Raw genomic sequence first — 41,572 nt, forward strand, 5'->3', positions numbered from 1 at the left:
TAAAACTCTATCCTTACACCTGCATTGACACTTTGTGCAACATACTTGCTCTCACCGATCTGCGCACCATAGTTGACTGAGAGGGAAAGGGCATTCTTTGTTACTACGGTAATACCTGCCCCGAGAGAGAGGGAGCTTCTGTCCGGGGATGCTGTCGCAACACTGAAGGGAGAACTTCCCTGTGCCAGTTGTCCCGTTACGCTCTGGCTATCCCGTGCAAACTCATATCCGTAGGAAGCGCGGATACCGGGTATAACAAGTGCATTATCTGTCTGCCAGGCATAGGATAATTTAGCCCCAATATTTCCCTGGATGGATTCGATGTTCTGTTTATCCACATCAAGACTTATAGCGCCTGCCCCCCGCTCGGTATAGCCGTCTATGCCAAGTTTGATATACTGGAGGGACATGGTGGGGGTGATCATCCATTGCTTTACTTTGAACTCATGTCCCATACCTCCATAGGCGTTGAATTGATTACCCCGGGGACGTGAAAAAGCAGTGCGGTCAAGACCGGGAAAGACGATCCTGCGGGTATTATCGTAGTTTGAAAGACCGTAACTTATCTGGCCGTCTATGAAGAACTCCTTCCGGTAGTAGGTACCGTAGGCGCCGAAGGCATAACTGTCTATTTTCACCTTACTGCCGTTATTGTCTACATTCCCTTGTGAGTTGCTCATACCCAGCATAACACCGGCAATGAAGTTCTTTGTAAAACGGTAATCGCTTCCCATGGTAATACCTGCAGTGGTAAAGTTGTATCCTAAGTAATCGGAGGTATCCTTCTGGTCTCCTGCAACAGCATCTCCCTTTATAAATAAACCCCAGCGGTCATTCATACCTGAAGGGATCATGCCTGTGAGATCGGAGCCTGCACCGGCAAGGAGGATAGGTTTTGTTCCCTGTCTCAAGGATAACCCGCTTACGCTTATCCCCTGCATGCCATATCTCAGATCGCTTAAACGATCGGAGATGTTGCTGCTCTGGAACCCGGCAGCAGCAATACCCATGCCGTATTGTGCTTCAGAGCCTTTCGGGGCAAGCTGATCTAAGGCATATGCTGCCTGGCTGTAAGCAGGAAGAGCATCGAGGACGGTTAAAACAGTATCGAGATCACCTGTTGCCGTATTTCCTACGGAGTTGAGCATAGAACCCATTGCCCTCTGGTTCACGGTAAGGTAAGAGAGAAGGTTCTGATTGATGTAATCTCTTTCCACCATGAGATATATCTGGTTCGGGATATCATACTTGGGCTTGAACATTACTGTGGGGGTAATATTGGTGAGAAGGGAAGTGAACTGTCCTGTTACCCCTGATGAGGCGGTAAGGATAGTGCCGAACTTCGTCTTTATTGCCGGGATATAGCCCCCTGTCCATGAGGTCTCGAGGATGCCTTTCAAGTCAGCAGCGCCGTTTATGGCAAGGAGATCGTTGCTTGTCGGGGAGGCTATCTCGATTAAGAGCTTTCCTTGAGTGTCCTGATAATAGTCGCCGGTTATGGTAATGGTACCGATGGAGTTACCCGGTTTTATCGTACCTGACGAATGGTAGAAGCCATAAGGGGCAATAATTTCACCGGTACCGGAGACAATGCCGCCATCAAGGTATAAAAGCCCATCTTCGGGATCTTCGTCGTCTGAATCCCTGGTAGACATCTTAACTTTACCATTGACATTCAATTCTCCGCTTGTAACTCGGATCTTTTCGCTCACCTCAAGGGTTGTATTCGTTTGATTCTTAAAGATATCGCCGGAGTTTTGTAATGTCATGGATTTGGCCTTGATATTATCTGTCTGTGTTGTGGCACCCCCGGTGCTTAAGACTATCTTGCCCATAAGCAAGGTAACTCCGTAACTTTTCCATGTGCCCACGTTATTGTTTACGGTATCGCCCATGTTGATGGTCCATGTGCCGCTTGTCTTGTCTGTTCCGCCAAGCGGGTCCTCTCCCCAGAAGGCATTGGTAAGGAATGTCCAGCTAAAGTTTGTAACACTTGTGGTATCCTGCTTGTCGGAGGCAAGGCTGGATGTGGAATAAAAAAGGCAGCTTTTTGTTGTGTATGGGGATGTGACACTGGCCGTCAGGTCACCACGCTTTGAATGGGTAAAATTGAGATCAACCTCTACACCCTCAAGAGGCTGCCTCAAGGAGGCGGTCAACTCTGTTGTAGTCAGGGTAAAGGACTTACTTGTCCCGCCGACACCGGAGGTGCTGATTTTTGCAATAGATTCATTTACTGTCTTGGTCCCCGTGGCATAAGATGTCTGAGGGGTCACATAGGTGACTTTTTTCACGGTCTCTACAAACTTGCCGGCATCGATGTTGCCGAAACCGTAATTAGGATTAAACCAGTTGCCTCCCCCGTTTTTAACCCATCCCGTATCAGTGGAGTCGACTTTGGTACTTGTCAAAACAAGGACATGTTTGGCAATACGAACATCCATAGCGGGGTTTGCCTCTTTCCCTAATGCCAGTATGCCGGAGACGAGAGGCGCCGATGAGGATGTACCACCGAATGTGGCCGTGTAATTGGTATTAGGAAAAGTATCATCATAATCACCCTGTTTGTTTGAGTCGGAATACTTATTGTACCCGTAATCATCACCGGTGCGGTCTGTGGTGGTAACACCGAATCCTTTATAATCGCTACGGTTTGAAGGGGCCGTAACAAAAACGCTTGCTCCATAACTGCTGTAATCGGTATACTTGCCGTCGCTGCCCAGGGCTGCTACATTAATGACATCCCTGTAACTGTTTGCTATAGTTTTGTTTGTATCCTCATTTGCTTTACCCCTGTCATTGCCTGCGGAAAATACATGGATTACCCCGTTGGCCGCCGTCTTGGCCAGAGACTGCAAAACTATGCTTTCCTCGCTGACAAAGGGTGCTTTTGCTCCGTAACTGTGGTTTTTAATGGCTATTTCAGGTTTGGTCTTCATTGTAAACTTTCCTGTATTCTTATCGAACGTTACCCCGCTCCCCCATATATAGGCATTAAATTCATCCTCATCTGTCTGGTCACCGCTCAAAAGACGCATCCCCGCGATAGTGGCGTATGGAGCAGCCCCGGTACCGCCGATCTTGTTACCCCCCCTGGCAGCGGCCACTCCCGCGACAGAGGTGCCGTGGTTATCTTTCAGGAGCACCGGTCCCTGTGTCTCCGATATATTACCGTTCAAAAACGAGCGGCTCAATTTGGTGCTGTAATTATCCTTAAGATCTTCTTGTGTTCCTTCTACACCGTCGTCAATTATCCCTATTACAACCCCCTTTCCCGTATATCCCAGATTCCATGCACCTTTTAGATTTGCATCCACAAGGGAATTTTTCATGGTTTCATTTCTTTCCAGTGATTTGATATACACGGTTATCTCCGAGGGTGCTGTGTTTTGCAAATACCACTGCCCCGGGAAGTACTTATATGTATCGTCTTTTTCGTTGTACAGGAAAAAAGGGTCGTCCGGTACAAAAGGCGTTAGTGTCGCACCTGAAAGAAGCAGAGGAAACAGCATTAAAATAATGCCGCCAATAATATTTCCGATGCAAAATCTTAAACCCCTATCAAACCGCATATCGCCCCTACTTTATGTTTGTTACATGTTTTATTATAGCTTACTACTTTTGACATCCGCACCTTTTGAGATATATAAACCCAAATAATACATTTGCCCTCAGTTAGTCCTTAACAAAAATTCTCCTTTAGGCAATGCACTTGGAAGTCGAATCTACCTTTTCATATTCCATTCACGCCAAGTTTTTTTCCGATGTCTTCCTTCAGAGCCTTTTTGTCGGCCTTTCCGATATTTGTAAGGGGGATCTTTTCAATGAATTCGACCCGTTCCGGTAATTGCATAACTGATGCCCCGGAGCCTCTCAGATAGGCAATGAGTTCCTCAAAGGAAAGGGCTGCCCCTTCTTTGAGCTGTATGTAGGCGCATATACGTTCACCCAATGTCTTGTCAGGCATGCCAATGACGGCAACATCAGCAACGGCGGGATGGGAGCTGATCAATCGCTCGATACCTACCGCGCTTATCGTTTCTCCGCCGCGCAGGATGGTTTCTTTGATTCTGCCTGTAATCATGATAGTGCCGGATTGGTCAATCTTTGCAAGATCACCGGTTTTGAAGAACCCGTCCTCAGTAAATGTTAACAAGTTATCTTCATGGGATTTAAAGTAACCGGTAAAAATATTCGGGCCCTTTGTGGTAAGTTCTCCTTCATGATCAGGCGGGACTTCCTGTCCGTTCTGATCAACGATCCTGAATCGCGCATAAGGGCAGTCTATTTTGCCTACAGTGGTACAAATTGTCTCTATGTCTGCGTCGAGACGTGTCATGGAGCCGGAGCCTTCTGCGGAACCGAAGGCATTTACAAATTTACAGTTAAGTTTATCATAAATGCTCCTTACCAGTTCCGGGGTACTGGGAGCGCCGCCTGCATAAATTTTCTTAAGAGAGCTGAGATCGTATTGTTTTAAATTATCAAGGGTTAACATTCTCTGAACAAGAGCAGGCACAGTGGGGAATGCCGTTACCTTTTCCCGTTCTATAACACTGCAGATATCCTGAGCCTCTGTTGAATCGGTGAGCACATATTTTGCAAAGTTAAAAAAGGCTCCTCCCACACCGTTATGCATAGCTTGTGCGTGGCTGACAGGAGCAGCGGTCAGCACAACGTCATTACTTGTTATCTCCCAGGCCCTTGAATGATACTCAACGCTTGCAATGTAGTCATTGTGTGTCCTTGGAACGGCTTTGGGCAAGCCCGTTGTACCGCCTGTAAGAAGTATCATCGAAACTTCCATAGGATCAGGGCGTCTGGCTGCAAGCCCTGCAAGGGATGAGGACGTCAACTTTCCTTCATCAATCAGTTTCTCCAGCGGTATAAAGGCCTTGTTTTCCTGTGCCCTCACCGATATGAGATGCTTGAGTTCTTTATTTTCCTCCATTACCTGCTGTATGATGGGCAGAAAATCGATTTTTTTGTACTGTTCGGGACCGATCCATGCTACGGGATGTGTCAGGCTGCAAATATGCTTGATTTCTGCAAGACCATGGCGTGCAATGAGAAGGACTGTTATTGCCCCTATTTTTTGCAGCGCGTAAAAAGTGATTATATACTCATGCCAGTTTGGAATCTGAAGCAAGACAAAATCCCGTTGAGCTATCCCCAACTCTATAAAGCTCACTGCAAGACGATCTACCTTTTCGCGCAGTTGCTCATAGGTAAAACTCGCATTATCGTCTGCGAGACATTCTTTTTGAGGGTAGATATCGGTAGCTTTGTCGAACATATCTCCCCATGTAAGACCCAGCCAATACCTGTACTTGTTGTATCTTTCAATATCTTCCTGTCTGTACGGTTCAAATCCTTCTATGGGCATGTGAAACCTCCTGAGTTTTTGAAATGTTAATTCTCATGGTGCAATAGCTTTGTTTTAATCTATATTTGTTCAAAAATGAAGTTTTATCTAACCGATTGATCCCTGTTTTGTCCAATTTTATTTCATTTTTCTGTTGTTTAAATGTGATGTCATTGAAATTATTGGGTTTATTGCCTCTTGCGCGCTTTGCTAAGGTTAATCCGTAATGAAACCTAATCAGTGCATTTTATTTTCTTAGGGTTTTTTATTTGAGTGGGCAGCGGTATGGAAGAAATACTCATCTGCTGTTATCTGTTGATGGATAAGTACGGCTTTATCTATATCATCATGATTTGTTTGATTTTATTTTTTTGAATGTGTAATATCTTGTACATAAAAACATTAAACTAAGGGGGAGTAAAAAATGGCAACAAAGAAAACAGTAGAAAGTCCGGAATTTTTGTACCTGCCTCTGGGAAGTATTATCGTGGAAGAACAGGTTCGCACAGGTATTGACACAACAAGCGAGTCCTTTAAAGCTCTTATGTTGTCAATTAAAGACAAGGGTGTATTAGAGCCTGTACTTGTAACGCAAAGAGATGACAGATATCTTTTGCTCTGTGGGGAAAGACGATATCTGGCAGCGCAAAAACTGGGATTGGAAACTATTCCGGCAAGGGTAGTTAATGCCGTTACTCAAAAGGATGAAATACTGGCCATCCAATTGACAGAAAATCTCCAACGGGAAGACTTAAATCCTATAGATCAGGCCAAAGGCATACTTGCATATATTCAGGCAAAATATCCTGACAAAGGGTACAATTTGGATGGGGTAATTAACGAGCTAATGAATTACAACCTGAAACCAGAAAAGGTATCGGAGACTATGACGGAAACAGTTTCCGTCATAAGCAAAATCGCTGGAAAGTCAACAAGGACGATGCTTAACGTGATATCACTTTTAAAACTGGTTCCTAAAATTCAGGAGGTAATTTCGAATGGAACACTGCCTGTTTCGCAGGGATATCTCTTTGCCGCGAACATCGGAAGTCCTGACTTTTTTACCATATTTGATGAAATAATGGAGACGCCTGTAACCAATGCAAAATTAGAAAAGATGCTTACCGCATACAAAAAAGCCAAACCTAAATCAACATCAAGACCCATACCCATTAAAAAGAAGGTTGCCGTCTTACAAAATGCAAAATCATATTTTGAGAAAAAGACCGGGATGTATGCGAAACCTGAACTTCAGACATTCCTTGATGAACTGCGGGTTTTAGTATCTTTCATGGAAGAGCAGTTTCAGAAAGCCCCGGCAACTGTACCGGATAACATAGCAACCAAGAAGCCGTCGGTATCGGTGTAACATGCGCGTTTTCGGCGACTGCAACTACAAGCCCTTACCCAAAATGGTAAGAGTTTGCAGTTGACCTGATGAGAAGGGTAGAGAAAATCCTGAGAGCAAGGATTACCTAAAGAAATGCGGCTGTTAAGTTCTTATCGGGGTGAGTCTTTTTAACACCTACGAAGTTAGTATGTGGTTTTTAATTCACAGCCGGGTATTACGGAACGAAAGATAGCAACATACGACTCACCGGGAGGAGTCGCATATGACTCCAATCCGGTGGAGCCGATAGTTAGCAAATCATTGTTATCATTAACCTTACAATAGTTATCTCTCATTAGGAATTCAAATGTCAACAGCCTGTTGGAAAACTTTCTTTCATCATAATGTTTGCCGGCAAATTGAAGCAAAACCTTGTGCACACAACAATAAGAACAGAAAAGATTGGTATGCAGCCGAATTGTTCCATTATCAGCCAGCCGGTATCATGATCTTTCCAAAACCCGGCGAATGGCGGCAGCCATCTCTGTAGGTTTTATTGGCTTCCTTAGTATTTCCCTGATACCGGCCTTGCGCGACGCCTCTTCGATGTCTTGATGGACATAACCCGAACAGAGAATTACGGGAATGTTAATGTTACTCTCCTCCATCTTTTCTGCAATCTCAATACCTGTAAGGTTCGGCATGGTATAATCGGTTATAAGGAGGTCGAAGTCGGCGGAATGGCTTCGTAACGTTTCCAGTGCCAGCAGGCTGTCTGTGAAGATTGTGACTTTGTATTCGAGGATGGTGAGTATGTCCAAAAAGGCGCTGGCTATTTGTTTCTCATCATCGACAAGCATTATTCTTTCGCTTCCATGGGGGAGATTGTCTGATGCATCATTGTCGGCAAGCTTCATTTCTAACGAGACAACGGGCATAATAATATCAAAGGTTGAGCCTCTATTGACTTCACTGGTTATGATGATGGTACCGCTTATTTTCCTTACAATACCGTGGATGAGGGAAAGACCTAATCCTGTCCCATCCCCTTTCGGTTTTGTTGTAAAGAATGGATCAAAAATGTGGTCAATTATTTCCGGCTTTATGCCGCACCCTGTGTCTGACACCCTGAGAAGGACATATTTCCCCGGATGAATATCAGGATGAAGCTTTGCGAATGTTTCATCCACATCCATATCTTCAAGGGTTATATCAATCACACCTTTAGTGTCCTTCATAGCATAGGCAGCGTTGGTACAAAGGTTGACGATGAGTTGGTGAATCTGTGTCGGGTCAGCAATGATAACAGCGGTGCTTTTCAGATTGGTCAGCAATTCGATAGTGGAGGGGATTGATGCTCTGAGAAGTTTTATTGCTTCATTGATGATATATTTTGGCATAATCTCCTTGAGTTCCAGTTCCGTTTGCCTGCTGAAAGTAAGAATTTGTTTGACCAGGCCCCGGGCTCTTTCCGCTGCCTTCAGCACTTCTGAAACATACCTTTTTGCCCTGGCCGGATCGTTTTCTTCGATCAATGCCAGTTCGGCATATCCGAAGATCCCGCTTAGAATGTTATTGAAATCATGTGCAATACCCCCGGCCAGTGTTCCTATGGCCTCGATCTTCTGGGCTTGACGAAGTCTTGATTCCACCGTCAGTTCATGGGTTATATCCCGGCAGATCTCAAGATAGTTGAAAATATGCCCCTTCCTGTCCTGAAGTGGAATGATAATCGTTTCCAGTATAGCCGATCCAGAGGCGTCTTTATTGATTTTGAGACGGCCTGTCCACATATTGTGCGAGTCAAGGCAACGCCAGATCTCTTCCTCTGGAGTATCATTGACATTTGCTAAGAGGGGCTGTGTGCCTATGATTTCCCCGGAAGGCCGTTGCATCAATTTTTCCATGGCGAGATTGACAAACTCGATTCTCTTGTCATGTCCTATCATGGTGACCATTTCTCCTGAATGGAGCGTCACCTGTTTGAGGGTTTCGATGGCCCTCTGAGCCGGAGTGCTTATTTTCTGCGATAGAATAACAATGCTGACCACGGTAATGGCAAGAAAGATGAGGCCGACCAGAATAATCATGTTATCAGCCCCGGTTCTTCTTTAGTCTTGAAACGGAAGTCTTTGTCGGGATGGATAATGATCGGTTTTTTGGCATCAACAAGGTAAGCGTACCCTGTTTCGCCCAGCTTCACGGCGTTTATAGGGTCGAGTATGAATTTGATGTGCTGGAAGACAACTGCGGCTCCCACAAAGCCATGCTTTTCCGAGACGATGGGTGCGCACAGAGCAATGCCCATATCCCCCGTTGCCCTGTTGGCTACTAAAGGAATACTTATATTGGCCTTGCCGGCCTTTGCAGTAAGAAAATACGGACGGTCGGAAAGATCAAGGCCGGCACGCTTCACATCGTCGGCATCAGCCCGGACAATGCCGTTCATGTCTGTTACAAAGAGCGAACCTTGATGTGCTCCGCTCAGGTGAAAGACATCCTCCAATCTCTTCTGGATAAAGCGGTAGTTGCCCGAAGCCGCTGCCGCTCTTATTTCCGCATCACGAGCGACGGCGGAAACGAAATTGAACTCCCTACTGAGCGCGCTCTGCGCAAGACCGGACAAATCAACGGCAATCTGCTTTGCTTTTTCTTCGGACAGGCGATCGAGGGAGCGGGACAATTGAGTATATGTCACGACTCCGGCAAGGATAAAAGGTATTACTACGGCGGCGATACCGCCGTATATCATCTTGGCACGAAGACCCATACTCTTGAACATAGTCAAAATCTGCACCTCGCAATGATCATTGCTGCGTCAAACAACCGTTCCGGAGTAAGAAGACATGCATGTTCTCTCAGCGTCTATAGATTCGGTTCAAAAATTATTTCAACTCTAATCCACCGAATGATTTTTGTCAATCATAATAAGAGGAAACATATGGCAGTTTAATGGTGTGTCTGTGAAAATGGGGGAAGATAAAAAATCAAAGGACGGGTGGAAGCGAGGGTTTCTCAACTTATCTGTTTTAGCTCTTAACTTTACACCTCTTATTTATTTACCTAATCCTGCAAATATTTTGCAACCAAAAACTTTTTACCAATTCATTAAATGCCATTTGTAACCGAGCATATGAAGTGCTGAAATCAAAAACTCTCTTTCAGGCAGAAACTGCGAAGCCAAGTACCTTAGGCAAAAAACGCATTGTGTAGCCATGACACACCATTTGATGGCTGATGCCTATACCTACAGTGTACGAATAAATTAATAAATATCAAAAACGACAAGCTTGACGGGAACGGCGCCATTCAAAAACGATGCTTTCTTTTGAGGTTTCAATCCTATTTCATTCAAAGGTGATGATACGGGCGCGAGAATCCCGCAGCGCCAACCCTTAAAGTAATTTTTTAGGTGGTCGCCGATGGCGCGCAAAAAATCCGCACTAACATCTTTTTCCGTCATTCTCACGCCATAAGGAATATTGGCAATCAGGAGTCCGTGTTCAGCCGGTTTTTCTGTGTTAAAGAAGTCTTTTGTTTCAAACTGAACAATTTTATTTAATTGTGCATTGGTGACGGTTTTTTTGGCGATCTCGACAAATTGATGCTCGATATCAGAAGCAAATATTCCCACATTTGCGGGCTTTTCAGACGCACGTGCCTGACTCTGAATGTTCTCCCAAAGTCCTGAATCAAAATCAAGCAGATATTCAAAGCCAAACCCACCTTTCTTCCTGTGTATCAACGGAGCCCGATTGATTGCAATCTGCGCGGCTTCGACGACGATCGTGCCGCTGCCGCACATGGGATCAAAGAAACTCATGGTCCCGTCGTATTCACAGGCCGCGAGAAGTGCCGCGGCCAGCGTTTCCTTCAAGGGAGCCGGGTGGCCATCAACCCGGTATCCCCGCTTATGAAGGCTCTCAAGAGAGGTATCGACGCTGACCATAAGGCGTTTGTTGTGTAAATAACCTGTGATCCCGATAACGGCGTCCCGGGAACTTTGGTTGGGTGTGATTTTCAGATGATGTTGAAAACAATCGTTGATTGCTTCGCGTATTTTGCTGCCGATCAAATGATTGGGGATATTGCCCTCGTCGTTGGAAGCGAACACATTGATACTGATTGGATGTTTGTGTGAAAAGAGTTCGTCAAAGCGAATCCTCTTAGCTTTGTCAAAGATAATGGTAGGAGATTGGGCCGGGATTTCTTTTAAAACCCGGCAAATTCGGCTTGCCAGGCGTGAGTGTAAGTGAGCCTTGTAAGCGACTTCCTTCGAAGCAGAAAAGTAAACGACCCGATAGGCAATCTGTATGCCGGTTCCGCCAATTAAAGCTATTTCTTTTGCTAAAAGGCCCGTTAGTTCATCGGGGCAAGTTGCATAAAGCTGATATTCCAATTTAGTCTCCATGAATTATTTTAATAAATGTGATCTCACCCCTAATGTATTAAGTCCTGGCTGCTGAAGTATAGGTTAATTCTACTTGATCAGGAACAGGATGTCAACGCAACCAAGTTTTCCTTGCCCGCTTTACTGCCCTTGACTCAACAAAAAATGTGCTTATAATGATTCAATGATATTATATTTTCATCTTGATGAATACAAGATGTCAATTATAAGGGTTCTGGCAGTTGTTTGCGGGATCTTCCTCCTTGCTGCTTGCAGCGCATCGAGAACCGAAAATAAATGTGTAAATACTAAAAAGGAGAACAACGATATGACATCAGAAATGGGAAGTCCTGGACGCAACGTTCTGCCTCTCAATACAGAGATACCGATGCCTGCGGGGCAGGAGACGGCAATATTCGGTATGGGGTGATTCTGGGGTCCTGATGCCCGGTTCGGGCATAATAGCGGTGTTCTCCGTACTCAAGTCGGATATGCAGGAGGAACAAAGATAAATCCTTCCTACCACAGCCTTGGAGACCACACCGAGACAATACGTATTTATTATGATTACAATAAGGTTTCTTATGAAGAACTCCTGGAAATCTTCTGGGCCAACCATGACCCATTTGCGCGATCCTGGTCAAAGCAGTACAAGTCCATTGTCTTTTACCGTAATGATGAGCAGAAAAGGCTTGCTTTTGAAACAAAGACAAGGCTTGAAGAGAAATTAAAACAGAAAATATATACGGAGATTGTCCCGGAGAATGGGTTTTACCCTGCGGAGGATTACCACCAGAAATATTATCTCAGGAACAGTACGGAGTTGATGCGTTTCTTTAAGGATATTTATCCGGAAGATGCTGATTTTGTGGCATCCACCGCTGCGGCCCGCATCAACGGATATATCGGCGGTTATGGAAAAGGCCCGGAGCTTGAAAAGAATTTAACCGGAATAGGATTATCTCCCGAAACTGTTAAAAAACTTCTTGTTGTTTTAAATGGAAAGCAGCATCACTGAGTGGGCTGCATCTACAGCAAAGAACAGAGTCATTAAGAGGAGGTGAGCAGAATGACCCAGTGGCAATGTGAGAAGTGCGGATATACCTTCGGGGCGGATGCGCCTCTTGATCGATGCCCTTCGTGCAAAGAAACTTGCACCTTTCGCGATGTAACCTGTTACACGCCTGATTGTGGAGGGCCGGGGAATGTTGATCCGCAAATTATATCGGAGAAAAAGGGCGGCATCGGGAATAAGCGATAAAAAAGTGGAGTACGGGACAGAGGAGCGCTGGACAGGATGTCCTTTAAAATGATATATCAGCGAAGGGAGATTACTGCATGGAGGAGAATAAAAGAGAGATGAAAGGACCTGAAAGGCTTAACAACAAAGACATAAGAGCCATTATATTCGATATTGATGGTACCCTTGTTGATACATTCGAGGTTTATCAAAAGGTGTTTAATAAAGGTATTGCTCAGTTTGGTGTGCCGCCTGCGACACAGGAGGTTTTGCGCGATTATCTGGCAAAGGGATTAAGCCTGCGTCAGATCTTAGAGAAAGTATTTCCATACCCGATAGATGATGATACCTACGCAACGTGCAGGACAGAGATTCTTGAGCTTTTCCAAAAAGCGGAAATTGGAGAAGTGAAAGCTTTTCCGGGAACAGAAGAATTGTTTGGTCATTTACAACAGAAAGGTATAAAAATTGGTATTGCTACAGGAAGAATGTCATCCAACGAGGATGAATGGACCAGATTCAGGAAATTGGGACTTGACGGGTATATAAGTGCCATAGTGACCTCAAAGGAGATAAAATTCAGAAAGCCGTCCCCCGATGTTATTATTGAATGCGCAAAGAGACTCGATGTTCCAGCGGAGACATGTATTGCAATAGGAGATACCGTATCGGATATACACGCTGCAAAACAGGCAGGGTCCCTTGCAGCAGCAGTTACTACCGGTCATGAGGATGAAGATAATCTTTTAAGAGAGCATCCCGATTTTCTCTTTCATAGTGTCGGTGATCTTGCCCTCTACCTTAAGCAGAACCTGCCGGACGCACAATCATAATATAATAAGACATCCCTTTAAAATTGTTATGAATTTGCTGGATGGTGCTTGCACAAATATGACAGAAAATAGAAATCAGGTGTTTTTGCAAGGGTATCTGAATTTGTTTTTGACTATTCACTGTTCACTAACGACTATTCACTGTAGTTAAGATCCGAGATATGCTTCACGAGATACGACCGGCAGAAAGAGCCGCCTAAGGTGTGATTTGTTGTTTTACTGCAGCAAGCCCCTTTAGTCTCTCCGCCTTCTCGCTGTAATTCCTATAGAGCTTCAGATTGCCTTCAGCTCTGGAGCATTCTGCAAGTTTAAGGCAAGCCAGGATTCTTAGAGGATCGAGTGGAGCATATTTGCTAAGAAATTTATCCACGTCCATTAAAAGTTTAACGGACTCAGCAAACCTTCCTGTTGCTTTGTAAAAATTTGCCATTTCAATTTTATACATCTGATTGTAAGGAAATAGCTCCGTTGCCTTAACAAGATATCTTTCTGATAACTCGTGCTTACCGGTATTGAAGTAAAACTTTGCAATGCCGATATATATTTCGCCATTAACACTATTTAAATTTAACGCTTTTAAGTAGTACTTTTCCGTATCTTGCGACAATTGTTCGCTTTTCTGCTTAGATGACATATATATCTGACTTAAGAAATCGGCCATACTTTCCTGGACCATTGATGAAGCGTAACTAAAAGAAGAAGCATAAAACAAATATTTGTAAGCCCCGTCTATATCCTGACTTTCAACAGTATTTTTTGCCTTATTTAAATAGTAAAAACCGATATATTGTGGAACTATCAAAGCAAAGAAGAAAATCAGGATTGAATAATTGGCAGCTTTTTTCATCCATGCCTTGACTTCAATAAAATTAATCGTACTATCCGTCTCTGTAACTATTAAAGCAGCGAGGGTATAAAATATCACCTGAAAGGGAGGAGCAGGGAAATTATACTCAACAAGGTTATGAAATAAATATGCAAACAGCGCAGCTTTAAAAAAATAATTAGTTGAAAATATAGATCTTTTTAACACAATTATGACAAATAACGCAAAGAATATAAAACCGATTATGCCTAATTCAACAAGTATGTTAAGAAACATATTGTGCGTATGGACTTGCATTCTTTGCAGATAAGGATTGGCTATTGTTTTAATAAGGCCGAGATATGAATTTATGCCATGGCCGAAAAAAGGTGATTTTAAAAAAAGCTTTAACGTATCCTGATGTTGATAGTATTTTTGAACAATACTTTTGGTTCCCTTTTCCAAGGTGGCATTTACAGGTGAGATTGCGTTATGTTGCACTGTCATAAAAAGATCCAGGATATACGGAAAAATCAGATAAAATGCAAATGCAACAGAAGCCCCAAAAATTAGACGGATAAATGCCTTTTTTTCTTTACTTTTAAATAAAAAATATAAAACTACAAGAAGCGACAAAAACATAGAAAGTATCCCGGCCCGTGATGTTGACATTAGATCTGAAAATATCAGAAATGATGTAATCCAGACCAGGGACGTCTTTTTATATTTCCAGTATAAATACATGGATAAAGGGATAAGTGGCGTAAGAAAACCGGAATAGGTATTCGGATTATAAAAAAAACCTTTAGGAGTATCATGGATTGCCTGAAATGCTCCAAGGGCAGCGTTTATAACACCGCAAAAAACGAGAACAAAAAGCAGTCTGTCTTCCCAGTTCTCATAATTTCTTAGCATTAAATAAAGCAGTCCGCCGGATAGCAAGGAAGACGAAAACATAATAGAAGCCCATTTATCCTCAGCCCATAAAGCAGATGCTGCTGCATAGAGAGAAAAAATCAAAACAACAAGCACATCTTTTTTTATTTTTATAGAAGGAGAAAACCACAAAAAGAGGATAATTGTGAGAATAAAAAATATTAGAATTCCATATGCCGGAGATAAATAGCCGCCTAAAAGAGAAGCGTATGCGGCAATGCACAAGAGCATAATGCTTTTCATTTACGCCTCTTAATAATATAAACAGATAAAGCTATACCGATTATTGTCAGAAAGGCGCCTGAATAAAAGGAAAGCGGTACATACTTTAAAACAACGGAATGCTTGCCCTTTGGGGCTTCAATTGCCCGGAAAGCAAGGTTTGCCCTGTATATCCTGGTCTGTCTGCCGTCAATGTATGCCTTCCAGCCCGGATAGAATGTATCGCTTACATATAAAAACATATCCTTATCAGCCTCATATTCCAGGATAACCGTGTTAGCCAGATATGACACCAGTTTTACTTTACCTTTATGCTCATTTTTAGTTTTTTGATTTTTAATTTCAGGTCCTCGAGTTCTAACTGTTATTTTATTATTTTTTATATCAACAGGCTTGCTGTCTTTGATAACAAGATTATTTTTATTGCCTTCAGTATCAGTTATCAATATTAATTCCTTTTTCAGATCAATACTTTTATCCTTAAGTTTTTCAATGGCTGTTGCTTCGTTATTTACAAAATGAATCTTGTCAAAAAGGAGAAACCTGTCGGTATGCGCCAAATACTCATAAAGATACACCTTTTTCCCGCCAATTTTAATACTGTTAATAGTTTTAAATTTATTGTCTTTAATTTTATAAGATGCAATTAAATATCGGATGCCGGATGCGTCAAGTCCCCTTTTCGCCTCTTCAATGGTACCAGTGCCAAACATTGTGTTTAGGAATATCTCATTTTGTTTTACTCTCAATACTTCAGAGCCGCTGGCAGCATATAACCCGAATATCGGTGCATATGCTGCAGCCAGAATTCCCCGGTCTTGAGGAAATTTATTAAATTCAGCATTTGTTTTTGGCGTAACAAAAAAACGTTCGGTATTTTTGGAAGTTATGAGATTATTTAAAAAATCATGATTTTCCATATATGCTTTCCATGGGATAGTGGCATAAAAGCTATAACTGGCGAGAAATAGGTCTGTTGTTAATAAAATAAGCAGTATCTGCAGAACAATCTTTTTATGTTTTACCCTGAGATATATAAGTAACATGAGACAAAAGAGAAATGAAAAAAAGAGAAATCTTTTGACATTATGGAGATTAAAATTAATATCATGATACGCAGGGGGTTTAATCCCAATTTTATCAAGAAAATTATATATATTATCATTGAAAAGGACAACATATCCCCAGATAAGGACCAGTATAAATCCGAAATAAAATGAAATATATACGACATTTTTTACCCGCCCTGTATTTTCAGCTATACCTTTTCTGAAAACATCAAGGCCAAGACCTGATGTAACTGCAATAACAAAGAAAAAGACAAAGAGGAATTTCACAGGATATCGAACACTGCTGAAAGGAGGAATATGATATAAAAGTTTGTACAGCAGTGTATTGCCTCCAAGAGCAAATAAAAAAGATATAAAGATGAGCGTTATAAAGATCCATTTCCTTCTGTCTCTGGATACAAAATAAAATGAAGATAAAACAAAGGGGATAACGCCAAGGTACACCGTTTTTAACCATGATTGGTTTTGCCAGTATTTTTGAGTGTCCAGCATATAACCATAAAAATCCGGTAAAAAAAATTGTATAAAATCCTTCCATGCAAAAGACCATATTGTTGCCTCAAAATAACTCAAGCCGCTTGCCCGTATGCTGTTTGTTTTTAATTCGTAAAAGGGAAACAACTGGATTGAAGAAAGAAGCATAAATAGCAATATAACAAGAGAGATAGCAATTGCCCTTTCTTTTATTCCCTTCCATATTGTATTAATGAAACCCGAAGGGGTTTCATCGGTTGTAAATAAATTGAGAAAGATTGATATGATTATTAATACAAATATTGTCATAATAACAATCTCAGGCGCTCCGGCAAGGAACTGCATGGTAAGCGAAATTGCCGTATATGCTAAATATCTTTTATGCTTATCGTCAAAATATTTAAGAAAAAACATAATAATAAGAGGAAACCATGATACCGAAAAGAGATGGGGAAGTAGATTATGGACAGACATGAGGTAGCCTGAGAGCATAAAAACAACTCCACCGGCAAAGGAAGCTGTTTTTGAAGCCTTACAGTATCTCAAAAAAAGGCATGTAGTTACACCGGCAAAGTAAAAATGTAAAATAATCAACCAGTTCCAGACAATATTGAATGGAAATAAAAGATATAGAATGTGAGGCGGGTAAAAAACACCCGGCTGCAGGGTTGCAAGCAGGGGGATGCCCGAATAGTTATAGGGATTCCATAATGGGAACTGAAAGGATTTTGCAAGCTCTACCCATAGAATTTTAGGAGGTATAAAGAAAACAGACAAGTCCCTTTCTATAAAGATAGTTTTTGAAGACAGAACAGGATTAAAATAAATTATAACGATAATAAAGAGTAAAATATTGGCAAAGATCATTTTTTCAGAAGATCATTCACAAAAAAAGGGATACTGAAATCCCCCTTTTTTATTCTTCAATAAATATTACCAGTTAGCACCGGTAGTGGTTATGCCTGCATATGTTGTAGGAACGTTGGGAAGCGGATTCATAGAGAACTGAAATTCAAACCCGGAAACATTGATCGTAATGGTATTGCCGCCAGGAGCGGTTACGGTTATGCCTTGATAGTCCATATTGCCTAAAATATTGCTCCACGTGTATGAGCCGGTCTGGCTATTCATCAACATGGTTGAATACTGAATTATATTCGCACCCCTTGCGGCCCCGAGAAAGCCTTGCGCCACGCCTCTTGCAGCCTGTTTATGAAGATCGGTGTACTTAGGAACTGCGACAGCAGCGAGTATCCCGAGGACGATGATAATGATAATTAATTCGATGAGCGTAAAACCTTTTTTATTTCTTAATAATTTTATCAAACATCCCGCCTTTTATTTGTTTATATTTTAGAGCATCACAAGATGTAAAACAATCCATATTTATTCCTGCTAAACTTAATTCATTCTTGTACTCACACATCCTTTTAAAAATTGTTTTTTATTAATCTGAAAGGAGGGCGTGATATGACCCTCCTTGTATTCAAAAATTGTTAGACATCTCTTACGATCATAATACTAGTACATAGATTTAAATATGTTCTCTGTAACCCTCATCATGGCGAATTTCTTGTTATATTGCCAAGGGTGGTCGGTACATTAGGAGTCGGACTAACTGAATATATATAAGTACTTCCACTAATTATTGCGGTTACGGTGGTGCCTACCGGTGTGCCTAACGTTATTCCGTCAGCTTGTACTTGACTAATTATGGCTGACATTGAATATTCTCCTGTTGTATTATTAAGCAGTCTGTTAGAAAATACAATACTGTTAGCGCTTCTCATGGTGCCAAGCAATGCATCAGCCGCCGCATCTGCCGCATTCTTTCTCATATCAATATACTTAGGGACTGCTACTGCAGCAAGGATGCCGAGTATGATGATAATGATAACAAGCTCGATGAGCGTAAAACCTTTTGAGTTCCTGATTGTTTTTATTTGACACCTCCTGTTTATTCTATGGTGTTTTTTTCTATCATGTTTATACTGCTTATATCTGCACATATTGCGCAATGTTTACCTGCAAATCCCATTTTGCTACCTTGTTATATTGCCGAGAGTGGTTGGTACATTAGGAGTCGGGTTCAGCGTATATAAATAAGTACTTCCGCCGACCGTTGCGCTTACAGTTGTATTCCCCGGCGTACCGAACGTTACCCCGTCAGCCTGTACCTGATTTACAATAACTCCCATTGTGTAAGTGCCTGTTGTGTTGTTGAGCAACCTGTTTGAGAATAAAATGCTGTTAGCGCTTCTCATGGTGCCAAGCAACGCATCAGCCGCACCGTCAGCGGCATTTTTTCTCATATCAATATACTTCGGGACTGCAACTGCAGCAAGTATACCAAGTATGATGATGATAATAACAAGTTCGATGAGTGTAAAACCTTTTGAGTTTTTGATCGCATCCATTTAAAAAACCTCCATGCTTTGATTTCTATATTGCACTATTAAAAGCAATTTTTATACCACACAATTGATGTTTTCATTAATAACCAGTAAATTTATTTTGCAAAGATAGTAATCAAGTAAATTGAAGCAGTTATTTATGTAGGTTTTTCCTACAGCAACAGCATTATGTTAATAAAATAAAATCATCGACAAAAATACATCACAATTTTTGTAGTTGTACTACAAAATATGGAGATAATTTAATGCTTCCTTGATCTCAATGCCAGTATTGAGATTAAAATTAAGGATGATAATAAAAGCGGCAAAAACAAGAATGGACCCACATGGATTGTATTTATAAAACACACAAATTATCGCAAATTGTATGCCCTGATAATCTTATTCCGGCAATGTTTCCACATTGTACTTTTTTACCCTGTACCACATACTTCTCTCAGTAATGCCAAGAAGTTTTGCTGCCTTGCCCTGGTGCCCTTTTGTCCTGCTTAATGCATCCATTATCATTTTTCTTTCTACTTCAGAAATTGCCACATCCAGAGTTTTGCCTGATGAAAATATATCCTGAACCGAAAAGTCACCGCGCAGGTAAAGCGGTAAATCGTCTATAGTGACAATGCCCCTTTCACACATTATGGATGATCTCTTTATTACATTGATAAGCTCTCTTACATTTCCGGGCCACTCATGCTCCGCCAGTATGTTTTTTACCGCAGGTTCAATCTTTATAAAATCTCCTGTATCTTTTGAGGCATCAAGCAAAAAACGGTCTATTAAATGGTTCAGATCTTCTTTTCTTTCCCGTAACGGCGGTATAATTATGTGAATCTGCGAAAGCCTGTGAAATAGATCTTCCCTGAATTTTCCGTTTTTTATTTCTGTTTCGAGAACTTTGTTTGTAGTTGCCATTATTCTCAGATTAATTTTTCGATTCTTTACCCCTCCCAATCTTTCAATTTCCCTTGTTTCGATAACCCTTAAAAGCTTTGCCTGAAGATAAGGGCTCATCTCCCCGATCTCGTCAAGTACAATTGTGCCGTTGTCAGCCAGTTCGAACTTCCCCTGTTTCGTCTGTGCTGCGCCGGTAAAAGCCCCACGCTCATAACCGAAAAGCTCGCTCTCAAGCAGGTTATCGGGTATTGAAGCGCAATTCACAACAACAAACATACCCTTCCTTTTTGACAATTTATGGATCAGATGAGCAATTACTTCTTTTCCAACACCTGTTTCTCCTGTAATTAATACAGATATGTCCTTCTCGGCAATTTTTTCTACAGTCCTGAATATTTCTCTCATGGAGGCAGTTTTGCCCACAACTCCATAATATTCCGTATCGGAAAGTTCTTCTTCCTTTGTGTGCTCAATAGCTTCCTCAATTCCTTTTTTATGCAGGACTCTTTTTACCATGATCTTCAGTTCATCAAGTGCAATAGGTTTAATAAAAAAATCGGTTGCACCGCGTTCTATTGCTTCCATGGCATTTTTCTTTGTTCCAAAGGCTGTAATAATAATTATAGGGGTATTGACCTTTTTTTTGATCTCATGGATGGCGGTTAAACCATCAACCCCTGGAAGTTTAATATCCATTATAATAAGAGCAATATTTCTGTTAATGTTTATGTATGCATCTTCGTACGATTCATAGGACGATACTGCATAGCCCTCTCCCTTTAAAGCTTCTTCAAGAAAAAACCTGACGCCGCCGTCATCCTCAATAATGATAATCTGTTCGTTCATTTAAAGCCTGGCAAAGTTATGGTGAATTTTGTTCCTTCATCACCTGTCTCAACGTTAATATCACCGCCATGCATCCTTATATTTCTGATGCTTATAAAAAGTCCGAGACCTCTTCCGCCCTTTCTTTTAGAAAAAAAGGGTTTAAATATCGCTTCAATGTCTTCGGTTTTGATGATTGAACTCTTATTGTATACCAGAATTGTAAGGATGTTGTTATTTTTTATTTCAATTCTTACGTATCCACCTTCAACTTCATGCTGAAAGGCGTTCTTCAATAGATTATAAACAGCCTGAAAAATTCTCGTTCTATCTCCTCTAAAAATGATACTTTCAGAATCAGTTACAAAATCACATTTTATATGGTTAAACTGTCCACGCAGGGTATTTAACGATTCTTTAACGATCAGATTTATGTCAAATTCTTCATGCTCTATCGAATCATCGGTAAAATCAAGCAATTCTTTTGTAAAAGCATCAATTTTTCTTGCAGAATCAAGTATTGCGTCAATATATGTTGTTGCCTGTTTCCCAATCAAATTTTCTCTCAAAAGCTCACTCATACCAGTTATGGTGTTAAGGGGATTTCTTACTTCATGGGCGACCATAAGGGACATGTAACCCAGCGGGACAATATAATCGAGCCTCTCAATATCTTTTTTTATATCGCTGTGCGTTTTTTCTCCGCCAAAGTCCTTCTGTTTTGCCAGTTCCGTCAATTTTTCTATGAGGGTATAAACCTCCATCATTTGACCTTTTTCTTTTCTGAATTCACCGAACCTGACAATGTGTTCGACCTTTTTCACCAGATTTATAACAGGTTGAGTGATTGCTGATATAATTAAAAAAGAACAAAGTGTAGAAAACAGAGAAACAACATAAATAAAAATAAAATAACTGCCGGAAAAATGTTTTGCACTTACATATCCAACCATGGCCGAGAGAATGCTTGTAAGAAACACAACAAAAGGTATAATGGTATTTAAACTATATCGTAAGTTCTTAGGATCATTAAATATGCTTTTCATTATCTATCCCCCTTTCAACGCTGACATCATATTCCACCAGGGCATCATTACGGCAAGGGCTAAAAATAATATCATGACAGACAAAACAACAGTCATGATTGGTTCTATCCATGCGGATAAACGGCCTATCGAATATGTAACCTCCCTGTCATAATGTATGGATACCTCCCGCAGCATCTCTTCGAGTGATCCCGTCTCCTCACCGGTTGATACAAGGTGTATAACGAGTGAGGGGAATATCTTACTTTCTTTTAACGGTTTTGATATGCCTTTGCCTTTTTCTATCTTACCCTGTATCTCAATGATTTTCTGCGCGATGTACTCATTTCCTACTGTTCTTGCAACTATTTCGAGAGTTCTAATTACAGGTACGCCTGCCCTTACCATATTCTCAAACATATAAGCAAAGCGGCTCATACATATTTTTAATATAATCTGTCCGATAATAGGGACCTTTAATTTATATTTGTCAAAGACCAATTTACCCTTTTTAGTTTGTATATAGAATATCAGGGCAGCAATAATGGCGGCGATAGCGCTGAAAGTATATACACCGTATGATTGAACCAGTGTATTGATAGAAAGCATGATTTTTGTGGGAAGCGGCAGTTCCACTTTAGAACTTTTAAATAAAACGGCAAAACGGGGTATTACAAATGTTACTATAACAAAAAAAGCTACAACTATGCCGCTTATAACCATTATCGGATATCGCATGGCAGATTTTAGCATCTCTTTTGTCTTCATTTGAAATTCCAGAATACCTGAAAGCTTTTCCAGGACATCTTCAAGCAAACCACCCATTTCTCCTGCCCTGACCATGCTGATGTACATTTCAGGGAATACTCCCTTATGCCTTTCGATAGCATCAGAAAAACCTGTACCCTTATCAATATCCTGATGAATGTTGCCTATAATCTGTTTCAGCTTTGGGCTTGTAGTTTGCTCTTCAAGCGCTTTAAGGCCGGATATAATTGGAATCCCTGCTTTCACAATAGTCTGGAGTTGCCTTGTAAAGAATATGAGATCATCATATTTGACCTTCTGATAGCGCATGAAAAAACCCTGTAAGTCTAAAGATCCTTTTTTTTCTTCAACGACCGATACAGGGAGCAAACCCATACCGTCAAGTTGCATGTAAACTATGCTCCTGTTCTCTGCTTCCATAATGCCCTGCACCAGAGAACCTCTGTCATCTCTTGCCCTGTAAGTGAATTTTCCCATACTAATCTATCTTTGTTGTATTTAAAGCTTCCTCAAGGGTGGTAATGCCGGCGATAGCTTTTTTCACTGCATCATCCTTCATTTCCGTCATGCCGTGTGCCTTTGCAGTCTTTTTTATGACTTCACTGGAAGATTTTTCAACAATTAGTGCTCGTATACTGTCGTCAACAATGAGGACTTCAAACACTCCCGTCCTTCCTTTATAACCCGTATATTTACATACAGGGCATCCCCTGCCTCTGTAAAGGGGGATATCTTCCTTAACATTTATACTGTCAAGAATTGATCTGGGAGGCATATATTCCTCTTTACATTCAGTACAAATTTTTCTTAACAGTCTCTGTGCAATCACGCATGTTAGCGATGATGCTACAAGAAAAGGCTCGACGCCCATTTCCACAAGCCTTGTCGCGGAACCTGCTGCATCATTTGTATGAAACGTGGAAAGTACGATATGACCCGTAAGGGCTGAATGGACTGCAATTGTTGCCGTTTCTCTGTCCCTTATCTCGCCTACCATTATAACGTCGGGGTCCTGCCTCAAAATTGCCCTTAAACCGACATCAAAGGTAAGGCCGGCTCTCGGGTTTACCTGAGACTGTGAAATTGATTCGATAGTATATTCAACTGGATCCTCTATGGTAATGATATTCTTTTCCGGTGTATTGATAAAGTTAAGGATGGCATATAGCGAAGTAGACTTGCCGCTTCCTGTAGGTCCTGTAGAAAGGATAAATCCGTAGGGTCTTTTTAAAACACTCTTAATTTTTTCTTCGTCTTCGGAAAAAAAACCTATCCTGTCTATACCATAGAGGGCGGCGCTTTTATCGAGCATCCTCAAGACAGCCTTTTCTCCGTATATTGTCGGATATGTAGAAACCCTTATGCCGAGATCTTTTGTACCTTCTTTTATATCGAACCGGCCATCCTGAGGTATTCTCGATTTAGCAATATCCATGCCCGCAACAATCTTTATTCTCGATACAATAGGAAGAAACATCTTTTTCGGCGGTGCAGGTATTTCTCTCAGCTTTCCATCTATCCTCATTCGAATCCTTAGTGTTTTTTCCCCTGGCTCTATATGAATATCACTTGCGTTATCGGCCACTGCCTGTGTAAGAAGACTGTTTACAAACCTTATTACAGGCTCTTCATCTCCTGGTTCAAAAGTGACTTTTTCCTCCTCCTCTTCCTCCTCGTGTTTGGCTGCCCCCTCTTCCTCTTTCATTTTTTGCAGGGTCTCTTCCACAATAGTTTTTACGCCATAATATTTTTCAAGAGCCCTCTTCATCTCTCCTTCGGTTGTTATGCAAGGATCTACTTCCATTCTTACAATTCTTGTAACCTCATCCATTGCATTTATATCCAGAGGGTCAACCATGGCAAGCTTTAAGATATTAAAACGTCTCTCAAAAGGCATGATGAGATAATTTTTTGCAATATCATCACTAATCAAGTTTGCCAGTTCTCTCGGAATGTCCTTTTCGTCAAGAATAACGATAGGTATTCCAAGTTGTTTGCTGACTGTATCAATAATGTCCCTTTCTGTAAGAAAACCCATCCTGATAAGTACTTTACCAAGTCTCTCACCGTATTTTCTTTGTTCAATAAGCGCTTTGGAAAGATCTTCCTCTCGCAGTCTTTTAGCTTCTATAAGGATTTCGCCCAGCTTTTTTCTTATCCGTTGAATCATTTATTGTTTCCTGCCCCCTGATGTTTTAAATAATCACCCATGCTTGCCACCGCATATGCATTTTCCCATTTTCCTGCTCAAAAGATCGTTGGGATTTTGCTCCATGGTATGTATTCCGTATTCCTTGCCGAGCTCAATTGAAGAATATACTTGCACACCTTCAAAAGTTTCGTACTGCCATGCTTTTGTCGTTGTTATTAATACACTGCGTATCTCTTCACTTCCAAAAATAATATCGCTGAGTTTTATGATATTTCTATTATTTCCCAATACTGGTAATCCCTTGAAAATAGAGATGCTCTTTACGCCTTGAGAAATACCTTTTTCAACGATTTCTGGTAAATTGACTTTCTTCAAGAACCTTTAACCTCTCAATAACCTTGTTCTTTTCTTCTCTTTTCCCGCCTTCTCGAAGATAGAATCTGTAGTATTTAATAGCCTCTTGAACTTCACCCATGTCATCCTTTATAAGCGCGAGAGACAGGTATGCCGAAGGGTCTTTGTTGCCCCTCCTGATCAAATTTTCAAGCGCCCTCGAAGCTTCATCGTACCTTCTTTGAGCACGCAAAAGGCCTGAAAAGTTAATGTAGGCTTCAGCCCCGTCTTTATCCATATCGATCGCTTTTTTAAAATATTCTTCCGCAAGCTTCTTATCCCCCTCTCTCATAAGAAGAATACCTATGTTGTTGTATGCCTTTGTATAACCTGGTTTTTTCTCGAGAATCTTTCTGAAATATATCAATGCCTCGTTTACATTACCTTCTCTCATAGCAATGACGCCAAGATTATTTAAAACCTCTATGTTGTCAGGTTTTTCAGATAAAATCTTTAAATACAGCTTTTTTGCCTCATTTGTCCTGCCTTTTTCTGTTTCTAAAAGCGCTTCATTGTACATAGTCATAATTTTTTCTTCATCAACTCTCATTACAACAACCTTTGTATTTTCCATTAACGCTGAAGACATCTCTTCTCTCGGATTGACAGGCGTGGCCGAGGAATAAGCATAAGGCTTATTTGCCCTGGCAGCCTTCTTTTTCAGAGCTGCAATCTCTTTTGGCTCACGCTCTGCCTTTTCTTCACGAACGGTTTCTGTGAAATGTGCTTTTACTTTTTGAGGTTTACTCATCAATATTTCATCTTCTGTTTTTGTCTTGGAAACAGTCTTTGCAAAGGCTTCGGTTTTTTCCTCAGTTTTTTTTGCAGTTTCAATTTTAGCGACAGGTTTAGATACAGTATCAGGCTGCTCCTTTAAAACTATTGTTTTTGAAGGGGTTTGTGCAGGTTTTGCCTTAAGCATAATCGGCAAAACCGAGGCAAGTAAAATCACGCCTGCCGAGGCTGACAGAATGATATAAAAAGCTTTTTTATTTTTTGTATATACACCCTGTATACCGCCGCCTTCAAACCTGGGCTTGATCCTTTTCCTCTCCTCCTGAGCCTTTTTTAAGGCATCAAGGATAAGACTCATGGGGCATCCTTTCCGTATATTATTCTTGGGGTTAAGAATATAACAAGTTCGGTTCTATATGAAGTATTGGTTTGCGTCTTAAAAAAATTTCCCAACCCCGGTATAGACATAAGACCTTTTACCCCTTGTTCATCGCTTGTCGAAAAGTCCTTTATAAGCCCACCGATTATAATAGATTCCCCTTCTCTCACCTTAACAAGGGTATCCACCTCCCTAACGGAAAGTACAGGCGCGGTAACCTTTGTGCCGCCTACAGTGGACTCCGCTGTACGCAGTTTCTCCGTCAACATGGGGTGTATATTCATGACTATATTGCCCTGATTGTCTATCTGGGGCACGACATCCAGCACAAGACCGATGGTAACATATTTAGGGGTTTGTGTTGTTACAGCGGGACTGCCGGAAGTTACCGTCGTTGTTGTCTCAAAGAAAACGTCTTCAGTTGCAACCTTTATTACTGCCCTTTGGTTGTTCAATGTTGCAATCTTTGGACTTGAAACAATATTTATTTTCCCCTGCGTTCTTAAAAGGTCTATAAACGAATCGAATCTGCCTCTGCCCACGCCGAAACGTACATATTGTTCAGGGGCGTTTAATTTTGTTAAGTCGTCAATCTTGGGAATATTAAACAATTTGGTTTGAGGAACAACAAGGGCTTGTTCAATGTTCAATGCAAACCCCTGCCATTGGGCTCCGATAAGACTCCAATTGATGCCTTCCTTTGATTCTTCAGTAAGCATTACCTCTACGATCTTTGCCTCTATCATTACCTGCCTTTGAACGGTCCCTTCAACCGTCTCAAGAAACAGCGCAATATTTTTAAGGCTCTTCGGGTAATCCATGACCATAATCACCGATGCCTGCCTGTTTAAGATAAATTTCCCTTCAGGAGAGAGGAAGTTCTTTATATTATTCTCTATATCTCTCCACAAATCCGATTCCGTGCCCGTTGACACTACAATATTTGCACTACCGCCACCGGTTGCAGTTGTTGCGCCGGTGCCGCCGGATACAGCACCACTTGTGCTTCCCGTAACAGTGCCGCCCGCTTGTGTGGTGGTTCTGCCTGTCGAGGTTGCCCCACTTATGAAACCTATCCCTGTTTTATTTAAAGTAATATAGTTCAGGGTAAATATCCTCATCTCGATCTTCGGTTTTGAAACATAAATGCTTCTATCCTCAATCTTGAATGAATAATTGAGCGGTTCAAGAATATATTCAATGGCTTTGTTCAATGTTACATTTTTTAAATCCACGGTGCATACGCCCTTTACATCAGGCTCTATAATAATGTTGTAATTGGTCTGTTTGGATATAGCCCTCAGTACATCTTTTACATCGGCATCTCTTAATGAAAACGAAAAGACCTCTTTAGGCCCTTCAATTTCTATCCTTCTTGCCTTTTCTGTTTGAGGCATTACAGGGCTTACAATATCAACAGGTTGTAATACTTTAGACTTTTCCTTGACTGGCTCCACAGAAGCGCATGACGATAAAAATAGAAGCAATGCAAGAATGTAACAAACATTCATATTCATTGTTGCACCTCTGTTGAGGGCTCTTTTATGGATGCTTCGCCTACCATGCTTGCCACCGGAATCACCCTTCTCTGGCCTTTACGAACGAGAATAACTCTGTCCTTCCATATTTCCTGGACTTTTTCATCTCCTATAAAATCGCCTCTTTCTACAATATCATTCCCTATTATTGCCAGTCTTCCTTTCTTGCTTTCAAGCACAGCAACCAATTTAAGCCCTATTTTGGGCTGTTGAATGCGTTTCTCATCTACTAATTTAGGCAGTTGAAAAGGGTCTCTGTCCCATGTAAAATTAACTTTTACAATTTGTGGCCTGTTAGTTTCAGGCTGCTCGGCCTGGATAACAGAAGGTTGGGATGAAGATTGCCGGGCTGTCGTGACAGTATCAACGGAGAGGGGTATTTTGTACGGCGGTTTCTTTTTCCCTGTAAAAAAAAACGTATATGCCGAAAATGCTATGGCAAGAACAAGGCCAATTATGATGGGTTTACTTACTTTCAAATGTCTTTTTTTCCTTCCATGCTTTGAATTCTATCACAAATTTTCCTGTTAAAACAGGGTATTCCTTTTCATCATAAGACAGCTTTGCATTCAATATCCCTTTAAAAGAGTTATTGCCTTCCAGTTCCTCAAGAAATTTTCCCATTTCTAAAAATCTTCCCTTTAATCCGATTTCAAATATGGGGTACGTCAACATAGATGCCCTTTTCTTATCAATTGATGTGAATGAACTATTAAAATCTGTGATAAGTATGCCGTTTTTCTTTGCCGTCCTTACTATGTCTTTCATAACTCCAGGAAAATCATCAAAAACAGGAATATTTGCCTGAAAGGTTTTTATTAACTGCTCCATTTTTGCGCCTCTATTCTTAATCTGAAGCATATTATTGATATCGTTATCTATCGCCTGCTCTTCTGTCTTTAACTTGGAAAGTTCCTGATTTTTCAGTTTGATTTTTGACGATAGAGGCATATAGAAGGCCAATACCCATGCAATAATAACAATCACCGGCGTTGCAAACCATACATATAAAGGTTTAAATTTCATAAGCAGAACACCTTCCGGTAATAACGAATTCCATAACTTTTCCGTTCCCTATTTCCTTTAATTCCTTGCTCGATACCTTTACGTTCTGAATAAACCCGGACCTGTCAAGCATTATGATAAAACTTAAAAGTATTGGTTCAAGCATCTCTGCTTCGCCATAAATATATCCTTTTATCCCAACAATGTAGTCATTCCCGAATGCAGGTCCAGTAGTCTGCACAAGATCTTTCGGGGCGCCATCATTTGTCGTTTCTTTCTGGGTGCTCTCTTTTACAGTTTCTTTTACAGCATCCTTTACTTGCATAGTTTCCTGAGACGATGCATCTTTCCGCAAATCTTTAGAAGATGGCACAATTTGTCTTTCTTTGGCAAAATCTATCTCTCTTATAAATACATCCTTCGGCAGATGAGAAGATAAGTACTTCAGTAATAAAACAAAGGTTTTGTCTTTTTTTTGTGTTTCACTAAGCAAGGGCACAAGCTCATCATATCTTGAAGGAGAGATGGTTCCGCCAATCTGCTTCAATTGTGCCTGTTTATTTAAAATGCTTACCTTTTGTAATTTGATAGATAATTCAGGTTTACTATAGTTGCTCCAGACATTCAAAGAAAGGATTATGAGTAAAGCCAGAATTCCTATTGTTCCTGTTCTAATCCATTTTTTATAGATCGCTTCTTTTTCACGTATCTTAATTTCCGGAGGCAACAGGTTAACAAGGGATTCTTTCCGCGTACAAAGCACATATGCCGGTAAAAATTCATCATCAATATTTACAGGCATCTCAAGATGTCCAACTTCCTCAACAAGAGAATTTCCTATTTTCTCAATAATATTTGGAATCATTGAGCCTCTGCCGGATATATAAACCTTCACAATGGGCATGTCGGGACTTTTTTGATTATATACGCTGAATGTTCTCTGCATTTCTCCAATAAGCCTTTCAAAAGGCAGACTTAAAATCTCATTCGACCTATCATCAAATCCCTTTTCTCTTTTATATTCTTCAGCTTCATCATAGCTAACACCGAGTCCGCTGATTAAAACATCAGTAAAACTTTCCGAGGCCGTCATGATCTCTCTTACAAACCTGAGTTTCTTTCTGTTAAGTATATATATGCCTGTTTGCCTTCCTCCTATATCAACCACTGCAACGGAGCCGTCCTGTCTATCTTCAATTATGGGGGTATATATAAAGCCTACGTCAGTTATCAGAACAATATCTTTGAAGCCGGTCCTGTCTAATAAGGTTAACATGTTATTCACATAGTCCCTTTGGACCCCTACAAACATAACTTCTTCTTTTCTTATTCCTCTTTCATCTATCTCGCCAAGCAATACAAATTCATAGACCATTTCTTCAAGCGGCATTGGAACAATCTTTGATGCAGACCAGTTAATGGCTTCTTTTATTTCTTCTTTCGGCAGGGTTGGTATTGTAAATGTTTTCTTCAGGATGTCCTGAGAGGTGATGCTCAGGGCTGTTTCAATATTGCCGCCCTCCCTTATTTTTATATCGGAAAGTATTATAGCAAGGTTGTCTAAGTCACCTTGATAAGGGTAGTCGCCTTTTGAAACAAGTTCTCCCTTATCTTTTTTCCCTCTCCACCGGGTATATTTTACACTTACTGTTCCGACATCTATGCCGAGAATATCCATTTGTTTTAAGCCATTCCCATTAATTTAAGTTTCTCTAATGCCATATGAGTAAGATCAATATTTCTCCGTTTACCCGGCTCTTTTTCCAGATAACCTTTTTTACGAAGAGGTTCTATAAAAGTTGCAGCGCTGTTTGTCTTCAAGTTCATTTTATTTGCTATTTCTCGTTGTGTAGGATAATACCTGTGTTCTATAAAATAATTATACAGATAAATAAGGCACTCTGCCTGCCTTCCAGTTAAAGGAGGCAATGATCTCAATTCTTCATTCTTTCCAATATCCATTGAAGTTGTTTTTATGACATCCTTTTGACCCTCCACTGGATCCATCTGCCTTCTCCTTTATTGCATAGTATGCAAATAAGTAATTATAGTAGTATATTAATATGTATTCATAATAGTATGTGAAAAGAAAACTGTCAAGCTTTTAATTTTAACGATGTTTCATATTTTCATGCTTTTTGCCTGGAACGACAGAATGCCGGTTTTACAAAGGTCTCAAGGTGCTTGACGGCTTATTTAATTCTATTGTCTGAATTATTAAGGATTGAAAAGTACTGATGTATTGATATTAAAAGAATTATTTATTACGTTTATCTTTCCTTCGTTTTAATATACTGCTATATAGTTCTTGCCGAGAGCTTTAGCTTTGTGTGTGGTTCTAACAACAAGTGAAAGAAGTGTGGCAATATCCATTTTGCCGTTTATCTGAATAAGCCCAATGCCAATCGTCAAGTTGCTTTTTGTATAATCAAAAATAAAATTGTGCTGATTAATAATATTTTGCAATCTTTCGGCAGCCAGCCTTGCCTCTGCCATACTGATCCCTCTGAATAATATTGCAAATTCATCTCCCTCAAACCTAAAGGCGCTGTCTCCGGTGCGCAAGCTTTTACTTAACAACTTTCCCACGGCTATTAAAACCTCATCGCCTGTGTTATGACCGAAGGAATGATTAATCTCTTTAAAATCATCAATATCAAGAAAAAGAAGAGCGCTTAAATTCCCTCTTCTTTCGGACTTTTTTGCTTTATCAATTGTTATGCGTAATGCCAATTCTAAAGAGTGTCTGTTAGGAAGACCCGTAAGCATATCATAGTTAGCAAAACGAAGAAGTTTATGTTCGCTTTTTTTAAGCTCAGTCATATCTTCACACGAAACTACAAATTCTCCATTGACAATTTTTACAGGAATGAAATTGACAATTTTTTCTGTTTTATCTTTGCATGTTATAGTGAGAATCCAAGAATTTTTTTTCCCTGATTCTTCATCTATAGCATTATTCAGCCATGTTAGCATTATTTCATGTCTGTATTTAGGATCGGGAAATACTTTCCTGAACCATGTTTTCCAATCAGGAAGTTCATCCAGGCTATATCCGAAAAGTTCCTGAAATTTTTTATTTATGTATTCAAATTTGCCGTTTTTATTTATTAGGATAATGCCGAATGGCGCATTTTCAAATGCAGTGATAAATTTCATTTTTTCATTGTGCAACTCTTCCTCTATCTTCATTAGATGAGAGATGTCACGGATTATGACCATCATGTAATATTCGTGGATGCCTTCGATAACTGAAAATGAAGCTTCAACGAATATTTTTAATCCATTTTTTTTTGTAAAGGAAAATGGGACTATTTTGTCCTTCAATTCTCCTGAAAGGATTCCAATATTTTTTATGGAATTATTCTTACCGGCATTATCTGAAAGAAAGTTTTCGACCTCCTTCCCTATCATCTCGGCACTGGTATAACCGAACATCTTTTCTGCGGCAGCATTCCAAAGAGTTATTTTTCCTTTCTTATCAATCAGAAAAACAGCGTCATTGGCCAAAGTAATCGTTTTAGCAAATATGCTGGAGGTTTTCTCTAAAGCTTCATTTTTAGATTCATGTTCTTTTGAGGTCATTGTATTCCCTTGTTTTATGATCCGGCTCTATATTGAGTAAGGAAACATCTTTTTTTATTGAGGTATCCATTTTATTATTTTAAATAATATATCGGCTTTGTCAAAGATTTTCTTTACCTCATTTACTATCAAAATTTCAGAGCATCGCTTTCGCTGTGAATAAGCATACAATATAAAATTATTTATTAAATGTAAAGAATTGAAAAATAATCAGAATAATCCATCCTTTTTATCGCGCTATGATTTAATGTATATTATGCCGGAAGCAAAGGGTGCTTGCAATGCCGGACTTGACAGGTCTGCACCATATCAGAATCCCGGAATAACCCCGCAAACTGGATGTTGTTTAGCAAGAAAAGCTGCTGTCTTTTGGCTCAATGACAAACTCGCAGCAAGCCGTGGGCAATCTGCCTGCAGGTAATTAATGCAGAATCCTTTGATGCACAAGCGTCTTTATTGCTGTTCTTTTAAGGGAGTTTTCTTAAAACAGTGCCATATTAATGATAAATATGAAGGAATAAATGTGTTAAAATACCAATCGAAAGGACGGTGTAAAAAATGGAGACAGAGAACAACAGGATCAAACATATTATCAAATCGCTTTCAAGCTATTTGCACGGAAAAGATAAACCGCTACGATTATCTCTTATATCGTTTCTTTCAAGGGGGCATTTGCTTATAGAAGACCTGCCGGGGCTTGGAAAAACAACCCTTGCTATCGGTATTGCCAAGTCACTGGGCCTCACTTTTGGCAGGATTCAATGCACAAGCGATCTCTTGCCAACCGATATTACAGGCTTGTCCATATATAATAAAAGCTCCGGCGAATTTGAATTCCATCCCGGTCCGATTTTTAACAATATTGTACTGTGCGATGAAATCAACAGAGCAACCCCGAAAACTCAAAGTGCGCTTTTGGAGGCTATGGGGGAAAAACAGGTTACAATAGAGGGTAAAACATACAAGCTGCCGAGATTGTTTTCCGTTATAGCAACACAGAATCCGGTTGAGCAATTTGGAACATTTCCATTGCCGGAATCACAGCTTGACAGGTTTATGATGAAAATTAGTATTGGGTATCCATCTCATGATGCTGAAAAGGAAATACTGAAAGTAGGGAGCAGAAGAGAGGAGATTTACAGCATTGAGCCTGTAATGAACAAAGAAGAGGTGGCGCAGCTTCAAGCAGGCATTGAAAATAATACATATATTTCCGATAAAATACTCAATTACACACTTGCCATTATCGAAGCAACAAGAGGTAACGGCTATCTGGCCTCAGGATTGTCAACGCGCGGGGCCTTAACCTTGATAAATACTGCAAAGGCAAATGCCTATTTTCATGGAAGGGATTTTGTGATACCCGAGGATATTAAAGAACTGTCGGAATATACAATACCGCACAGGGTATTATTCAAAGAAGAATATGAAACACTTGATAAGAAGGAGATTATAAAATCCTTAATAGAAAAAATACCTACCCCGGCGTAATAAAGATTACAAAGGCAGGTTTTCTCTATATACTGCTGACGATATTTCTTGGTGTTTCCGCAGTAAATACCGGCAACAATCTCATGTATCTGATTGTTGCTGCGCTTTTAAGCTTTATGGGTATTTCAGGTTTTTTCGGCAAGAGTAATTTATCAAAAATTACTGTGGAAGTGGAATTTCCATCGGAAGTATATGCAAATATCAATTTCCCTTTGAAATTAACATTGAAAAACAAGAGGAAGCTGCTGCCTGTTTTTCTCTTAAGGGTGCAGATAGATGATTATTCCATTTTTTTCCCCTTTGTGGACGTGAAGGGTGAATCGACAAGATATGTTGATGTCACTTTTAGAAAAAGAGGTGAATATGAGATCAGGGATATTTATATCAGCTCTGTATTTCCATTTAATTTTTTTACAAGATACAAGGCACTTAAAGATACCTTTCATTTTATCGTATTCCCTGAGCTTAAAAGATGTGACCTGTTGAGCATTTACGAAAAAGGCAGGAGAATGAAGGGAGAAAAGATTACTGATAGAATAGGGTATGAATCGGATATTATTTCCATACGGGAATATGTTTACGGCGATCCGTTGAAATATATCAACTGGAAGGCCACTGCAAAAACCGGAAAATTGAAGACAAAGGAACTTTCAACCCTTGCCTACCAGCCGATTATCATCAATTTTGATAAGGTGGCGATAAAAGACTTGGAAGAGAAACTTTCCTGTATTGCTTACTCTCTCCTCCAGGTCCTGAAAAAACATATGCCTATCGGATTGAAGATAAACAACAGGTTATACGAACCCGGGGCTTCACGCGTACATAAAATTAATATGTTAAAAGAACTGGCGCTTTATAAGCCTGCAAACGGTGATTAATAGATATGAGATGGTTTAATAACAGGGATCAAAAGATAAATATCGAGACCATTGTCAAGGCAATCACCTATCTGGTAAGCATAATCGGTTTTATCGCAATCTTTAATCACGTAAATATTATATTTTCAGCCACTTTTTTGGCATTACTCTTATTCTCGTTGTTTTTCGAGTTAAACAGGAAATTTTATTTTCCCAGATGGACGCTCAATATCCTGTCCATAGTGGTAATTGTCTTATCTTTCTATAGGTTTAATGTCGGCAACCTTGTTGCACAGATAATAGAAGCCCTTCTAATACTTCTTGCAATAAAACTCCTTGAAGATAAAAAATTCAGGGATTACATGCAAATATATGCAATCACCCTCTTTTTGCTCGCCGGTCTCGGGCTACTTTCACTTGATATAGCTTTTGCTGTATACCTTTTTATACTTGTAATTCTATTAACTATTTCAATTGTTTTACTTACATATTACTCGCAGGACCCGAATTTAGAGTTGCCGAGATATATGGTGTTAAAGATAGTTCTAAAATCCATGTACATACCTCTGCTTGCCGTTCCTCTCACCGTTGTCATGTTTGTAATATTACCCCGTACACATTACCCGATTCTAAATTTTCTTAACAGGGCAGATAAGGCAAAGACAGGTTTTACGGACAACGTCAGGCTCGGCGGTGTTTCCGGCATCCAGGAGGATTCGAGTGCGATATTGCGGGTAAACATGGAAAAGATTGACAACGATGCCCTCTACTGGCGCGGGGTTGTGCTTGATCATTTTGACGGTAGTTCGTGGAAAAGCTCGCAGAAGTATATGGTGTCTACGGCAAAGCGTATTGACATAAAAGGTAAAAGGATCACCCAGACTGTCTATCTTGAACCTTATGAAAATATATATCTTTTTGCTTTAGACAAGCCTGTTTTTATATCATTAAAGGGCACTAAGAAAAATACGGATTTGACATACACTTCATCAGGATTTATTGAAAAGAGGACACGATATAATGCGGTTTCGATAATTTCCAATATAATCGGCGATGACACAATTGATGAAGATATATATCTTCAAGTGCCTGAAGATTTATCTTCGAAGATAACGGATTTGGTTCGTAGTTTGGCCCCAGGCAAAGACAAGGAAGAAGATATACAATTAATCCATAGATTTTTGAACAACAGCTCATATAAATACTCCCTGGAAAACCTGCCAATTTCCAAAACCCCTCTCGAAGATTTCCTTTTTAATGTCAAACACGGTAATTGTGAATATTTTGCATCAGCCTATGCGGTTATGTTGAGGATTGCCGGTATTCCTTCGCGGCTGATTGGCGGGTACAGAGGTGGATATTACAACGATATGGGAGGATATTACCTGGTGCCGCAAAAGAATGCACATGTATGGGTAGAGGCATATGTAAAAAATAAGGGTTGGGTGCGAATCGACCCCACGCCGGCGGGCATAGAAGCTTTTTCATCCCCCTTGAAGGGTAATTTATTGTTCAGACTGAACCTGTTCCTCGATACAATAAATTATTACTGGTTTGCCTTTGTTATAAACTATAATTTTGAAAGACAGTTGAGTATACTCAGTTCATTAAGGAAAGCTTTCAAAAAACCCTCAATAGCACTGACATTTAATAAAGAAAAAACTGTGAAATACGGTATTATTCTTTTTCTTATAACGGCAGCAGCATTAACAGCTTACTATATTACAGTAAAAGGCATCAGGAGAGAGACCGGGGAGAAGAGGCTGCTTTCAAAATTTTTAAACAAAATGGAAAGACAGGGGTATAAGAAAAAGGAATCGCAGGGGCTTGAGGAGTTTGTCTTAACAATTCCGGATGATGAAATAAAAAGGCACTCCCTGAAATTTGTAATAGAGTTTGAAAAACTATTTTACCGGGACCAAACATTTAAAGAAAATCATATAATAGACTTAAAAAAAATGATAGATTTGATTAAAATATAATGTGAATATGAAATCATGGAAAAAGAAGGCAAAAAAATTTATGTTTATGCACAATTTAAGAGCCAAAAAATATATTAGACTTAAGTGAGGCAGAGCCTGTCTATTATTATATCAGTCTGTTTTTGAATGTCCGGAAATAAGCGATAGCGATTACGGCATATAAGGGACAGGCGTTAAGAAGACCACAAGAGGAAGCCGGTTATGAATGAAAAGTATATTAGTCCAATTATAACTGCTGTAAAGTATGTGTTTAAAGCTATGCTTGATATCGATATAGAGCACGGCATTCCATTTGTTAAAGACAACAGAAAATTGTCAGGCGATATTACAGGAGTAATGGCGCTCTCAGGAGCCGAGGGGGAACAGAAAGGGATGCTTGCTTTCAGCACTTCAAAACAAGGGGCATTGGCGATATACAAAAAACTAATGCACCAGGAGTTTCAAGAGATCAACGCAGAGATTATTGATGGAACAGGAGAACTCACAAACATTATTTCAGGACGTGCCAGGTATGAGCTTGAAAGAGAAGGTGTTCACCTTTATGCACATGTGCCTATGATATTTTCGGGAAATAATGCTGAAGTCAATTTTATTACCAAAATATCCATCATATCCATACCATTTCTCTTCGTCATAGATGAAAAAAGGTTAGAGGTGAATGTGGATTTTATGTTCGAATGATTGTTTTGTATGCAGTAAAGTCAGTAACGTATGAAAGAATTTAGCATGTCTGTCGTTCATTATTATGTGATAAACAGAAAACTGATTGATAACATTTTAAAATTATTGTAAATTAATTCATACACAGATTATATACAACGGATAATGAAAGCTGAAGGGGACAGGGGGGTATGCACAGCCTTCGCTCATCAATCATAACAGGTTCAAATTTTAATAAATTTTTTGCGACATTATTCTGGCTTTTGATGTGCGCAGGGCTTTATCTCTCTAAACTCTACAGTTTCGTTCTCTTTCACAGTATGGTAGAAATATTTTCTGTCATCATCGCCTTCGGCGTTTTTATGGTTGCCTGGAACTCACGCCGGCTTATAACTAATAACTTCATTCTTTTTATCGGGATTGCCTACTTTTTTGTAGGATGGATTGATCTCATACATACCTTTGCATATAAAGGGATAAACATATTCAAAGAATTTGATACAGATCTTGCGTCCCAGTTATGGATAGCAGGCAGATTCATGGAGAGCATCTCTCTCCTTATTGCGCCGTTGTTTTTGCAGAAGAGGCTGAAACCCCGTATAGTTTTTGCCGGTTATCTCTTCATAACTATCTGTTTATTGGCATCCATTTTTTATTTCAGGGTATTTCCAGATTGTTTTATCGAGGGTAGGGGTTTAACCAGGTTTAAGATTTTCAGTGAGTACATTATTTCGTCAATTCTTGCAGCTTCAATCGTTCTCCTTTTTCGACACAGGGATAAATTCGATAAAAGCGTATTGTCCCTTATTGCCTGTTCGATACTCTTTACGATAGGCTCTGAACTGTGTTTCACCTTATATATGGATGTTTACGGCCTTTCAAACTTTGTAGGCCATTTTTTTAAGGTTGTCTCTTTTTATTTTATGTACAGGGCTATGATTGAGATTGGCCTTGAGAAGCCGTACAGCTTTCTTTTGAGAGATTTTAAAGTAAGTGAAGCGGCGTTAAAACATCATCAGGAGGAGCTCGAAGAGCTTGTCAAAGAAAGGACAAATGAATTAAGGGCAACGAACGAACAACTCATTGAGGTAAGTAAAAGACTCGGAGAAGCCGAAGATAATGAAAGACGTAGAATATCAAGAGAATTACACGACACGGTTGGCCAGAACCTCACTGCTCTTGGAATAACCCTGAATATCCTTAGATCTAAATTGCTTCAAGAAGCGTCTGACGCTGTCTGTTTGCGTATCGATGACGCCCTGGCAATGGTTGAGGAAACAACGGAAAATATCCGTAGTGTTATATCCCAATTGAGACCTCCTGTTCTCGATGACTATGGTTTATTTGCAGCATTACGTTCCTTCGGAGAGCACTTCTCTTTGAGGACAAGCATAAATGTTGTACTTGAAGGCGAGGAAACATTCCCAAAACTAAACATGTACATCGAAGGGGCATTATTTCGTATTACCCAGGAGGCGCTGAATAACGCGGCAAAACATGCCCGTGCAAGCAAGATAATCGTGTCTCTGAAAAACCATGTTGACCATGTGACACTTACTATTAAAGATGACGGTGTGGGTTTCGATCCCAATAATATCACTAATATTAAAAGGCTTGATAAATGGGGTCTTACAAATATCAAGGAGCGCGCTATGTCGGTAGGAGGACGTTGCCATATTGAAAGCAGTCCTGGAAAAGGCGCGCAAATAACCGTGGAGGTGGCATTGTGAGCATCACTGTTTTTTTGGCTGATGACCATGCTGTGTTGCGAGAGGGGCTTAAGCTTCTTCTTGAATCGCAAGAGGATATTATAGTAAGCGGTAATGCTGCAAACGGACGTGATGCTGTCAGGCAGACAATAAAACTCCGTCCGGACGTGATAATAATGGATATTTCCATGCCTGAACTCAATGGTATTGACGCGACTTATCAGATACTGGAGGTGTGCCCGTCAACCAGGATTATCATACTTTCAATGCATGCTGCTTCCGAACATATTTTGCGAGCCCTGAAGGCAGGCGCCCGCGGCTATCTCCTTAAGGAATCGGCCGGCAAAGAAATAATTCAAGCTGTACGGACTGTGTATGGCGGCGGCCGATATCTGAGCCTGAAGATCTCGGATAATCTCATAGATAATTATCTGCAGAGATATGGAGATAATGATATCGATAATCCTTTGTCAAGACTAAGCCCGCGGGAAAAGGAAATTATGCAGCTTGTAGCGGAAGGTAAGTCAAGTATCGAGATTGCAAATATTATTTTTCTTTCTCCTAAGACCGTTGAAACATACAGAAGCCGTCTGATGCAGAAACTCAATGTCAGAGATATTACAGGGCTCATTAAGATCGCCTTGAAGCATGACTTGATCCCGCTGGAGTAAAGACGAGGAAATTTTTAAATAATTTATCATACACTCCCTATCTGATTTATCAAACTCTCCTGACATACATGAAACAAATTATTTTTTATTATTAGACTATAATTGTTATGGAGCAATACGAAATGACCATTTTAATTGTTGACGATCATTTGAATATGCGTAGGATGATTAAAGAATGGCTTGAGGAGGAATTCTCTCAATTCAATTTTGTTTTGGCTTCAAACGCCAGAGAAGCCATCAGTTTTTGTCAAAATATATCGCCGCGCCTGGTAATTATGGATATAAACCTCCCGGATATAAGCGGTATTGATGCCATATCGGATATAAAAGCGATCAGACCTTTTACTGATATAGTTATGCTTACTATTCATGAAAACGGTGCATACCGTGAAGCTGCAGACAAAGCTGGTGCAAGCGCATATGTTACAAAGCGGGAATTATACGAAGACCTTATACCCGTATTGAGTAATTTACTGTATAACCAGGAAAGGTTAGAACAATGAAAAGAACTTTTATATTTATTGATAATAGCTTATCAATACATTCCTACCCCATGCATGGTACACCATTGAATTTGCCGGTACCCCCAACCCCCCCCCAACGTCGGCAACATACCATACCGGTGTGCCATGCATTCAATATAATATAACTGCAAGAAAGATTCGGTCTCATGTGAACCAGAGGAGTACCACGCCGATTTTTTGATCGAAAACGACCCGACATTCAAAACCAGAATTGAAAAGCGTTATCGGAATATAAGACCACCGGGGGGATAGATGCCGATGCTCTTATAAAAGTTTTAGAAAGCCACCGGAATCCGTCGTAACGGACGGCTAAAACTGTTACGAGTATTTGTTATCTTTCAAATTAACAGAATGCAGCAAAATATTATACGTTCAGTTGTCTATCGAAGACCCTTGCCCATGACCACCAGCCAGCCATCCGATCCCGCTGTCTCTCAGAAACTTCTGCGTATTTCCATCCCCCAGCAGGGCGGCATGCTGATAATCCATCAAGGCGCGCATTCCTTCCCCCAGTATTGCATATATTTTTGCCCGAAAGGCGTAGACTTCTGCATATCCCGGGTCAAGCTTCAGGGCCTCGTTGAGGTCTGAAATGGCATCTTTATATTTCTCATTTTCTGCTTTTAGAGTTGCGCGAATAAAATATGGCTCCGGCATTTTAGGGTTAAGCCTGATCGCCTTGTTCACGTCTCTCATTGCCTGTCTGTTGCGGCTTGTCTTTACGTAAACATATGCCCTTAGGACATAGAGGCCTGCTTGAGTAGAGTCAAACCGTATTGCCTTTGTGTATGCTTTAATTGCACCTTCGAGGTCGCCTATTCCCTGAAATTCTGTTCCCTGTGTGAGCCATGCAAGAGAATTATCTTTGTCGGTTTTCTTTTTCATTGTTGTCCTCTTAACTGTTATCATATATATAAAATCAATAATACTCAAGAGTTAATCATTGACTGGTATGCCGTTGATATGGTTATAAATACCAGAAAACAACTGTGTTTTGATATCGAGTGCATGACCTTTCGTGGATAGTTGTGAATTATGGAAAGAAATACGCGCTATGTGGGCCAAACGCAACGAAAGCTACAACGTTGCCATATACTTCCGGCCCATGGGTGCTATATTAGGAAGCAAAGAAAAGGAGACAGAGCTCATGAAAATGATAGCGATAAACGGAAGCCCGAGAAAGAAATGGAACACGGCAACCCTTCTTCAAAAAGCCCTGGATGGGGCCGCATCCCGGGGAGCGGACACCGAACTTGTCCACCTCTATGATCTCAGTTACAGGGGATGTATAAGCTGCTTCGCA

34 protein-coding genes and 4 pseudogenes are annotated in these 41,572 nt (G+C 40.3%); 15 read left to right on the plus strand and 23 right to left on the minus strand.

Going from position 1 to position 41,572, the window contains the following annotated elements; genetic code table 11:
- Together NT178_02680 and NT178_02685 are read right to left on the minus strand one after the other, a co-directional pair.
- A partial coding sequence (locus tag NT178_02680; GenBank protein ID MCX5811436.1) for an autotransporter domain-containing protein occupies nucleotides 1–3,572 on the minus strand: 3,572 nt, incomplete at its 3' end.
- A gap of 161 nt (nucleotides 3,573–3,733) precedes the next feature.
- Nucleotides 3,734–5,386: an AMP-binding protein gene (locus tag NT178_02685; protein MCX5811437.1), complete on the minus strand. Its 1,653-nt coding sequence runs from the start codon at nucleotides 5,384–5,386 to the stop codon at nucleotides 3,734–3,736.
- Nucleotides 5,387–5,789: 403 nt separating this feature from the next.
- Between NT178_02685 and NT178_02690 the strand changes: the two genes are divergently transcribed.
- A complete protein-coding gene (locus tag NT178_02690; protein MCX5811438.1) occupies nucleotides 5,790–6,734 on the plus strand; it encodes a ParB/RepB/Spo0J family partition protein in 945 nt (314 codons plus the stop codon).
- A 464-nt stretch (nucleotides 6,735–7,198) separates the two neighbouring features.
- Here the strand turns inward: NT178_02690 and NT178_02695 are convergent, their stop codons facing one another.
- The 3 genes from NT178_02695 to NT178_02705 form a co-directional block, all read right to left on the minus strand.
- Nucleotides 7,199–8,785 carry an ATP-binding protein gene (locus NT178_02695; protein MCX5811439.1) on the minus strand — a complete coding sequence of 529 codons (1,587 nt, stop codon included), beginning with the start codon at nucleotides 8,783–8,785 and terminating at the stop codon, nucleotides 7,199–7,201.
- The gene (locus NT178_02700) at nucleotides 8,782–9,483 is read right to left on the minus strand and encodes a hypothetical protein (protein ID MCX5811440.1); all 702 of its coding nucleotides are present in this window, start codon (nucleotides 9,481–9,483) and stop codon (nucleotides 8,782–8,784) included. Before NT178_02700 ends, NT178_02695 begins: the two co-directional genes overlap by 4 nt.
- Nucleotides 9,484–9,960: 477 nt before the next feature.
- Nucleotides 9,961–11,094 carry a hypothetical protein gene (locus NT178_02705; protein MCX5811441.1) on the minus strand — a complete coding sequence of 378 codons (1,134 nt, stop codon included), beginning with the start codon at nucleotides 11,092–11,094 and terminating at the stop codon, nucleotides 9,961–9,963.
- Nucleotides 11,095–11,269: 175 nt separating this feature from the next.
- Between NT178_02705 and NT178_02710 the strand changes: the two genes are divergently transcribed.
- The 5 genes and pseudogenes from NT178_02710 (at nucleotide 11,270) to NT178_02730 (ending at nucleotide 13,158) form a co-directional block, all read left to right on the plus strand.
- On the plus strand, nucleotides 11,270–11,515 hold the full coding sequence (locus NT178_02710) for a hypothetical protein (protein ID MCX5811442.1): 246 nt from the start codon (nucleotides 11,270–11,272) through the stop codon (nucleotides 11,513–11,515).
- A gap of 15 nt (nucleotides 11,516–11,530) precedes the next feature.
- A pseudogene (locus NT178_02715) lies at nucleotides 11,531–11,896 on the plus strand (peptide-methionine (S)-S-oxide reductase).
- A gap of 15 nt (nucleotides 11,897–11,911) precedes the next feature.
- Entirely contained in the window at nucleotides 11,912–12,103 is a 192-nt protein-coding gene (locus NT178_02720) for a hypothetical protein (GenBank protein MCX5811443.1), read from the plus strand.
- A gap of 51 nt (nucleotides 12,104–12,154) precedes the next feature.
- The gene (locus NT178_02725) at nucleotides 12,155–12,346 is read left to right on the plus strand and encodes a hypothetical protein (protein MCX5811444.1); all 192 of its coding nucleotides are present in this window, start codon (nucleotides 12,155–12,157) and stop codon (nucleotides 12,344–12,346) included.
- A gap of 77 nt (nucleotides 12,347–12,423) precedes the next feature.
- Entirely contained in the window at nucleotides 12,424–13,158 is a 735-nt protein-coding gene (locus tag NT178_02730) for an HAD family hydrolase (protein ID MCX5811445.1), read from the plus strand.
- A gap of 196 nt (nucleotides 13,159–13,354) precedes the next feature.
- Here NT178_02730 and NT178_02735 read toward each other — a convergent pair whose 3' ends face one another.
- Nucleotides 13,355–15,142 (minus strand): O-antigen ligase family protein, encoded by a 1,788-nt coding sequence (locus tag NT178_02735; protein MCX5811446.1) that lies wholly within the window; start codon nucleotides 15,140–15,142, stop codon nucleotides 13,355–13,357.
- A complete protein-coding gene (locus NT178_02740) occupies nucleotides 15,139–17,259 on the minus strand; it encodes a YfhO family protein (protein ID MCX5811447.1) in 2,121 nt (706 codons plus the stop codon). The genes NT178_02735 and NT178_02740 overlap by 4 nt, the downstream gene beginning before the upstream one ends.
- Before the next feature lie 20 nt (nucleotides 17,260–17,279).
- Between NT178_02740 and NT178_02745 the strand changes: the two genes are divergently transcribed.
- The gene (locus NT178_02745; protein ID MCX5811448.1) at nucleotides 17,280–17,420 is read left to right on the plus strand and encodes a hypothetical protein; all 141 of its coding nucleotides are present in this window, start codon (nucleotides 17,280–17,282) and stop codon (nucleotides 17,418–17,420) included.
- 463 nt (nucleotides 17,421–17,883) lie between these two features.
- Here the strand turns inward: NT178_02745 and NT178_02750 are convergent.
- The 15 genes and pseudogenes from NT178_02750 to NT178_02820 all read right to left on the minus strand — a co-directional run bounded on the left by NT178_02750 (nucleotide 17,884) and on the right by NT178_02820 (nucleotide 32,375).
- Nucleotides 17,884–17,988 (minus strand): annotated as a pseudogene (locus tag NT178_02750) (prepilin-type N-terminal cleavage/methylation domain-containing protein).
- 515 nt (nucleotides 17,989–18,503) lie between these two features.
- A pseudogene (locus tag NT178_02755) lies at nucleotides 18,504–18,608 on the minus strand (prepilin-type N-terminal cleavage/methylation domain-containing protein).
- Nucleotides 18,609–18,977: 369 nt separating this feature from the next.
- A pseudogene (locus NT178_02760) lies at nucleotides 18,978–19,082 on the minus strand (prepilin-type N-terminal cleavage/methylation domain-containing protein).
- 378 nt (nucleotides 19,083–19,460) lie between these two features.
- A complete protein-coding gene (locus tag NT178_02765; GenBank protein MCX5811449.1) occupies nucleotides 19,461–20,816 on the minus strand; it encodes a sigma-54 dependent transcriptional regulator in 1,356 nt (451 codons plus the stop codon).
- A complete protein-coding gene (locus tag NT178_02770) occupies nucleotides 20,813–21,841 on the minus strand; it encodes a HAMP domain-containing sensor histidine kinase (GenBank protein MCX5811450.1) in 1,029 nt (342 codons plus the stop codon). The genes NT178_02765 and NT178_02770 overlap by 4 nt, the downstream gene beginning before the upstream one ends.
- 3 nt (nucleotides 21,842–21,844) lie before the next feature.
- On the minus strand, nucleotides 21,845–23,065 hold the full coding sequence (locus NT178_02775; protein MCX5811451.1) for a type II secretion system F family protein: 1,221 nt from the start codon (nucleotides 23,063–23,065) through the stop codon (nucleotides 21,845–21,847).
- A gap of 1 nt (nucleotide 23,066) precedes the next feature.
- Entirely contained in the window at nucleotides 23,067–24,758 is a 1,692-nt protein-coding gene (locus tag NT178_02780; protein ID MCX5811452.1) for an ATPase, T2SS/T4P/T4SS family, read from the minus strand.
- 33 nt (nucleotides 24,759–24,791) lie between these two features.
- Entirely contained in the window at nucleotides 24,792–25,115 is a 324-nt protein-coding gene (locus tag NT178_02785) for a hypothetical protein (GenBank protein ID MCX5811453.1), read from the minus strand.
- On the minus strand, nucleotides 25,084–26,226 hold the full coding sequence (locus NT178_02790; GenBank protein ID MCX5811454.1) for a tetratricopeptide repeat protein: 1,143 nt from the start codon (nucleotides 26,224–26,226) through the stop codon (nucleotides 25,084–25,086). Before NT178_02790 ends, NT178_02785 begins: the two co-directional genes overlap by 32 nt.
- On the minus strand, nucleotides 26,223–27,764 hold the full coding sequence (locus NT178_02795) for a secretin N-terminal domain-containing protein (protein MCX5811455.1): 1,542 nt from the start codon (nucleotides 27,762–27,764) through the stop codon (nucleotides 26,223–26,225). The genes NT178_02790 and NT178_02795 overlap by 4 nt, the downstream gene beginning before the upstream one ends.
- On the minus strand, nucleotides 27,761–28,264 hold the full coding sequence (locus tag NT178_02800) for a hypothetical protein (GenBank protein MCX5811456.1): 504 nt from the start codon (nucleotides 28,262–28,264) through the stop codon (nucleotides 27,761–27,763). The genes NT178_02795 and NT178_02800 overlap by 4 nt, the downstream gene beginning before the upstream one ends.
- Nucleotides 28,251–28,811: a type 4a pilus biogenesis protein PilO gene (gene pilO, locus NT178_02805; GenBank protein ID MCX5811457.1), complete on the minus strand. Its 561-nt coding sequence runs from the start codon at nucleotides 28,809–28,811 to the stop codon at nucleotides 28,251–28,253. The genes NT178_02800 and pilO overlap by 14 nt, the downstream gene beginning before the upstream one ends.
- Complete coding sequence (gene pilM / locus NT178_02810) at nucleotides 28,801–30,468, minus strand: pilus assembly protein PilM (GenBank protein MCX5811458.1); 1,668 nt, start codon at nucleotides 30,466–30,468, stop codon at nucleotides 28,801–28,803. The genes pilO and pilM overlap by 11 nt, the downstream gene beginning before the upstream one ends.
- Before the next feature lie 5 nt (nucleotides 30,469–30,473).
- Nucleotides 30,474–30,797, minus strand: a complete 324-nt coding sequence (locus tag NT178_02815) for a hypothetical protein (protein ID MCX5811459.1) — start codon at nucleotides 30,795–30,797, stop codon at nucleotides 30,474–30,476.
- A 279-nt stretch (nucleotides 30,798–31,076) separates the two neighbouring features.
- On the minus strand, nucleotides 31,077–32,375 hold the full coding sequence (locus NT178_02820; protein MCX5811460.1) for a diguanylate cyclase: 1,299 nt from the start codon (nucleotides 32,373–32,375) through the stop codon (nucleotides 31,077–31,079).
- A 558-nt stretch (nucleotides 32,376–32,933) separates the two neighbouring features.
- Here NT178_02820 and NT178_02825 point away from each other — a divergent pair.
- The 7 genes from NT178_02825 (at nucleotide 32,934) to NT178_02855 (ending at nucleotide 40,248) form a co-directional block, all read left to right on the plus strand.
- On the plus strand, nucleotides 32,934–33,866 hold the full coding sequence (locus NT178_02825; GenBank protein ID MCX5811461.1) for a MoxR family ATPase: 933 nt from the start codon (nucleotides 32,934–32,936) through the stop codon (nucleotides 33,864–33,866).
- Nucleotides 33,867–33,949: 83 nt separating this feature from the next.
- Nucleotides 33,950–34,744 carry a DUF58 domain-containing protein gene (locus tag NT178_02830; GenBank protein ID MCX5811462.1) on the plus strand — a complete coding sequence of 265 codons (795 nt, stop codon included), beginning with the start codon at nucleotides 33,950–33,952 and terminating at the stop codon, nucleotides 34,742–34,744.
- A gap of 5 nt (nucleotides 34,745–34,749) precedes the next feature.
- Nucleotides 34,750–36,705, plus strand: coding sequence for a DUF3488 and transglutaminase-like domain-containing protein (locus NT178_02835; protein MCX5811463.1), 1,956 nt, complete (start codon nucleotides 34,750–34,752; stop codon nucleotides 36,703–36,705).
- Nucleotides 36,706–36,906: 201 nt separating this feature from the next.
- The gene (locus tag NT178_02840) at nucleotides 36,907–37,386 is read left to right on the plus strand and encodes a chemotaxis protein CheX (protein MCX5811464.1); all 480 of its coding nucleotides are present in this window, start codon (nucleotides 36,907–36,909) and stop codon (nucleotides 37,384–37,386) included.
- A gap of 170 nt (nucleotides 37,387–37,556) precedes the next feature.
- A complete protein-coding gene (locus NT178_02845; protein MCX5811465.1) occupies nucleotides 37,557–39,095 on the plus strand; it encodes a histidine kinase in 1,539 nt (512 codons plus the stop codon).
- A complete protein-coding gene (locus NT178_02850) occupies nucleotides 39,092–39,745 on the plus strand; it encodes a response regulator transcription factor (GenBank protein ID MCX5811466.1) in 654 nt (217 codons plus the stop codon). The genes NT178_02845 and NT178_02850 overlap by 4 nt, the downstream gene beginning before the upstream one ends.
- Before the next feature lie 107 nt (nucleotides 39,746–39,852).
- Nucleotides 39,853–40,248: a response regulator transcription factor gene (locus NT178_02855; protein ID MCX5811467.1), complete on the plus strand. Its 396-nt coding sequence runs from the start codon at nucleotides 39,853–39,855 to the stop codon at nucleotides 40,246–40,248.
- Nucleotides 40,249–40,641: 393 nt separating this feature from the next.
- On the opposite strand, the gene NT178_02860 is transcribed toward NT178_02855, so the two are convergent.
- A complete protein-coding gene (locus tag NT178_02860; protein MCX5811468.1) occupies nucleotides 40,642–41,154 on the minus strand; it encodes a tetratricopeptide repeat protein in 513 nt (170 codons plus the stop codon).
- 262 nt (nucleotides 41,155–41,416) lie between these two features.
- Here NT178_02860 and NT178_02865 point away from each other — a divergent pair.
- A partial coding sequence (locus tag NT178_02865) for a flavodoxin family protein (protein ID MCX5811469.1) occupies nucleotides 41,417–41,572 on the plus strand: 156 nt, incomplete at its 3' end.

The organism is Pseudomonadota bacterium (assembly GCA_026388255.1).
Lineage (GTDB): Bacteria > Desulfobacterota > Syntrophorhabdia > Syntrophorhabdales > Syntrophorhabdaceae > JAPLKB01.

What these genes read in the sequence shown, in the direction of transcription:
- NT178_02685 (MCX5811437.1), bottom strand. Translation starts at nt 5,386, where the DNA reads ATGCCCATAGAAGGATTTGAACCGTACAGACAGGAAGATATTGAAAGA.
- NT178_02690 (MCX5811438.1), top strand. Translation starts at nt 5,790, where the DNA reads ATGGCAACAAAGAAAACAGTAGAAAGTCCGGAATTTTTGTACCTGCCT.
- NT178_02695 (MCX5811439.1), bottom strand. Translation starts at nt 8,785, where the DNA reads ATGATTATTCTGGTCGGCCTCATCTTTCTTGCCATTACCGTGGTCAGC.
- NT178_02710 (MCX5811442.1), top strand. Translation starts at nt 11,270, where the DNA reads ATGATATTATATTTTCATCTTGATGAATACAAGATGTCAATTATAAGG.
- NT178_02720 (MCX5811443.1), top strand. Translation starts at nt 11,912, where the DNA reads ATGCGTTTCTTTAAGGATATTTATCCGGAAGATGCTGATTTTGTGGCA.
- NT178_02725 (MCX5811444.1), top strand. Translation starts at nt 12,155, where the DNA reads ATGACCCAGTGGCAATGTGAGAAGTGCGGATATACCTTCGGGGCGGAT.
- NT178_02730 (MCX5811445.1), top strand. Translation starts at nt 12,424, where the DNA reads ATGGAGGAGAATAAAAGAGAGATGAAAGGACCTGAAAGGCTTAACAAC.
- NT178_02735 (MCX5811446.1), bottom strand. Translation starts at nt 15,142, where the DNA reads ATGAAAAGCATTATGCTCTTGTGCATTGCCGCATACGCTTCTCTTTTA.
- NT178_02745 (MCX5811448.1), top strand. Translation starts at nt 17,280, where the DNA reads ATGGAAATAAAAGATATAGAATGTGAGGCGGGTAAAAAACACCCGGCT.
- NT178_02765 (MCX5811449.1), bottom strand. Translation starts at nt 20,816, where the DNA reads ATGAACGAACAGATTATCATTATTGAGGATGACGGCGGCGTCAGGTTT.
- NT178_02770 (MCX5811450.1), bottom strand. Translation starts at nt 21,841, where the DNA reads ATGAAAAGCATATTTAATGATCCTAAGAACTTACGATATAGTTTAAAT.
- NT178_02775 (MCX5811451.1), bottom strand. Translation starts at nt 23,065, where the DNA reads ATGGGAAAATTCACTTACAGGGCAAGAGATGACAGAGGTTCTCTGGTG.
- NT178_02780 (MCX5811452.1), bottom strand. Translation starts at nt 24,758, where the DNA reads ATGATTCAACGGATAAGAAAAAAGCTGGGCGAAATCCTTATAGAAGCT.
- NT178_02790 (MCX5811454.1), bottom strand. Translation starts at nt 26,226, where the DNA reads ATGAGTCTTATCCTTGATGCCTTAAAAAAGGCTCAGGAGGAGAGGAAA.
- NT178_02795 (MCX5811455.1), bottom strand. Translation starts at nt 27,764, where the DNA reads ATGAATATGAATGTTTGTTACATTCTTGCATTGCTTCTATTTTTATCG.
- pilO (MCX5811457.1), bottom strand. Translation starts at nt 28,811, where the DNA reads ATGAAATTTAAACCTTTATATGTATGGTTTGCAACGCCGGTGATTGTT.
- pilM (MCX5811458.1), bottom strand. Translation starts at nt 30,468, where the DNA reads ATGGATATTCTCGGCATAGATGTCGGAACAGTAAGTGTAAAATATACC.
- NT178_02815 (MCX5811459.1), bottom strand. Translation starts at nt 30,797, where the DNA reads ATGGATCCAGTGGAGGGTCAAAAGGATGTCATAAAAACAACTTCAATG.
- NT178_02820 (MCX5811460.1), bottom strand. Translation starts at nt 32,375, where the DNA reads ATGACCTCAAAAGAACATGAATCTAAAAATGAAGCTTTAGAGAAAACC.
- NT178_02825 (MCX5811461.1), top strand. Translation starts at nt 32,934, where the DNA reads ATGGAGACAGAGAACAACAGGATCAAACATATTATCAAATCGCTTTCA.
- NT178_02830 (MCX5811462.1), top strand. Translation starts at nt 33,950, where the DNA reads ATGTATCTGATTGTTGCTGCGCTTTTAAGCTTTATGGGTATTTCAGGT.
- NT178_02835 (MCX5811463.1), top strand. Translation starts at nt 34,750, where the DNA reads ATGAGATGGTTTAATAACAGGGATCAAAAGATAAATATCGAGACCATT.
- NT178_02840 (MCX5811464.1), top strand. Translation starts at nt 36,907, where the DNA reads ATGAATGAAAAGTATATTAGTCCAATTATAACTGCTGTAAAGTATGTG.
- NT178_02845 (MCX5811465.1), top strand. Translation starts at nt 37,557, where the DNA reads ATGCACAGCCTTCGCTCATCAATCATAACAGGTTCAAATTTTAATAAA.
- NT178_02855 (MCX5811467.1), top strand. Translation starts at nt 39,853, where the DNA reads ATGGAGCAATACGAAATGACCATTTTAATTGTTGACGATCATTTGAAT.
- NT178_02860 (MCX5811468.1), bottom strand. Translation starts at nt 41,154, where the DNA reads ATGAAAAAGAAAACCGACAAAGATAATTCTCTTGCATGGCTCACACAG.